A 57,671-nucleotide genomic window follows, 5' to 3' on the forward strand; every position below is an offset into this window, starting at 1 on the left:
TGCCGGGTTGCCCCATTCGGATATCTGCGGATCAACTCGTGTGTGCCAATCCCCGCAGCTTTTCGCAGCTTACCACGTCCTTCTTCGCCTCTCAAAGCCTAGGCATCCGCCATACGCCCTTAACGATTTCTTCTAACCGCGCTCTTGTTCTCGGTTATTCTTATTTGCCTTGTTATATATTTCTTTATTTTACTAAATATCTAAATAATCAGCAAAACATCAACATACAACTTTTTTTTTGTTTGTTTTACTCGTTACTTCCTAAAATCTATTCTATTTTAGTTTGTTTTACTTCAGTATGCCAATGAACTTCTTTTTACCTCTCTCGAGATAATCGTGGAGAATATCGGAGTCGAACCGATGACCTCCTGCGTGCAAGGCAGGCGCTCTAGCCAGCTGAGCTAATCCCCCATTCTCTCTTTTCATCAAGAATTAGAATTAAAAATTAATCTTATCAATTCTCAACTTCTAGATTTTCCTCTTTTTCTTCCGTAACTTGTAGTCTCGGGCAGACTCGAACTGCCGACCTCTACATTATCAGTGTAGCGCTCTAACCAGCTGAGCTACGAGACTTCTTTATTCTGTTACAGTCTTTCTTATTTTATATCTAAAGATATCTGAAAAATAAAAGCAAGTGTCGTTCTCAAAGTTATCTCTTATCGAGATTAAACCTCTCTTAGCGCGTTATGCTCTATAAAAGAGATGTTCCAGCCGCACCTTCCGGTACGGCTACCTTGTTACGACTTAGCCCCAGTTACTAGTTTTACCCTAGGCAGCTCCTTTCGGTCACCGACTTCAGGTACCCCCAGCTTCCATGGCTTGACGGGCGGTGTGTACAAGGCCCGGGAACGTATTCACCGCAACATGGCTGATTTGCGATTACTAGCGATTCCAGCTTCATAGAGTCGAGTTGCAGACTCCAATCCGAACTGAGATCGGCTTTAGAGATTCGCATCCAGTCGCCTGGTAGCTGCCCTCTGTACCGACCATTGTAGCACGTGTGTGGCCCAAGACGTAAGGGCCGTGATGACTTGACGTCGTCCCCACCTTCCTCTCAACTTGCGTTGGCAGTCTCATTAGAGTCCCCGTCTTTATACGCTGGCAACTAATGATAGGGGTTGCGCTCGTTGCAGGACTTAACCTAACACCTCACGGCACGAGCTGACGACAGCCATGCAGCACCTTGCATTCTGTCCGAAGAAAAAAGTGTTTCCACTCCTGTCATTATGCATTTAAGCCTTGGTAAGGTTCCTCGCGTATCATCGAATTAAACCACATGCTCCACCGCTTGTGCGGGCCCCCGTCAATTCCTTTGAGTTTCATTCTTGCGAACGTACTCCCCAGGTGGCTAACTTATCACTTTCGCTTGGTCTCCGAAGATCACTCCCCGAAAACGAGTTAGCATCGTTTACTGCGTGGACTACCAGGGTATCTAATCCTGTTCGCTCCCCACGCTTTCGTCCTTCAGCGTCAGTTAATACTTAGTAACCTGCCTTCGCAATCGGTGTTCTGTGTAATATCTATGCATTTCACCGCTACACTACACATTCCAGCTACTTCAATATCACTCAAGACTAACAGTATCAATGGCAGTTTTATCGTTGAGCGACAAAATTTCACCACTGACTTATCAGCCCGCCTACGGACCCTTTAAACCCAATGAATCCGGATAACGCTTGCATCCTCCGTATTACCGCGGCTGCTGGCACGGAGTTAGCCGATGCTTATTCGTATGGTACCTTCAACTACCTACACGTAGGTAGATTTATCCCCATACAAAAGCAGTTTACAACCCATAGGGCCGTCTTCCTGCACGCGGGATGGCTGGATCAGAGTTCCCTCCATTGTCCAATATTCCTCACTGCTGCCTCCCGTAGGAGTCTGGTCCGTGTCTCAGTACCAGTGTGGGGGTTCACCCTCTCAGGACCCCTACAGATCATCGCCTTGGTAGTCCGTTACACTACCAACTAACTAATCTGACGCATGCCTATCCTTATCCAATAAATCTTTCAATTTTAATCGATGCCAATCAAAATCTTATGGAGTATTAATCCGAGTTTCCCCGGGCTATCCTCCTGATAAGGGCAAGTTGCATACGCGTTACGCACCCGTGCGCCGGTTTCCTTAATCCGAAAATTAATTCTCCCTCGACTTGCATGTGTTAAGCCTCCCGCTAGCGTTCATCCTGAGCCAGGATCAAACTCTCCGTTGTAATTCCTTAAATTTTGTAATTATAACGCTCAAAGTCCACCTCCTGATAACTCATCGAATTGACACTTGGCTTTTATTTTTCTTCTATCTTTTAATCTTAATGAACTTCTCTATCTTTCTCGCCTCATTTCTGAAAGCGGGTGCAAATATAGTAACTTTTTATTTCCTACCAAAACTTTTTTGAAGTTTTTTTTTGCCACCGAACCACCCTGAAATCGAAACGGACTGCAAAGATAACATCTTTTTCTTATCCTCCAAAAAAATATTTCTTTTTTTTTGTTTTTTTTCAATTTCTTTCTTTCAATGAACAAGCCTTTCTGTTTCAAAAGGAGTGCAAATATAGGTACTTCCTACCTTCCCCTCCAAATTTTTTATCCACTTTTTTCGTGTGTTTTTTACATATTTTTCGCAATTAGCTGTTTTTCTTTAATTTACAATTTGAAGTTTTTTATCATCTTCTAGAGATAATGGCTCTATTGGAGGATTTATTAAGTACACTTACCAATAATTACCTTTAAATAATTTCAAAAACACATAAAAAAATAGCTTAATGATTGCTTAGTTATACATTAAGATGTGGATTGAGACCCTGTTTTTTTTTGAGATCATGAAACATGTTCAAAATGACAAAATGGGGAACACTAACTAACAGCCCCCTTTATTTATAGAACACCCTCGATTTTGTTTTGAACACCTTCATCATTGAGCTGGGAAGACTTCTACTTATTTATGTCGTATATTCTTTAGACTTTATACCAACACCATATATAGTATTTATTAAACGACAGATCCAGCTAACAAACTATCCACATACATTCATAGTATAAAAACAGGCATCGAATAAACATCTACCTTCATTCTATCACTTATACCCCCACCTCAAAAAACTCACAAATAAATTCTTCGAAACAATGTTCAATTCAAAAAAAAAAAAAAAGACTGTTAATTTATAAAACTTTTTCAATCCAAATGGATTTGATTATCTGACAAATAAACACTAAGTGTCTGTTTTACAAATGACAACAATCATAACTAAAGAAATCTATATATTATGTTTTTTTTATTAAATTGGCTATAAAATTATATCTAAAAGGTATTTTCACATATGAAAAAAATTCTAATGAGCGCTATGGTTTGCTTCTTAAGCATTGGAGGATACAACTCCTATGTTTATGCGCAACAAAAGCCCTTAAACTATGAGGTTACGGTTTCTACTCCAATGCCGGAGCTACTAAAAGCTTTAGCTCAAAAATCTGGAGAACCAATTGAATTTAACGAGCAAGATCTAGAAGACATATATGTCTCTCCGTTAGATTTCAAGGGAATGACTGTGCTGCAAGCACTTTCGCAATTGACATCTAACTACCCTATTGAGGTAGTGAATGAAAATGGGAAAATTCTTGTCCTTAGAGACTTCACGCGCAACGATCTTTTAGGACTGGACAACAAAGTTGATTTGAAATCTGTGGTAGTAACTGCTTTAGGTATTAAACGCGAGGAAAAAGCTTTGAGTTACAACACTCAAACCATTAATCAAGATGAAGTAAATACCGTAAAAAGCTCAAACTTTGTAAATAGCTTAAATGGTAAAGTTGCTGGAGTAACGATCAACCAAGGCTCTGCAGGTATGGGGAGTGCTGCCAAAGTGGTGATGCGTGGTGCTAAATCAATCGACAAGAGTAACAATGCCTTATATGTTGTAGATGGAGTGCCAATGCTTACAATGATTGGAAAACAAGGCGAAGGACAATTTGCTTCGAATGGTTCTACAGAAAGTACAGCAGACATCAATCCCGACGATATCGAAAGTATTACTGTTCTTACTGGGGCTTCGGCAGCGGCTCTTTATGGATCGGCTGCTGCCAATGGGGCAATTCTCATCACTACTAAAAAAGGAAAAGAAGGAAGATTTAGTGTAAGTATTTCATCTTCTACTCAATTTTCTGAACCTTTGATGTTGCCTAAGTTTCAAAATAAATATGGAAATGATGGGCAAGTTCATTCTTGGGGGGCTCTTCTGCCTGAAAGTTATTCGAAATACAATCCTAAAGATTTCTTCCAAACACCTTATTCGTACATAAACTCATTCTCGGTTTCTGGCGGAACAGGAAGAAATCAATCTTATTTATCTGCTGCTAGCACCAATACTCAGGGTCTTGTTCCTAATAATAAGTATAATAGATACAACTTCAATTTTAGAAACACCACTCAATTCTTAAATGATAAGTTGAATATTGATCTTGCAGGAAATTATATTTTACAAGATAGCCGAAATATGATTAACCAAGGGGAATATATGAACCCGCTTGTAAGCGCTTATTTGATGCCGCGTGGATACACTATGGAAAAAGCTAAAGTGTATGAACAATTTAACCCAACTAGAAAAATCTACGAACAAGTTTGGGGAGATTTTAAAGGTACTGATGGCTTGTTTGGAGGAACATTTAGTGGTGATTATACTATGCAAAACCCTTACTGGACTGCCTACAGAAACTTGAGAGATAGTCGCCGTGAAAGAAATATTTTGAATTTGGGTATTTCTTATGAATTTATGAAATGGTCTAATTCTGAAAAATGGGATATTTCTGCTCGAGTAAAAACAGATAATACACATTATAAAGATACTGATAAAAGATTTGCCTCTACTCTATCTACTCTTGATATGAGCAAAAATGGTTTCTTCGGGTTATCACAAGGTGTGGAAAGACAAAATTATGCAGATGTATTGACTAATTTCACTAAAAACTTTACGACTGGTTTAGGCAAAATGTCATTGATGGCAAACATCGGAGCCTCTATCCAAGATACAAGAGTAGACGGCAGTTTCTATAGCGGTCCGCTTCGTGTAAATGGTATTGCGAATGTATTCAACACATTCAATATTGATCAAGGTGCTGATAAAACAAAACCTGGACAAGTGGGATGGAAAGAACAAACGCAATCGGTTTTTGGAAGTTTGGAGTTAGGTTTTAGAAATTGCCTATACTTAACTTTGACTGGAAGAAATGACTGGGCTTCTCAATTAGCTAATTCATCTCAAAGCTCTTTCTTCTATCCATCAGTTGGTCTTTCTGGAATCATTACAGAAATGCTTAATCCAGAAACAAAAGCTGCATTAAAGCCTGTAATTTCTTATTTTAAAGTTCGTGCCGCATACAGCTCGGTGGGTTCTCCATTTAGCAGATGGCTTACAATGCCTACCTATGAGTTTAATGAAGATTCTAAAACTTGGAAAAATGTGGCATATTTCCCAATCGGAGATTTAAAACCTGAAAGAACTAATTCTTACGAAGTGGGTATTTCATCTAAATGGATTAATCGAAAAGTTAGTTTAGACGCCACTTACTATATCGCAGACACAGAAAACCAAACTATAAAAGCTGCAATTTCACCATCTACTGGTTATGATGCCATGTTTTTGCAAACTGGTAAAGTAAGAAACAGTGGGGTCGAATTAGGCTTAGGACTCGACTTAGATTTCTCTAGCAATGTTTCGCTTAATAGCTACTTCACTATGAGCTATAACAAAAACGAAATCTTAGAGCTTTTGGAAGATTACACCAACCCTGTAACTGGTCAAAAGGAAAGTAGAGATTTCCTAGATAAATTCTCTTTTGGACCACTCGTTTATCGTTTAACAACGGGAGGAACTCTGGGAGATATTTACTCTCAAGCTGATTTCAGAAGAGACGGAGATGGAAATATTTTTGTAGATTCTGGAGGAAATTTAGCTACAGAAAACTTTACCAACGGACAATTGAAAAAATTAGGTAGCGTATTGCCTAAATATAACTTAGGATGGAGAAACGACTTAAAAATAAATAACTTTACAATCGGAGCAGTACTTAATGGTAGAATTGGCGGCGTAGTAGTTTCTATGACAGAGGCTGCATTAGACCACTATGGTGTTTCTCAGAGATCAGCTGAAGCCAGAGATCGTGGAGGCGTTGAAGTAAACGGAGTTAAGATGAGTGCTCGTAATTATTACGAAGTTTTAGGAAAGGCTAGATTACCGCAATATTACACCTACTCTGCTACAAACTTTAGACTCCAAGAGGCTTACATATCTTATCATGTGCCTAAGAAAATGATCAACAACTTTGTGGACTTAACAGTTTCCATTACTGGAAATAACCTATTTATGATTTATTGCAAAGCTCCATTTGATCCTGAATCTATCTCAACCACAGGAAACTACACCCAAGGTTTAGATTACTTTATGTTACCAACTTTAAGAAGCATAGGTCTTAGTCTCAAGGCTAAATTTTAAATTTAAAAAAAATGAAAAAGTTACTATTATTAATAAGCTCCTTATTATTTACAAATTGTATAAATAATTTTGATGAAATAAATAAAAACCCTTATGGAGTTGGGGATAAAGAATTGGATCGGGTAACAACTGGAGGTAACGAATTGCTTTCACTCCAAAAACTTGTCTTGCCACAACAAGAAAACTCCTACCAGATGTGCTTTGATTTATTTGCTACTGGATACGCTGGTTATGCATCACAAACCAAGCACTTCAATGATTATCCCGTATACAATCCTAGAACCGGATGGGTAGATTATGTGTTTGATGATACTTATCCAAAAATCTATACAGGATATTACAAATTAAGAGGATTGTCTAAAGGCGATTTCAACAAGCCATATTTTGCGTTAGCAACAATTTACAGAGTTGCCATCACCCATTGGTTGACTGACACTTATGGACCTCTACCGTATACTAAAATGCAAGAGGGTAAAAAAGAAATACCATACGACACTCAAAGAGATTTGTATCTTGCAATGATTAATGATTTAAAACAAGCATCTGAGGCTTTAAGTAAAATAGATCCTTCTGATCGCCAATACGCACCCTACGACATGGTATACGAAGGAGACATGTCTAAATGGGTGAAATATGCAAACTCTCTGCTATTGAGAATAGCCATAAGAATGTCTGATGTCGATGCCACTAAAGCCAAAGAAGTAGCTGAATATGCCATAAAACATGGCGTGATAGAAACAAATTCGGATAATGCTTCTTTAAAAACTACAGACAACTCTGTATTTAAAATGAGTTCAATATGGGGAGATTCAAGAGTTGGTGCCGATATTGCCAATTACATGAATGCTTATAAAGACCCTCGTAGAGAAAAATATTTTACAGCGGTAAATAGCAGAACAGATGAAAACAAGTTTTTTGGACTAAGAACTGGAACTTTCAATACTCCAGAAAAAGCACATTACTCTCTTCCAAACATACAAAAAGATTCACCAATCGTTTGGCTCTCAGCTGCAGAAGTCTCTTTCTTAAAAGCAGAAGGAGCATTAAAAGGCTGGGCTATGAATGGAAATCCAAAAGACTTATATGAAAAAGGCATTCAACTATCATTCGAGCAATGGGGAGCAACTGTTGGAGAATATTTAAATTCCGAATCTCAAGTTAATGGGTTTCAAGACAATCTCAACCCTGCTTTAAACGACAATTCTTTTTCAAGTGCAATTACAGTAAAATGGGATGATGCTACAACTCAAGATCAAAAATTAGCTAAAATCATCACTCAAAAATGGATTGCGATGTTTCCTTACGGAGGACAAGAAGCATGGGCTGAATGGCGTAGAACAGGTTATCCTAACCTAATGCCTGCTAAAGAAAATAATAGTGGCGGTATCATTTCAACAGTAACTCAAGTAGAGGGGAAAGATACAGGAGGAATGAGACGCTTGCCATTCTCTCGTTCTGAGTATAAGGATAACCCTGCTTATATCTTGCAAGCAGTGGGATATCTAAAAGGACCAGATACAGGAGCTACTGATTTGTGGTGGGTAAAAAAATAATTTAAATAAATAAACATGAAACTAAGTAATAAATATTTTGGATTAATTTTATTAGCAATCACAGGGCTCTCTTCCTGCGACACCGAAACCGAATCCATAAACATAATTGAACCAAAGAGAGAAATCGACACATCTTTTCTAAAAGACTATAAAAAAGATCTTTCTTCTAGAAAAGTGAGTGTGGGAGCCATTTATGATTGGGGAATATTAAATCAAAGTAATTTAATATTCACACCAGATAGTTTAGACATTATCGTCGTTAAGAACAATTACTTTGAGCTAACGCCTCACCAACAGTCGGATCTAAAAGAAGTCAAAGAGAAAAAAGCCACTAAAGTTTTGATTGGAGCTGATTTTAACAGCTTTGTTGAAGAAATGAAGCAATGGCACGATAAAACTTTAGAAAAAAGGCTTGCTGAAAAAGAAAAAGAATTGTCCATTGCCAATGATGTTATCGATAATTACAAAAGAGAAGACATCATGAACAAAATAAAATCAAGAACAATCGAAGATTACAAAACCTTAACACAAAACAAGATTAAAAGCCTAATTAGCTCAAATCTAAAAGCATTGGGAGAAAATGATTTTGATGGCATGAGTATCGAATTACCAGAAATTTACGAAAATGATTTCATTAAAGGTTTATGCGTCGAAGCCATAACAGCCATTACTGCAAAGCTTGATCAATCCAAACTTTTAATCATAGAAAATCCTATCGAAAAAATGGAGCAAAATACTAGAGCCAATTTACTTGTTTCTAAAAAATCATCTGGCAGTGCTTCTTTAGGGTTTTATGAAACACAAGCAGAAATTTTCGCACCACAAAGATATATGGCTTCGATTGACTTTACAGAAGATCCTGAAACATTAGGTGCTGGGTTCAATGATTCTAAAATTTTCAACCCATCAGGTAATTTATCTAAAATTCAAGATATCGTACACTGGCAAGCAGCTAATAATTCAGGAGTAATGTTCTACCATATTGAAAAGGATTATACTAATATTAAGAACAAGAACGCATACAATACATTAAAAAATGCTATCAATCAAATTCAAAAAAATTAATAATCGGATTTTTATGAAATTAAAAAATATTTTTCTAGGAATGCTCTGCTTCTCGTTATTTTTGGCATGTGAAGATGATAACGATACAGGGCAGGGGTTAGGATCTGGCTACGACCAGTCTGCGGCTCTCTATAGTGTAAAAGGTAATAACAAAAATGTAGCATCGACCTACACTGCTGTTGGCATGACTGCTGATATTTCTAAGCCTGAAACAACGGAAACTTTCAAATATATGTTTTCTTTATTCAAAGAAAATAATGACGAGGACATAGTTATCAACATTGATTACAATCCAGATGCGGTAGCGAAGTACAATAAAACTTACAATAAAAACTACGAACTACTACCTAAAGACAAAGTAAGTTTCAGCAAAGAATTGACAGCAAGCAAAGGAAATGTAAATTCAAATTATGGTGAATTAAGTATTACTGCAGACAATGAATTAGTGGAAGGAAAAACCTATATGATAGCTCTTACAGCATCTACAAGCAGTGATGTTAAAGTACTAGAAAATGCCAATACTTTGTTGTACACCGTTGTGAGAAAAAGAGGAAAAATTGAATCTTCATTTGAACTCACAAGAGAAAACTTTATGTATATTGATGGAGAGCGTTATCTCCAATCCATAGGAGGACAATTTACAATGGAAGCCCTAGTATATGTAAATCGTTTTCGTGGTGATGGAGATATGGGAGAAGCTGGGATCTCTACCCTAATGGGTACCGAAGGGAAAGCTTTATTAAGATTTGGAGACTCAAGCGTTCCTCCAAACCATCTACAAGCAATTGGGCAAGATATAGGCATAGATTTTAAAACTAAAAAATGGTATCACATTGCGGTCGTAGTAGACAACAATAGCGGAAAATCTACTGCTTATGTAAATGGTAAAAAAATCATGAACTACAATAGTGCAAATACACTCTCCGAATTCTTAATTGGAAAAAGCTGGAGCGAAAATAGAGGTATTGATGCTAAACTTGCCGAGGTAAGGTTATGGAATTCTTTAAGAACAGCACAACAAATCAAGGACAATATGCTTGGCGTAGATCCTGGCGAGTCAAAACTATATGCATATTGGAAAATGAATCTAGTAGAAGATAATAAAATCGTTGACGCATCTGGACACAACAGACATTTAACTTTGGCAAATCAACAAAATGAGAGTACTCAAAAAATAACATTGACTCCAGAAGACGGAATCGAAATCGAACCTTAAAATTTAAATTAAAATGAAAAAAATAATTATAAGTATACTAGCAATTTTCAGCATTCTATACGCTTGTAAAGAAGAAGATTTCGTTCTTCCTCAGCCAGAAAGTAAAATGATTGCTAATGGAGAAAATAAGATTTTCAATAAAGCAAATCCATCAGAAGACTATACCAAAGCTACAGGAGACGAATCCATAAACTTAGTGGTAGAATTAAATAGCGAAGTGAGTATAAACACTCCGATAACAATTGCAAACGAATCTCAGACTGAAAAAATAGTTGAAAAATTTAAAAAATTTAAAAACACTAAGGATTATCAAATTCTACCGACAGATTATTATGAAATTTCAGAAGGAACGCTCACCGCAGGTACTAAATCTACCGAGTTGCAAGTAGATATTAAATCTTATGCAGATTTACCTCAAGGAAATTATGTATTACCTATTCAGATAGATGTTAATGGAAAATCACTGAATCACATCATTTTAATTTCTAAAGACGCAGAGTATGTTGCACTTTCAGATCAAAATCCAAAACCAATGCCATCTGGGGAATATAGTTGTCCAGATCGTAAAAAACCAATGAAAATGGTAGCGTATGTTGAAACTAATGATTTCGACATTCGTAACATGGGACAATTTTTATTAAGTGAAAGTAATCAACCCGTTTTTGATATGGTGGTACTTTTTGCTGCGAATATGAATTATGATGCAGCAACAGGTAAAAGACATATTTTCTTTAATGATAAATTAAAGCCTTTGGTAGATAATCCAGAAATTTACTTCAAACCTTTACAAGATCGTGGTATAAAAGTAATTATTGATATTTTACCAAACCACCAAGGTGTAGGCTATGAAAACTTCCAGAGCTATGATGAAGCTTTAGAATTTGCCAAAGAATTGAAAAGAGTCACCGATAAAATTGGGATAGATGGATGGGACATTGATGAAGAATACGCAGATTATTTTAAACAGCCTGGTCTCAGAAAAAAAGGTTCTACTTCATACATGTGGTATATCAAAGCTATGAAAGAAGTAATGCCAGATAAATTGCTTACACTCTACGATTATGGACATAGAATTGGATTCAAAGCACAAACAGATGATGGTAAAAATGTCACTGAATTGATTGATTACACTTGGTCTGATTATGGCGTTTCTGGGGCTTCTGGAATAGGTGTAGAACCTGCGAGATATGGAGCAAGATCAATCGAAGCCAATCACTCTTTAAACCCAAGATGGGTACAAAGAGCTGCACAATATAATTTAGAAAAATGCAATGGAATCCAAATGATTTTCAACATCAAAGGAGAAGCCATAAGAAGTGGTTCTGCTCAAAAAGCACTTAGTGCTGCTACACAATTATTCTATGGGCAGTCTTGCAAATTTGTAGGAAAATACCATAAAGGTCCCAAAGATTTTAAATAATTAAAAATTTAATAAAAATGAAAAAATATATATTTGCCCTATCTGTACTTTTGGTTGTAGCGAGTTGCAACAACGATAAAGACGACACACCAAACGGAAATAATACTGAAGAACAAGTGGGGAACAAAGAAATCAAAATTAAATCTGTTACCCTTACACAAGATGGCACCCTTGTCGAAAATCCTTTACAAAATGGAACCATCAACCTTGAAAGAAGAAAATCTTACCGATTAGAATTTACAACTGATAAAGATGTACAACTAATCCCAGGAAACTTTTTAAAAGTGAAACAATCAAGTGACTCTACTTTTTTCGCAGACTTCTATGGGACTAATCTTAATGATATAAATGAAGTTATCACTCTGAAAAAAAATGGATACAAGGATTTAATACTAACTATTAATCAGCCAGCTGTAATTGCGGATTATTTCACCAGTATAAAAAATCTAAGTGGATGGCAAATCAATCAAAACGAGCATGTCATTAAAGCATCTCCAAATGGAAAAGAGTTTGAGATTAATAACTTAACAACGAGAAACTACTTTGGAAACACCCCCTCTTCAGCTTTAATTCCATTAGAAATAGATTTTATTTCAGAAGTTTATCTTGAAAATATAAAACTTGATGTAAATGATGAATTCCCATTACTTAGAGTTGAACCAGAAGGAAATTACATTGATGAGTTAAGACAAAACAAAAGAAATAAATACATAATTACTATCGACTCAGCTCCTTTTCGTAAAAACCCGAGCTACACATTTCAAATCCCAATTTATAAGTTAACAGAAAACAGAGAAAAAGGAGAAAAAATAGGAGAAATTACAGTTAGAGGTAGTCAACAAATAAGCTTAGGCGTTTTGAGAACGAATCCATTTAGCGAAAATCGATATAAAACAGATTTTGATAAAATAAATTATAATGTATATGCTCCCGAATTAGCAGAAACACTTGATAATATCAAATTCTACATCCAAGGAGTTGAAACTCCTGCTATTTTCGAAAACACAAACGCTAGATACATAAAAAATATTGAACCCTATAAAGAAGACGAAAACGGCGAGCAAGTATGGAAATACAGATTACACTTGAATAAAGCTGAATTTGAAGATGATAGAGATAGACGAAACTTCAATATTGAATTTAAAGCTTTTGATGTCTATCCTGCTGTTGAGAAAGATGGTAAACTTGTAAAAAAAGAAGGTTCTCAACCTACCGAGGTATATTTCACATATAATTTTTATTAAAAAATTAAACATCTCACCCAAAAAGGTTGCCCTAAAAAGCAACCTTTTTTTGATGAAAAACTTTTTTAAATTAACTTTATAAAAAAATAAATATGAATAAATATTTTCTAATGGCAATCACTGCCCTACTCTTTTTCAGCTGCAGTCACCCCAAGCAAGAAGTGGCGTCGCCTGATGGAACGATTAAATTATTTTTTACATTGGATTCCGTGGGTGCGCCGCAATATCGTGTACAAGTGGCTGGAAAAGATTTCATTCAAACATCGGCTTTGGGATTTGAAACCAGAGATTCCTTGAATTTGTTTAATGGCTTTAAAGTTGAAAAAATCACTCAGAACTCAACGCAACAAACTTGGACTCAACCCTGGGGCGAAAACAAAGAAATCGAAGATTTTAATAATGAAATGGTAGTTGAACTTAAAAATCAACAAAATATAAATCTTACGCTTTATTTTAAAGTATTCAACGATGGGCTGGGCTTTAGATATGAATACAAAATCCCTGAAAAGGATAGCGTTTTTATTACCAACGAATTAACCGAGTTTAATTTTGCACAAGATGGAACTTCTTGGGCAATTCCAGCCAATTACGAAACCTACGAACTTGAGTACAAAAAACAAAATATCAGCGATTTAGAAAGTGCTAACACGCCCGTTACCTTTAAATTCAGTCCAGAATTGTATGCGAGTATTCATGAGGCGGCACTTACCAACTTTGCGGATATGACTTTAATTAAAAATTCAAAAAACAAACTAGGTTTTAAAGCTGATTTGGCACCCTACGCCGATGGCATTACCAAAGTGAAACTCGTTTCTCGTTTCAAGACGCCATGGCGAAGCATTCAAATTGGTAAAAAAGCGGTGGATTTAATCAATTCTGCTTTAATTTTAAATCTAAACGAACCGAATGCAATTGGAGATACCGAATGGATTAAACCCGTAAAATATGTGGGCGTTTGGTGGGGAATGCACTTGGGCATCAATAGCTGGGACATGGGACCACGCCACGGTGCTACGACCGAAAATGCTTTTAATTATATTGATTTTGCCGAAAAAAATAACATTCAAGCGGTTTTGTTTGAAGGCTGGAACGAAGGTTGGGAAAATTGGGGCACATCGCAAGCCTTTAATTTCACACGACCGTATGCTGATTTTGACATCCAAAAAATCGCCGATTATGCCAAGTCTAAAAACATTGCCATCATCGGTCATCACGAAACGGGCGGAAACATCAAAAATTACGAAAGTCAGTTAGATAGTGCCTTTATTTGGTATAAAAATTTAGGCATCGACATGGTGAAAACGGGCTATGCTGGCGGCATCACGGGCGGAGAAAAACATCACGGACAACTGATGGTGAACCACTACCGAAAAGTGGTGGAAACAGCCGCAAAGTATAAAATAATGCTCGATGTGCACGAACCGATAAAACCTACGGGAATACGCAGAACTTTTCCAAATATGATGACTCGAGAGGGCGTTCGTGGCATGGAATGGAACGCTTGGAGCCAAGGAAATTCACCCGAACATACCGAGGTGTTGCCATTTACACGCATGCTTGCAGGGCCCCTTGATTACACACCTGGAATTTTTGATATTTTGTATGAAACGGCTAATAATTCCAAAGATCGCAAAAAATGGAATGATTTAGACCCTGGCAACACACGAGAGCATACCACGCTTGCCAAGCAAATAGCCAATTGGGTGATTTTATATTCGCCTATGCAAATGGCGGCAGACTTAATTGAGCATTACAATCATCCTGCTTTTCAATTTTTTAGAGATTTTGATGCCGATTGCGATTGGTCTAAAGCCCTGCAAGGAGAGCCTGGTGAATTTGTTGCCATCGTGCGAAAAGCAAATAATAAGTATTTCTTGGGTGCAAGTACCAACGAAAATGCTCGAAAAATCGAAATTTCGCTTGATTTCTTAGAAGAAAACCGAAAATACAAAGCAACGATTTATGCCGATGGAGCCGATGCCAATTGGCAAACGAATCCTCTATCCTACCAAATCACGGAAAAAGAGGTTTCCGCAAAAGATCGCTTAACGATTGAAATGGCTCCAGGAGGTGGGCAAGCCATTGTTTTTGTTCCTTTATAATCTTTAATTATATTACAAAATCACAAAAACGGGGAAATTGATATTTTCCCGTTTTTTAATTCCATTTTTTAATCATTAAAAAAACACTAATTTTGATGATTATTCAAATTAACTAAATAATTTATGAAGCTATTTTTAATTTTTTTGCTCTTGTTATCAATTCAAATATGTTTTTCTCAAGAGAAAATTACCAAGGTAATTGTAGATTATGAAACTAAAAAACCACTTTCGGGAGTTTCGATTTTCAACTCAACAGATTATTCGATGACAAATGAAGATGGTAGATTTTTCTTTCATTCAAATGTGGACACCGTCCAAATCAACGCCCCTGAATATCAAGAAATAATTACCACATTTAGTGATTTGCAAAAGATAGATACTATAAGTTTAAAGAAAATAAATGATCTGAACGAGGTAATCCATCTAGACGCCGTAGTGGCAACAGATAGTAAAAAAACCTTGATTGAAGCATACAAAAACTTCTTCAGTAAATTTTCTCGCACGCCTTATGTTGAACAATTTTTCCTAAGATCCGTGGTAAGAAAAAACGGCGAATTGATGAAAATGGAGGATTTAAGCGGAGCTGTAAAAAGAAATGTAGCGTTCCCAAACAAGGAAACGCCAAAACTTTCATTTGATTTTGAGATATATAACCAGAGAAAATTTGGAGTAGTTGATAAGAGTAAAGAGATAGAAGATTTCAAGTTTTTTAAGCTAGAAGAATTATTTAATATGTATTTAAACAACATATTTTTAAAACTAAAAAATTTCTCTTACAAAGAAAATAAACGAAAAGATGGTTCTATAAAAATAGAATTTTCGCCTTTGGAAGAATTTAAAAATTATGACATAGGATATTACCTAATTAACGACGACCATGTGGTTATGGAAATTTCTAAGGAAACAAATCCTGAATTGGAAATAAACAACATTCCTTTTGAAAAAAAGGCATGGATAAAATTTAGAACTATAAATAGCAAAATAAAAATGTCTTTTCAAAAAGACGAGAGAGTGGGAAAATATTTTATGTCGAAAGTAAGCGTTTCTCAAACATTGGAAAATTACAATTCAAAAACTAAGGAAAAAAACATTTACACCACGAATTATGAATTGATAGTTACTAAGCCCTTTTCTAATATAAAAGATTTTAAAGCAAACATCGGTGGCAACAAAAGAATTTTTGAAATAAATAAATCTTTTGATCGCGTTTTTTGGGAGAATCAAAACCAATTGACATTAACCGATGAAATGATTGACCTCATTAAAAATGCCAATCGAAAAAAATTAGAAATAAAAAGCAATTTTTAAACAAAGTTTTAAATTTGAATATGATTAAATATCTTTTAATATTCGATTTTGCTTTAGTTGGGCTTCCATTATTAATGTATCTCTTTCCGCCCAAAGAGCTAAATGCAATTTATGGATACCGAACCAAGCGCGCATCAAGAGACCAAGCGTCGTGGGATTTTGCACAGAGCTATGCTTTAAAAAGATTACTCATCGTTGCATTGATTGCTTTATTTTCGCAATTTATCTTATTGATTGCGGGATTTAGCTATAAAGATGAGCCACCCTTAATTTTCTTGATACCTTTGGGCTTATTTATATTAGGTTCTTTTATTATGATTTATAAAACCGAAATGGCTTTAATAAAATTTCAAAAGAAACCAGACCAAGAGAACGAAAACAACAATATTAAATAAACTTTAATTACGCTTAAAAAATAAGCAAAGCATCGCCCCTAAAAAAACACGCGTGTTTTTTGCAAAAATGTAGTGTGTTTTTTAAAAAAAGACACGTGTTTTTAGAATAGAAGTAGTGAGTGATTTAAAATAAAATTTATAAATTGCAAAACATATTATTTAAAGAAAAGAATATGAAAATATATTTTGACAATGCAGCAACTACGCAGCTACGAGACGAAGTGATTGATTACATGGCGTCTCATATGCGTACACATTTTGGCAACCCTTCTTCTACCCATTTTTATGGCAGAGACGCCAAGGCCTTGATAGAAAGCACCCGAAAAAGCATTGCAAAATATACCAACACCACGGGGGCAGAAATTATTTTCACCTCATGTGGCACCGAGGCCAATAATTTAATCATTCGTTCGTGTGTAGATTATCTCGGCGTGGAGCGCATCATCACTTCCCCACTCGAGCACAAATGCGTGGCAGAAACAATAAAAACCGTAGAACAAAACAAGAAGGCTGAGATTCAGAAATTGCGTGTTTTGCCCAATGGAGATTTAGACCTAGAGCAACTTGAAGAATTGCTGAAAGACGAAAGCAAAAAAACACTCGTGAGCTTGATGCACGCCAACAACGAAATCGGAAATATCTATGATATAGAAAAAATCGGCAACTTGGCACATCAATACAACGCACTATTCCATACCGACATGGTGCAAACTTTGGGACACTACCCTATTTCCTTGAGCGATCTGCCCGTAGACTTTGCCAGCAGTAGCGCACACAAATACCACGGTCCCAAAGGCGTGGGCTTTGCTTTCATACGAAAAGGAACAGGGCTGAAGGCTCAAATCACAGGGGGCGGACAAGAGCGAAACATGCGCTCGGGCACCGAAAACCTCATCGGCATCATGGGCATGGGCAAGGCTTTTGAAATAGCCAACGAGGAGTTTGAAAAAGACCAAAAGTATATTTTAGAACTTAAAGAATATATGATTGCTCAACTGAAAGAAGCTTTCCCCGATATTGTTTTTAACGGAAGAAGCGAAGATTCTGCCAAAAGCCTTTACGCCATTTTGAGCGTCCTTTTGCCTTTTAAAGATAGCCTCATTGGCTTTGAACTGGATTTAAAGGGAATTGCCGTTTCGCAAGGAAGTGCTTGTAGCTCAGGTGCAGCCAAAGTGTCTGATGTGATTGATAGCATTGTGCCTGCCGAAGTGATTGAAAAAACCACCCCTTTGCGCATTTCGTTTAGCCACTTCAACACCAAAGAAGAAATAGACTATTTTGTAGAAGTATTGAAGGAAATTGGTGAGAAATTTTAATCTTTTCTCACCAATTTAACCATATAAAACCCATCAAAGCCGGATTGGCTTGGCAAGATTTTCTTTTCTTCAATTAATTCAAAATTAGGATTTTCAGCTAAAAATTGCTGAATTTGTTTTTCGTTTTCGGCAGGAAAGATAGAGCAAGTTGCGTACACCATCAAACCGCCTTTTTTAAGCATTTTTGGGTACGAAGCCAAAATTTTCGTTTGTTCGCTCGTTACGCGTTGCAAAAAATCTTGATTAATTTTCCATTTAGCATCGGGATTTCTTTTCAGAACGCCCACGCCCGTACATGGCGCATCAATCAACACGCGGTCAAACGAATTGTGCAATCTTTTAATCGTTTTAGAAGATTCAATTACTTTGGTCTGAATATTAAAGGCACCATTCCTTTTAGCTCTTTTCTTTACTTCTTTCAATTTCCACGGCACGATATCCATTGCCAAAACGCTACCTTTGTTTTGCAATAAAGACGCCATGTGCAGTGATTTTCCGCCACCGCCAGCACAGGCATCTACCACACGCATTCCAGGCTCAAGCTCCAAGAACGGAGCCACCAATTGTGATGACGCATCTTGCATCTCAAACCAACCATTTTTAAAGGCTTCTGTCTGGAACAGATTTTTCTGATTCACCAATAAATATGCGTCTGGATAATCAGGAATTGCCTCAATTTCCACGTCCTCCTCTGCCAAAGATTTTCTCAGCATTTTTTCATTAGCCTTTAAAGTATTTAGCCTTAAAATCGGGGGCGCAGGCTGGTTCATCGCCTCGAGCTCTTGGTTCCAAGATTCCTCGCCCAATTGCTCCACACCCAACTCGTATAAATTCGGAGAAACAGAATACCAAACATTCGGTATTTTTTTAGCTTTGAGATAATTAGATTTAATTTTATCGATATTATACCTTCCAAATTCCTCCAATTGCGGAATTTCTACATTATTTATAATAAAGTAAGTCGCGATTAAAGACCAATAATCTTTTCTCTTCAACGCCCCGTTTGATGCATAGTCTATGAGCGATTTCCATCGCACAATGTCGTACACGGTTTCGGCAACAAAGGCACGATCGCGGCTGCCCCATTGTTTGTTTTGTTTAAAAGTGCGTTCAATTTCCTTGTCGGTATAGCGATTTTGCACAAAAACGGATTGAAGAATTTGTGTAATCCCGATGTATAAATTTCTAAAAGGCAATGCTTGTTTCATATAAATAATGCTGAATGAACGGCAAAGTTAGTCATAAAATCTTAGTTTAAGCTTGATTTGTTATGCTTTTAATCAAAAAAGATATTTTGGCTAAATTATGAGATTTGACATAAAATCACTTTTAATCTTCGTTTATAAATCGTATTTTTGGAGAAATTCAATCATTAAAAAATACTTTAAAATTATGCCAAAAGGAAATTTTTATGTACCAGAAGCCTATAACGAGCCCGTAAAATCTTACGCTCCAGGCTCTCCTGAACGCGAATCTCTTCAAAAAAAATATGACGAATTATGGAACACCGTAACACCTGTGCATCAAGTGATTGCAGGCGAGCGTGTAGAAGGGACTAAAAAAGAACTTTTCTCTCCGCACGATCATCAGCACTGTATTGCACATTACTACGAGGGCACGGGAGATGATGTAAAAAAAGCCATCGATAGTGCACTCGCGGCAAAAGCTAAATGGGCAGCATTGCCATGGGAAGAGCGTGCAGCTATTTTCTTAAAAGCGGCTGAGTTAGTAGCAACCAAATACCGCGACACGCTGAATGCGGCAACCATGATTGGACAAAGTAAAACGGCTTTTCAAGCAGAGATTGATTCAGCTTGTGAATTGACCGACTTTTTAAGATTCAATGTTCAATACATGACAGATATTTATGCTGAACAACCTAGCTCTTCTGAGGGAATCTGGAACCGAGTAGAATACCGCCCTGTGGAGGGATTTTTATATGCAGTAACTCCGTTTAATTTTACAGCCATTGCGGGAAACTTACCTTCTTGCATGGCATTGATGGGAAATGTAGTGGTTTGGAAACCTGCTCATACGCAATTGCTTGCAGCTAAATTCTTGATGGATGTATTTGAAGAAGCTGGCTTGCCAAAAGGCGTTATCAATTTAGTAATTACAGACGCCAAAGAAACTACCAAAATCTGTTTTGAACATCCAGATTTTGCAGGCGTTCACTTTACAGGTTCTACGGCAGTATTCCAAAGTTTCTGGACAGCCATTGGAAACAATATTCAGAAATATAAAACTTATCCAAGAATTGTAGGAGAAACTGGTGGAAAAGATTTTGTCCTTGCTCACCCTTCAGCAGATAAAAAGGCTTTAATCACAGCCTTGAGCCGTGGTGCTTTTGAATTCCAAGGGCAAAAATGTTCGGCAGCTTCTCGTGCTTATATACCGGCTAGCATTTACGAAGAAGTAATCGACGGCGTAAAAGCAGACTTGGCAAGTTTCAAAATGGGAACACCGAGAGATTTCTCAAACTTTATCACCGCAGTGATTGACAGAAAAGCTTTTGATAGAATTACTAAATATATTGAACAAGCTAAATCTGATGCCGATGCAGAAATCGTGGCAGGAGGAAACTACGACGACAGCAAAGGTTATTTCATTGAGCCAACCATCATCAAAACCACCAATCCACATTATGTGAGCATGGAAGAAGAAATCTTCGGACCAGTGCTTACTATCTATGTGTACGAGGATAAAGATTGGGCAGAAACTTTGAAATTGGTAGACGGCACTTCGGGCTATGCACTCACGGGGGCAATTTTTGCCCAAGACCGATACGCTATCACAGAAGCGACCAAAGCTCTAGAAAATGCGGCAGGAAACTTCTATGTAAACGACAAACCAACGGGAGCCGTAGTGGGACAACAGCCATTTGGTGGCGCAAGACTTTCTGGAACCAATGACAAAGCAGGTTCTGCTCAGAACTTGTTGCGTTGGGTTTCTCCAAGATTGATTAAAGAAACCTTTGTTCCGCCTACAGATTATAGATACCCATTCTTGGCAGAAGATTAAAAAATCAAATTTCAATTATTTTTTAATAAATGAAAAGGCACTCAGAGTTGAGTGCCTTTTATAGTTTAAATAAATTCGCTCAGCTCTAGCCAGCGCATTTCTTTTTCTTCAAGCTCATCGGTAATTTTTTGCAATGCCTCGCCTATTTCCTTGATTTTCTCATAATCGGTTTCGCCTAAAAGCTGATTGCTAAGCTCCTCCTTTTTAGTTTCTAATGCAGGCAAGTCTTTTTCTAATTGCTCAAATTCTCTTTTTTCTTTAAAACTTAATTTCTTTTTGGGAGTTTCTGTTTTTGGCACAACAGGTTCTGGCTTTTTCTGCTTTTCCTGCTCGCGTTGTTGCTGTTCTTGTTCCTTGGCAAATTCTCGGTATTCGGTAAAGTTCCCAACGAAATCCGATACCACACCATCTCCCTCAAACACCAAAGTATGATCGATGATGCGATCCATAAAATAACGATCGTGCGAAACGATGATTAAACACCCTTGAAATTGTTGCAAAAAATTCTCTAACACCGTGAGTGTCTGCAAATCCAAATCATTGGTAGGCTCATCAAAAATTAAAAAATTCGGATTTTGATACAGCACATACATCAAATGCAACCTTCTTTTTTCTCCACCAGAAAGTTTTGAAATTGGGGAATATTGCGTTTGGTCATCAAACAAAAACAAACGCAAAAACTGAGATGCCGAAAGACTTCGCCCATTGGCTAAAGGATAATTTTCTGCAATTTCTTTAATGAAATCAATTACACGCTCATCTTCTTTAAAGGCTAAACCTTTTTGCGAAAAATATCCGATTTTAATGGTTTCTCCCGTTTCTATTTCGCCAGAATCGTAGGGCTCCAATCCTTGAATAATGTTTAAAAATGTGGATTTCCCCACACCATTGCCCCCAATGATTCCCACCTTTTCGCCACGCTGAAAGTTGTACGAAAAATCCTTTAAAATCACTTTTTTGCCAAAGGATTTATTCAAATTTTTAAAACTCAAAATCTTTTTGCCCAAGCGTTTCATCTCAAAATCAAGAGATAAATTATCTTTTTTCACATTTTGCTTGGCTACTTTTTCAGTTTCATAGAAAGCTTCAATTCTGCTTTTAGATTTTCCTGTTCGTGCTTTGGGCTGGCGGCGCATCCATTCTAATTCCTTACGATACAAATTATTAGCTTTATCTATATTAGCCAATAAATTTTCCTCTCGCAAGGCTTTATTTTCTAAATATTTGGCATATGAACCTTGATGAAAATACAATTTCTGGTCTTCTAATTCCCAAATGATGTCGCAAATATTATCTAAAAAATAGCGATCGTGTGTTACTAAAAGCAGCGTGATTTTCGCCATCGAAAGGTACTGTTCCAGCCACTCCACCATGTCTACATCTAGGTGGTTGGTCGGCTCGTCCATGATGAGCAAAGTATGCTTGTGCTCGGCTCGGATTTCAAGTAAAAGTTTAGCCAACGCCACACGCTTCACTTCTCCTCCCGAGAGCTTTCCCATTTTTTTCTCAAGGTCGGTAATCTTTAATTGTCCCAAAATTTGCTGCATTTCGGTTTCGAGCTCCCAAGCTTTGTGATGTTCCATTTCAGCAATGGCTTGGCTTAGCTTCTCGGTATCGCCAGAATGCATGATTTTTTGGTAATTCTTTAACGCGATAATGGGCGGAATTTCCAGCTGCATCATAAAATCTTCTATCGAAAGCTCGGGATTGAATTTAATTTCTTGATCAAAAAACACAGTCTGAATATCTTTATTTATAGAAATCGTCCCTTCATCGCAAGGCTCGATGCCCATGATGATTTTTAATAATGTGGATTTTCCCGAACCATTTTTGGCTACCAAGGCAATTTTATCGCCCTCGTTGATGTAAAACGAAATGTCTTGAAATAAGATTTTTAATCCGTAAGATTTAGTAAGATTTTCAGCAGTGATGTAATTCATATTGTTTTTGAATCGATAGTTTACAAAGATATAAAATTGTTGTGGCTAAATTTTAATCTTAAATAAAAAAGCAAAGCGATTACCTCACTTTGCTTTTCATAAAAATGCTATTTTTAGATGATTTTTAAAACCAAAAAATGCTTAAAAATCGATTTTTTAGAAATTCATAAGAACGCTACCCCAAGTGAATCCACTTCCAAACGCCGTCATACACACTAAATCCCCTGGCTTGATGCGACCTTGTTCTTTGGCTTCCGAAAGTGCAATTGGAATAGATGCCGCTGTGGTGTTTCCGTATTTTTGAATATTATTAAATACCTTTTCACTTGGTAAGCCCATTTGTTTTTGCAGGAATTGGCTAATTCTCAAATTTGCTTGGTGCGGAATAAATAAATCTAGCTTTTCCAACGGAATTTGCGCTTCGGCAAACGCCTCTTTAATGGATTCTCCAAAGCGAGTAATTGCATGCTTGAACACAAAGTTTCCGTTCATGTATGGATACAAAATGTGCGCATCGACATTATGGTCTTCTTCGAGCAATAAATCTGCCCAGCCAAACTTAGTTCCAGGGAAGCCCATCATTAATTCCTCGGCGTGCTTGCCTTCAGAGTGTAAATTGGTAGAAAGGATTCCACGATTTTCGTCTTCGCTTGGGCTCACAACTACGGCTCCTGCACCATCTCCGAAGATTACAGATACATTTCTACCGCGTGTAGTCATGTCTAAACCAAATGATTGCACCTCTGCTCCTACGACCAAAATGTTTTTATATTTTCCTGCTTTGATGAATGCCTCTGCAGTAGAAAGTGCATAAACAAAGCCAGAACATTGATTTCTCACATCAAGTGCTCCTACATTTCCTATACCTAATTTATCTTGCAAAATCACACCACATCCAGGGAAATAATAGTCAGGACTTAAAGTTGCAAATATGATAAAATCGATATCTTCTTTTTGGATTTTGGCATCTTCAATCGCTCTAATCGCGGCTTCGTAGCCTAAATCTGCCGTGGTTTGTTTTCCTTCTTTTCCTACATGGTGGCGCTGCTCAATGCCAGTACGCTCAACGATCCACTCGTTGCTGGTATCCATCAATTTTTCTAAATCTGAGTTGGTAACTACTCGTTCGGGAACATAGTGCCCCACTCCTTTTATAAATGCTTTCATCGTTGTACTTAAAGAAAAAATTTAATTTTTAAATGTTTTTTCTGATTTTCAACCCTTGGACTGAAAATATTTAGTTGAGCAAAAATATAAAAAAACTTTGTAAACTGCATAACCGATTATCCCTCCAAAGAAAGCTCCTACCAAAATATCTAATGGATAATGTACTCCTATATAAATTCGGCTATAAGAAACAAATACTGCCCAAATGATTAAAAATATGCTAAGTGCTCTGAATTTCTTTTTAAATAATAGTCAATATCTGCTAACCATCTTAAAGTTAATTGCCGATTCTCACCACAGGCACAAATCTATCTTACTCATAAACAGCGGAAAAGGTAAAACCACCCTTGATTTCTTGTATTTACCTATTACCATCTCATAGTATCAGCTACGACTTTGTAATTATCTAACTTTAGTTTTTTAAAATTCACATTGAATTAACTCTACTGCTTATATATCTGAAATTTTCCATTATTTTAATAGCATCGTTGCTTTTCTTTAAATCCAAGATGTTTATATGTCTCAATAGTATATTCATATTTCTTTTCATTTCTGAATAAAAGGTAGATTTATTTAATACAAAAGATTGTAGTTCTAAATTATTATGGTAGAAATTAATTGTAAATAATCTTTCATTAAACACATTTATCTTGAAGTGAAAATTACCATCCATAAAACAAAAATCTTCATGAGTTGAACCGTTTAAAAGATTGATAATACTATCACTCCACCAAGCAAAAATAATCAACACAAAATCATCCCAATTTTTTTCTGGAAAATAAATACCGTTATCCAAATATATATACACAAGCAAATATATGTTTAGAATAAGTCCCTTCACTCACTCTAATGCTATCTTTGTCTAGAATTAGTTTAAACATTTAAAAATATCCTTTAGGTATATAGTTTTAATTATAGTTAAATTTGAACCAGCCTCTCTTTAATAGCTTTTTTCATTTATTTTTCTGACCAATTTTTAGGAAATAAGAGCAGACCGATAGGCTCACGGCTAATAAACATCCCAACATCACTATCATAATACCTAAACCTATTATAATGCAGTCCAGTTTCTTGATCTATATATTGACCTTGAAACCTAATCGGTTGCAACTCATCTCTAGCAACAGCATAACTACCAAGTTTTATCTCATTCCAAACTACTTTAGCCGTATTACCCCACACCTCATAATCGGCAAGCCATACCACTTCCCCTTTTTCATCGGTTAACTCATTCGGCGTACCCAAATGATCATTATGATAATTTTAGGCATTAAAAAAGCTATGCAAAATTCCCAAACTATAGTTACTTGGTAATATTTAGGTTATATCTCCAACATGGTTTCTGAAATATTATTTCCAAATAAAATTTTTCTTAATAGTTCTTGACCTTTACCATATTTATTCCCATCAAGTGAGCTACATAATAAATTAAAAATATTGATATTTTCTTCGAAATTTTTGGTAAAAATTGTGAAAGGATACAGCTTGAAAATAGGTATACTAATCATATCAATATAGTAATAATATACTGATTCGGGTGTATCCCCCATAATTTTTGCTATGTATATATCTGAATTGACGTCACTATTTAACCAATAATCCTCTGAAACATCTGTATATTTTTTGGAAATTATTTGTTCTATACTATCTATATCAAATATCTCATTTTTTACATCCACTTCAATTGACAAGTAAAGATATAGCTCTTCAATTAATAATTCTATAAGTTCACAAATATTAATTATTTCCATTTTACTCAATACATACTCATGTTTTAATCTTAAAGATTTGAGGCACAAGTCAAAAATAGCCCTTTCTTTTATTTGAAAACTACTCTCAATTTTTAAAAAGAATTCAGTTTCAGTATTTAAAACTCTCTCTTTAGAAAAATCAGCATATAAGTAATAATCATCTTTACCATTAACAATTGACTTACTAAATTCTAGACATATTTTTATTATGGAATCTCTTTTATATAAAGGAATATCTACTAGCTTACTGGTAAAGTAGGTTGTACTAAACACAAAAATGAGTTTATCAATCGAAAAATCAACCATAACTATTTCTCAGGTTTTGTAGGTATATTTAAGTTAGAAGCATTTTTAAATGAAATTGGTAGTTTTTATAGGTAGTATTGTAACCACTAATCTCGTAATCAATGATATTAGCTTTCAATCCTCTTTTTAGTTCTTCAGCTTGCTGAACATGACCCACCCATGCCCCCTTCCCAGCTAACAAACCATATTTATGTGGATTAACAAATCTTGCTCTATTATATAAATCAAACCTATCTTCTTTCATTTCTTCAACACGTTCTTTCAATCCTCTCTATTTAATCAACATTAAATAATTTAAATAAATTTATAGTTCAAGTTTTTTAATTAATATAACAATATTTCGAAAGTATTAGTATTTATAATTTAATGGGTAGTTTTCACTAAATACTTCCAAACGCACTAACCCAAAAAGCCTATTTTTAGAAAGAAAAGAACAAAGTATTTCTTCATTTGGAATCTCAGGAATAACCATATTTACCTGTGAAACACTATTTTTACTTTGTTTATTTACAAATACCCCCCATTCAGGTCCATAACCAATTAAATCAAATAAGAATACTTTGATAAGGTTAGCCGAATGTTTTTCATCATGGATAAAAGAATCTTCAAAGTTAGCATATAATATGTCAAAAATTTCCTCAACATTGTATTTTGTTATACGCGACCTCATAAAACTAGGGTATATATAAGAAACATAGCTACAATATAGATTTTTTATCAACCATATACCATATTTTAAAAGCAAATAAATATTTGGATCTCTAGAGTCACATTCTAAATAATAATCAGCTATTATTTTATCAGCCTCTATAAGGTTGTTTTTATCTTCATCCTTCTCAAAAAAAGAATAAATATTAAAATTTCTAACCTGCTCTATTTTATAACCTCGAATTAAATTAGGTTCAATCCATTCAAATGGTTCTATTTCAAATTCAACTTTTTTTTTGACATATTTAATATCGATCATATTGATTTACCGTTTAAAGCTACTTTTTGTGGCATGCTTGCTTAAAGCAACATCAAGTTTTTTAATGTATGGATCTGCAAGCAAATGTAATTTTTTCTTATGATTGTCACACATGGAATATGAATTATCTACTTGTTTCATTAGCTTTTTCAATTTGTCTCTAATATCCTTTCCCTTGATAATATGATATGATCTGATCCGCCTACTAATATTCCAGTAGATTTGGTATACCCAATTGCACCACTAACCCCACCTGAAATTTTATTTCTATGATTACGTTTTGTGTAATTGTGTTCTTTTATCAAATTGTGTACGTCGTCAAACTAAAGTTTACTGAGGCTAATATAGTAAACAATTAAATAAGTCCAAAACAATAATTTAATTTTCGTTGATTTAAAGTATTTATTTTCACTTGTTTTCTTAGTTTTAAGATTTGGTCTTGTCTACCTAGGTATACATCTTCAGGGGTTAAATTATTTAAAGCTTCGTGATATCTTTGCGAGTTGTAATATTGCACAAATTTATCAATAGCCCTTTCGAGTTGCTCTGGAGCATAATAATGGTGTAATTTGACTACATTTTTCATGGAACGATGATACCGCTCGATTTTCCCTTGTGTTTGCGGATGCAATGGTTTTCCATGTATGTGTCTGATCCCATAAGTGTCCATTAAGTAATCTTTGAGTTCCTTAGCAATATAACAAGGTCCATTGTCGGAGAGCAACACTGGCGGTTGCTTTCTATTTTTTATTTTAGCTTTACTGATGGCGTTATCGATGGTTCTTTTGACGTTTTGTGCAGTCATACTAGGACAGAGTTCCCAATGAACGATATATCGGCTGTAGTCATCAATGACGGTGGATAAATAATACCATCCCCAACCGATAATTTTGAAATAAGTAAAATCCGTTTGCCACATTTGATGCACGAAATTGGTTTTGGAATGAAACTGATCTGCTGCTGCCAAGAACCTATGCGGTGTGTCGGCCAATAATCCCTGTTTTTTCAAAATGCGATAAACGGATGATTCAGATATGAAAACGCCTTGTTCATCGATGAACCTTGTGGCAATGAGCCTTGGTGTTTCCTGGGGATATTGCAAGGCAATCTCAACGACCATTTGTTTGATTCTATCGGGAATGCTATTCCATTGTTGCTTTTGATTACGTTTCGCTTTAAGGCCATCAATACCATTTTGGCTGTAGGCGTGATACCAATTATAAAAGGTTCTTTTGTGAATGCCTAATTGCTTTAAAGTCCTATTAACGCCTAATTCAGAGTTTTTTACCACCTCTATAATCTCTGCTTTTTCTTCTGCCGTTAGTCTCATATATTTTTTAAATTGAGGGGTTAATCCAACAGATTTAAGCTTTTTTTTACAATGTCATAACGAATAACCAAATCGGCCAAAGACTCCTTCAATACGGTATTTTCTCTGCGTAAATCTTTGACCTCCTCACTGGTAGCTTCTCTTGTTTCGTTACCCGAAAGACGTTTCTTTCCTGCTTCAATGAACTCTTTGCTCCATTTGTAATAAGTGGCTTCGCTGATGCCATATTTTCTGCACAGCTCTGCTACACTGAGCTCTGCACGTAAGCCTTCCATGACGATTAAAATCTTTTGTTCTGCATTGTACACTTGTCGTGTATTACGGCGAACTTCCTTAATAAGCTTTTCGCTTTTTGTTTGTTTTTTTACCATGTTCTAAGTGGTTTTTGTAAAGTTAGTTTTTTCTTTTTTTAACTATACTATTTTTAACCTAAACTGGTAAACTTTTTGCTGACGATTTACAACATTTTTATAATTAATTTTATTCATAATTAATAACCTCTAAGTATATTTTCCCATTGTGCAGGAGTTGAACCTTCACTATTCATAATAGGTTGACCGTTGTTGAGCATTCGTCTCAATGTTCTTTGAAGTAACATAAGCCTAGTTTTTTGTTGCGCACAACTACCTTTTGATCCTAGCTAGATTCTAGCACTGAATGCAACTGACTCCACGAATGTACAAAAACTTCCTTAGGCTTACAAAAATTTAACACTTGAAAGGGGCTGTCGTTTATCTCTTTTTGTACCGCTTTCAGCTTGTTAGCGGTACTTTTTGTTATGGTTGAACCTTTTTTATTAATTTATTGATTTTAGTCTAGATACTTTCACTTTATTGGAAAAAGCACTGTAATCAAACCTAATACTTCCTGTGAGTATCCAAGAAAATGCCAGCTTTTGAGATAAAGTAATTAATTCAAAAATTATTTTTTCCCATTAAAAATTATATTTAAATAGTAATATAAACAGTAACTTCTATCATTTATGAGTAATTATTTTACCTAAGAAAACTTTACATGAGAATCATCTCTAGTACGCCAACAAAATGCTATTTTCAACCCTTGGACTGAAAATATTTAGTTGAGCAAAAATATAAAAAAACTTTGTAAACTGCATAACCGATTATCCCTCCAAAGAAGGCTCCTACCAAAATATCTAATGGATAATGTACTCCTATATAAATTCGGCTATAAGAAACAAATACTGCCCAAATGATTAAAAATATGCTAAGTGCTCTGAATTTCTTTTTAAATATGGCTCCTAAATAAGTGGCTATAACAAATGTATTGGCTGCGTGTGCCGAGAAAAAACCATAATTCCCTCCGCACGATGGCTTGACATGGCGAATGTAGGGCGAAACCAATGGCTCATGACACGGACGAAAACGCATAAAAATCACATTTTTAAACAAATTAGATAATTGATCTGCCATGGTGATGCCTAGTGCAATCATAACTAAAGCTAAAATTAGCTTTCTGGTGTCGAACATTTTATATAAAATGCCAATCAAGATTATATATAAAGGTATCCAGCTGTATTTGCTAGTGATGAACATCCACAGCCCGTCCCAAGTGGGGCTACCTAAATTATTAAGATAAATTAAAAGTTGCTGATCCTGTGTTACAATCTCGTGTATAATTTCCTGCATCTATCCTTCTCTTTTCACTGGCCCTACGGCATCGTCTATCTCTTTTTTTGCTTCATCGATTTCGTGCTGAATTTCCTTGACAGAATCTTTTATTTCACCAGAAGGATCCATTTTTTCTGCCGATGACATCACCTCTCGTTTAATCTCGTCGGTAGCCTCGCGCATCGCTCGCACGCCTTCGCCAAGCCCTCGCGCAATCTCAGGGATTTTGCTCGGCCCAAAGATTAAAACCGCTACGAAGATGATAAATACAATCTCCTGAAACCCAATAAAAGCAATAATGATTGAAAACATAATCGCAAATTTAAAACTATTTCTATGGATTACACAAAAAAAGCCACTCTATCTTGAGCGGCTTTTCCATTTTTTTGAGTAAAGTTTCTAATTTAAATTAAACCTTTTACTACTTCTATCATCTTTTGCGCCAATTGGTCGGCTTTTTCTTGCGTAGTACTCTCGGTATAGATTCTGATGATTGGCTCTGTGTTTGATTTTCTTAAATGCACCCACTCATCTGCAAAATCGATTTTCACACCATCGATGGTGTTTACCTCTTCGTTTTCGTAGTGTTTTTCTACTTTTTTAAGTAAATCATCTACATTGATTTCTGGCGTAAGCTGAATTTTATTTTTACTCATAAAGTAAGCAGGGTATTCTGCACGCAATTCGCTCACCGTTTTTCCTTTTTTAGCCAAATGAGTTAAGAACAAGGCAACGCCCACCAAGGCATCTCTACCATAGTGCAAATCTGGGAAAATCACGCCACCGTTTCCTTCACCACCAATTTTTGCACCTTTTTCTTTCATTAATTCTACTACATTCACCTCTCCTACAGCCGAAGGGAAATATTCTTGACCACGTTTTTTAGCCACATCTCTCAACGCTCTTGAAGATGAAAGGTTTGAAACCGCTACAGATTTTTCGTTTTCCAAAACATAATCTGCTACCGAAACCAAAGTATATTCTTCCCCGAACATTTCACCTTTTTCAGTAATTAATGCTAAACGGTCTACATCTGGATCTACAACGATTCCTAGATCTGCATTTTTCTCTTTCACAAGTGCCATAACATCTGTCAAATGTTCTTTTAACGGCTCTGGATTGTGTGGGAAGTGCCCGTTTGGCTCACAATATAATTTAGTGTATTGCACTCCAAGAGCATCTAGCAATTGCGGAATTGCCAAACCTCCAGTTGAGTTCACGGCATCGATCACCACATTGAAGTCTGCATTTTTGATGGCATCTACATCTACTAATTTATGTTTTAAAATCTTATCTATATGGATTTTAATCGCATCTTCGTTTACAGAGTATTGCCCAAGCTCATCTACCTCAACATAATCAAATTTTTCTTCCTCAGCGATTTGCAAAATTTGTTCTCCATCTTTTCCTGAAACAAATTCACCTTTTTCATTTAAAAGTTTAAGTGCGTTCCATTGTTTTGGATTGTGGCTTGCAGTAAGGATGATTCCACCATCAGCTTTAAGCTCTGGCACCATAATTTCGATGGTAGGCGTAGTACTAAGCCCGCAATCGATGACATCGATTCCCACGCCTTGCAAACTCGCAGTAACTAATTTATTGACCATTTCGCCAGAAATTCTAGCATCACGACCTATGACTACTGTAGTTTTTGCATTTCCTTTTTTGTTTTTGAGCCAAGTACCGTATGCTGAAGCGAATTTCACTGCATCTAGTGGTGTAAGGTTCTCACCTACAGCTCCCCCGATGGTACCTCTGATTCCTGAAATAGATTTAATTAAAGCCATTTTACTTATTGTTTATTATACATTTTGAGGGATAAAGTTAATCATTATTTAGCAAACTTATCTCGAATTTCGCTTTTTTTTTATTTTTTGGCACCTTCCTTGCAATTATTAACGCGTAAACTTTTAAATTTTAAAAATTATGGGATTTATTTCATGGATTATTTTTGGATTAATCGCGGGAGCAATTGCTAAAGCTATTCACCCTGGTAAAGATCCAGGAGGATGGATTGCGACAATACTTATTGGTATCATCGGTTCATCTGTTGGGGGATGGTTAGGTAGTGTATTATTTAACATTCAAAACCCTAAGGATTTTAGCTTTCAAAGTTTTGCAATTGCAGTAGCAGGGGCATTGATCTGTTTGTTTATTTATAGAAAAATTACTTCTAAGTAATTTAGAAACTGAATATTCAATTGAAAGAGGATAGATTTTTAGCTCTATCCTCTTTTTTTATTATTTAATTCGTTAGTGATTATGTTTTATCATTATTTCTAAAGCAAAAAAGGGACTAAGTTCAAGACTTAGTCCCTTTTTTAGTCCCTCCTTATTTGGAAGTCTCTGATAATCATAAAAAATTGTGGAGTCGGCAGGAACAAAATGGCTTTATTTGCCCATTTTTTGATGAGGTCAAAAATACCGTAAAACACCCCGCTAACTTTATCAAATACAATGTTTTATAGCTATCTGAAAAGTAAAAAGAAATAAAGTAAGATTAAAGTTAATTAATGTTTTACCGTACCGCACACCGTACCAAATTAAAAATAGTTATATATTTGTATCGTTCAAAAGTTACAAGTATGCCAACCGTTAAATATTTGGTTCGTGGAAAGGCGAACCCGTCAAAAATCAATATCCGTTTTTTATCAGAGAACAATGCGGATTATAGAATAAGTACCCCGTTAGTAATTAACCCCGATTATTTCAGTAATAAAACGGGTAAGGTTAGAAAAGTAGCGCAATACGCTGAAAGGGAAACAATGCAAAGCCAATTAAACGCCCTTAGTGATTATGTTATAAAAAGATACAACCAAGATATAAAAAAGGGCTTAGTTAATGGCTCGGGGTGGTTGCGTAATGTATTAGACGAATATTTTAATACCCCCGCTAAAAATGATTTAAATTTTTTACATAATTACGCCGTGTATTATTCGGAAAAATTAAAAATAAAACGAAACGACAAAACGGGCGAAATTGGAACGGCACGGGGTACGCTATTAAAATACATAACCATAGCGAAAAAAATAAATGCGTTTGATAAATACAAGCGTAAAAAACACCTTTTAACCGATGTAAACAATAAATACCGCAACGCCTTTTTAAACTACCTTTTAGAGGTGGAAAATTTAGGGCGTAATACTGCGGGGCGATATATTAAGTTTTTAAAAACCGTTTGTTTAGACGCTCAAAAAGAGGGTTACACGGTAAGCCCCGAATTAGCCCAAATAAAAGGGTTCACGGTAAAGGTGGACAAAATATATTTATCATTTGACGAGTTGGAAAGGATAGAGCAAACGCCCGTAAAATTAAAGCACTTAGAAGACGCCAAAGATTGGTTAATTATTGGGTGCTATGTAGGGCAAAGGGTGGGCGATTTATTGAGTTTAACAGAGCAAAACATAACGAATAACGGAAACCTTGAATTTATAGAAATAACCCAACAAAAGACAAAAAAACGGGTTTCTATATTAGTCCATCCGAAAGTAAAAGAGATATTAAATAAAAGAGGGGGCAAATTTCCAAAACGCCCCGCCGTCAATTTAGAAAGTGCTAAAACCATATTTAACCGACAAATAAAAACCGTTTGCAAAATTGCGGGGCTTACCGAGAAAATAAACGGGGCAAAAGTGAACCCCGACACAAACAGAAAGGAAAACGGGATATTTGAAAAATGGGAGCTTATAACCTCGCACATTTGTAGGCGTTCGTTTGCGTCTAATTATTACGGCGAAATGCCAACGGCGTTAATTATGAACATAACGGGGCATAGTACCGAAAAAGAGTTTTTAAACTACATAGGAAAAACAAACATAGACTACGCCGAGCAAATGGCTAAATATTGGAATATGGAAAGCCAAAAACAAAATATAAAAGAGGGCAAACAAAACCCATTCCACAAAATAAGCAAAGCAATATAAACACCACGCTAAGGATTGCGAAATAATACCCTGCACCCCGTGCCAAGCGTACGGGGTTATTTATGCCTGCACCTCAACCCACGAGCGCACCAAGCCCGCCCGTGTGGCTTAAATGCGTGCCGTTTGCGAGCATAAAAATAGATAGGGGGCGTATTCTATGCGAAAAAACACGAAACCCGCTAAAACAAAGGATTTGCCCTGAAAATTAATTGCGTGTTAATTGGGGATAATTACCATTTATTACTATTTCAATACCATTTTTTTTGAGCAAAAACACCAAAATAATTGAAATAATTACTATTTTTGGACTTCCAAACTAACGAATATGAACAATAAGACAAAGATTTTGCCCGTGTGGTATGGTGTCGGTGTGCGAAAGTACCCGAAACGCTTTCGTTAGGCGTGGAACACCTAAGCCGTGCGGGTTTTTTAATATCCAAACTAACGAATATGACAAAGAAAGAAACCGCAAAAACAAAAGGTTTGCCAACCCCTAAAATTGAGTTCCAAAATTGGAATGAAGTTTTTAATTTTACTTATGATGTTTTAAGTCTTTGCGAAAGTACCGCAATACTACAAAGCGAAAACAGACAATGCAAAACAGACGATATAGAGCATTGTAAATTAATCGGTTCAAATGGTATGCAAATAAAAAATGTTATTGCATATGTAAAAGAGCTTTTACCATTATTTAGTGATGTGATAATAATAGAGAAAGCCCAAGCCACACCCACAGCAAAAACAAAGGCTTTGCCCTAGAATTAATACCATTTTTTTAAGCAAAAACGCCTAAATAATTGAAATTAATTGCTATTTTTGGACTTCCAAACTCAACAAAATGAATAAACGAAACCAAAAATTTGCCCGTGTGGTATGGTGTGGGTATGCGAAAGCACCTAAACGCTCGTTGAGGCGTGGAACACCTAAGCCGTGCGGGTTTTATATTATCCAAACTCAACAAAATGACAAAGAAAGAAACCGCAAAAACAAAAGGTTTGCCAACCCCTAAAATTGAGTTCCAAAATTGGAATGAAGTTTTTAATTTTACTTATGATGTTTTAAGTCTTTGCGAAAGTACCGCAATACTACAAAGCGAAAACAGACAATGCAAAACAGACGATATAGAGCATTGTAAATTAATCGGTTCAAATGGTATGCAAATAAAAAATGTTATTGCATATGTAAAAGAGCTTTTACCATTATTTAGTGATGTGATAATAATAGAGAAAGCCCAAGCCACACCCACAGCAAAAACAAAGGCTTTGCCCTAGAATTAATACCATTTTTTTAAGCAAAAACGCCTAAGTAATTGAAATAATTACTATTTTTGACACTCCTAAAAGTAAAACATTATGACACACAAAAAGAAATTTTACCCCCGTTGGTGCGGTAAGGCGAAAGCCCCCGAATGCTCGTTTTACAGCATAGGACACCTTACGGGGGTTTATCATTCCTAAAAAGTAAAACAAAATGACAAAGCTAAAAGAAAGTTTAACGGACGAGCAAACGGCACTAATTGAAAAGCTGACTAGAGAAATAAGCGTAAACCCAACAACCCAAAACCCCGAGTACAATATAAGAATAACGGGCGATTATATAGATAGGTTGGGGCTAGTTGCCGATATTGTAGAGGTTAGCCGTGTGGCGTTGCTAAATGACACATACGAACCCGCCCAAATTGTGCCAAGTGTAGCAAATGTTTTGCAGGTAGTAAATGAATTAATACCATACGAGGGTGCAGAGTTATTAAATAATTTAAAAGGGATTTAGCCAAATGTAACCGCTCAATAAGAGCGGTTTTTTTATGCCTGTACCTCAACCCCGAACAAAACAATAAAACCCGCACAATGGTACGGGTTTAATATGAAGAATGAAATTTAAAACAAAACCCCGCAAAGTATGGCGGGGTTTGGCTCGTGTTCAAAAGTTGTAATATGGGGTAAATAATTACGAGGGCAAAGGTAAACAAAAAAAATAAAGAAAAAAATAAAATGTTTGACTAAAATACATTAACTTTGTAGCGTTCAAATTTAATGTTATGGGAAAGCAAAGTAAAATAACGATTACACACTATTTAAATACAAATCTTAAACCCTACAAGATTAACGGAGAAGATTATTACCCTATTTATTTACAAGTAACCGCCAAGCGTAAAACCACAAAAATACGCTCATTGATGTTTGAGGAATATTATACCGAAAACGACTTTAAAGAAATATTTAGTTTTGAAGATGAAGACGACAGGGTACAAGTAGAAAACGAAATAACAATTTTTGAAAATGTAGCAAAGTTAATAATTGGCGCAATTGGGGATTTTGATACTACATTTTACGCTAAGTACATAAACTTTTCTAATAGTATAAGTATATGGAAGCCAGATACTGAATGTTTAGAATACGACGGCAAAAAGATAAGTACATTTAGTAAAAATTCAATATTCGGTTTTGCGTTAGATACATTGTATTTAGAAATGACGAACGAGGTAAAAGAAACCACGATATTTGAATTTTTTAATAAAGAAAATCAAAATAAAGCAATAGAATATATCAAAAGTAAGGGGGTGGAAAATGTAGAGGATGTACTAAATGACATTAATAATTTGATGTTTTACGCCTCACTAGATTACTTTTCATATTATTTAGAGGCAAGCCAAAAAACAAAGGATTTAAAAGAATTATACGAATTACTTTTTGAAAATTATAATAGAATAATAAGTGAAAAATTATTTAAAAAATACGGCGTTTAGGCGTTGTATTTTTTTAAGGATTAATGTTTGAGTAAAACGCTCAAACTTTTTATTTAAAAACAAATGTTTGACTAAAATAATAAAACAATAATATAAATATGACAACAACAACCATTACCCAAGTAGAGGGCGTAAAGGCGCACGAATTGGCGCAAATCATAGCCCGAGAAGTTAAAAACGCAATGGCACAACCTCAACCCGAAACAATGAACCCCGAAAGGCTTTTAACACGCAAGCAAACAGCCGAAATGCTAAGTGTTACACTCGTAACCTTAAACAATTGGAAAAAATCGGGGGTATTAGTCCCTTACCGAATAGGTAACCAAGTAAGATATAAAGAAAGCGAGGTATTAAACGCTTTGCAATCAATGAACCCCGAAACCCGCAAGCGATGAGAACCGAAATAATAAAACGATGTTTTGACGAAATGGCGGGTTTTGGTACGCTCAACGAAAGCGAGCAAATGCACACACTGCAATCGGTTGTTAATACGCTCGGAAGTTACCCGAAACCCCGCCAAAAAGGCGATGAGGTAGAACCAAGCCCCGAAGATTTAGGGGCTTTTTTAAGTGCGTCTAATGTGCGCAATGCCTGCAAGCTCGCAATGCTTAGGGTGTGGCGTACCTCAACGGCTGAAAACATTATAAACACAAATTTAGAAATAGCCCTAACGCTATTAACCGAGTAAACAAAGGCGTTTAATTGATTGACGGGGTAGATATAGAATGTACCGAAGATTTAGCCACGATTTGGGAAAGTAGCCCGTTTTTGGATTTTATAACCAAAGTAAACGAAAAGACGGGCGAAATACACCCAAAGAAAACCGCAAAATATAGGGGCTTAATCTTTGAGCTATTACAAAAAGGTAATGGCGAGGGTGTGTTTTGTTCTGTTCGGGGTAGTCTACACAAATACTACAATGAGGGTAAACACAATGCCGACGGATTTACATTTAACGCCCTGCAATCGGTTATTTTAGATTTAAATAAAAAATTCGGGATAGAACCCCAAAGTGCAATTATACGAAATATAGAATTTGGCGTTAATCTGTATGCCCCCGAACCCGTGCAAAATGTATTAAACGGGGTAATAGCATATAAGGGGCGAAGATTTGACACGCTAAACGACGGGCGCAAACGCTTAGGGGTGTGTGTGCCTTACCAACGCTACACAATTAAACTATATGATAAAGGCAAGCAATACGGCATATGTAGTAATTTAATGCGTTTAGAATTTGCCGTGCATAAAATGGCGCACTTGCAAAAGTACGGAATTAGAACCCTTGCCGATTGTATGCGATTAGAAAACCTGCACCCGCTCGGGGGTGTTTTAGCCGACTTTTGGGGCGATGTGATACATTTAGACAAGCGGGCGATAAAATGGCGGGAAATGTCAAATTTTCAGCATAAAAAGCTATTGTATTACGCAAGCCCGCAAAATTGGGAAGACTTTACCCGAGTACAGAGAACCCGAGCCAAAAAGATATATAAAACCCTCGTAGCTAAATACTGCACCTCAACAAAACCCGAATGGCTTAAAAATGAAGTTTTGCGAGTATGGGAAAACCTAACGCAAAACATAGGCGAAACAATGCCCTATGATTTACCAAAAACAAACAGCCCTAAAAAGGTAAAAAATGTATACGATTTAACCGATATAATAAACGGTTATTTCGTATACAAAAATGCCCCGCAAAAAGCTGATGTATTTTTTAAATATTTTGGTACATACGAACCCGAAGAAATAGAAACGCACGAGCAAGAAAATAATTTAAAAGAGGAAAGAGAAACAGAACCGCCGTTTTTGTCGGCTGATATTGCCAAAGGAAATAAAGAGAACCACAAAACGGGCAACAAGTGCAAAAAATGCAAATGTTGCGGTTCGGATATTAGCCACAAGCGGGCGGGTACAAAATACTGTTCCAAGAAATGCAATAATAAAATAAACGGAAAAAAGCGAATGAAAGCACAAAAACAGAAAAGACGCCAAGAAAACAAAAGCCTTGATAAAATAACCAAGCTATGGCGTGCCGATAAAATTAAATACCTAAGTATGGATATAGCGGGCGAATGCGTAACCTTAGCCCCGCAAGAAATAACAACGGATAGGGAAACAATAAACCAAGTAAAAAAAATATTCCTGCACCCAACGGACGGGCGATATAATGATTTTACCCTAACAGACGGGCGGGCAAGAAAATTACTAAGATTGATAAATAAATATAACTTAGAAAACTGCAAAAAATAAATGACTTACAACAAACGAAATTATTACAAGAAAATAATAAAAATACAAAATAGGGTTTTAGAGATACAAAGACAAAACCCCGATATATTCCTAAAAGAAATATTTTATAAATATATAGAACCCGAGTATTTAATAAGTTATAGGACATTTTGCGAATACTTAGGAATAAACGCAAAAGCCAAAATAAAAGATTTAACCAAAAAATAAAAAAACACCACATAACGATATTAAAAACATTTAAAATTAAAGTAGGGGGCATTTTTTACAAAAATGTAATATATTGAAAAACGGTATTTAGCCCTATACTTACCATAAAAGCGTTATTAATTGCGAAATAATACCCCTGCACCCCGTGCCAAGCGTACGGGTTTTTTTATGCCTGCACCTCAACCCGAAACAACAAACCCCGCCCGTGTGGCTTAAATGCGTGCCGTTTGAGAGCATAAAAATAGATAGGGGGCGTATTCTATGCGAAAAAACACGAAACCCGCTAAAATAAAGGATTTGCCGTAAAAAATAATTGCGTGTTAATTAGGGATAATTACTATTTATTACCATTTCGGTATCATTTTTTTTGAGCAAAAACGCCAAAATAATTGAAATAATTACTATTTTTGGACTTCCAAACACAAAGAAATGAATACGAATAAGAAAATTTTTACCCGTGTGGTATGGTGTAGGTATGCGAAAGCACCTAAACGCTGTCTTTGTGGCGTGGAACACCTAAGCCGTGCGGGTTTTATATTATCCAAAAAACAAAGAAATGACAAAGCAAGAAACCGCCCCAATGTTCGGGGGTGTTGCGACCGTTATAATAACGACGGTAACGCTTTACAATGACGAACAAACACAAATACTAACGGCGATAAATCCCAAGTATTTCAGTTTTGAGGAATTTTATAGAGAAATTAAAACAACGCTAAACAATTACCCCCAACAATGGAAAAAATACAAAACGGTAATATATCACAAAGAGGGTAACATATTAAAAAAGTTTACAGAGTACGCAACCATAACAAATTCCGAATTTATAAAGTTAAACTAAAAAATGAAAGTTGATTAAAACGAAAATATAACATTTTGGGGCATATTGTTTTAATTTGCTTTCATTGAAGTTTAAGCAAACCCCGCAAAAATTAAAATGTGAATGTGTAACACTAAAAACAGCGTTTAAACATTATTTAAAAAATATCCTCGTGCAGAAGTGTACGGGGGTATTTTTTTGCGTTCGTGATTAAAGAGCGTTTAAATGGTGTTTAAAAAGAAAGCCCCGTAATTACTCGGGGGCTTTGTTGTGTTCAAAAGTTACAGTTACATTTTGGTGTAACCTGCCACAAAGATAATATTTTTATAAGAACCTCAACGGCTCAAAATATAGTATTTCATTTATGCGGTTATGATGAGGTGGAAAACCGCCAAAAAATAGATTTTTCAGTTTTACCGTACCGCACACCGTACCAAATGTAAAAAACAAAAAGCGCAAAAGATTAAAATACAATCCTTTACGCTTTTCAGTTGTGGAGTCGGCGGGATTCGAACCCGCGTCCAAACAAGGAAATCATAGACTTTCTACATGCTTAGTCTATTGTTGGGTTTTCGTGCATATCAAAGGAAAAGACACCTCGCAATATGCCTTAGTTTCATAAAATTTCACTTAAACGCAGAAACATCATCTAAGCTATTCTCATTTTCCTGTGCCACGTACCCAAGTGCCATGAGAATTGGGCGCTTGCGCGACATTTAGCTTCCCTGCCTTGCAGGGAGAACGCCAAGACTTACTATACTTCGGTCTGAATTAGGCAGCTAAAGCGTATTCGTTGTTGCCAGTTATAAAGTTGAAGTGCCTGATTAGCGTGAGTACACAACCTTTCACGGCATGCTTATCTATCACCTCGGCTTGCTGTCAAAACCAGTCGACCCCGTAATTCAATGAACTTTTGAGCTTGCAAATATACAAATAATATTCCAAGTTTTAAATTTCTTATAAATTTATACAAAGTTTGGCACATTCAAAACACAAATGCAACGCTTAAATAATTTAAAACTAAAAGCGTATGCAAAGAGAAGAAATCAGACCTTTTTTGGTAGTACAGAAGTTTGTACCCATTCCCGTAAATCATTTAGAACCTAAGCAGTACATATATGAATATGGTATTGTAGTACAGGTGTTGAAACAAGAAAATAATATTGAGGTATTATTTTCTGGTCGTTCGTGGATAACTTTTAAACCTAAGGATATTTTATATCATCGTGTGGCTGTGAAAAAAGAAGAAACCGATTTTTTTATAGAAAGCCGATAGGCTTTTGAGTGGGCTCGTCTCAAGTATCGGTAAAATCTAACGGCAAAAATCCCTGTAAATGCGACAATATCAAGAGGTTAATAATTATTATTTGTGTGAAAAGGTTCAGCTTAGACCTACTAGCCTATTGCATTATAGTTATGTGATGGACTTACGAAATTACGAAGTAGGCTATGCTCCTACTTTACGCCAAAATCTAAACAAGGAAAAAACAGAATTAGATGAGTTAAACGCACTAGATGATATTTCAGAGTTTGGTTCAATTGTTAAATATGCTGAAAAGTGTGTTGAGTTGTATAAGGAGAAACAACAAGAAGTGTATAATGAGAAAGGGCATGTTTTAAAGGATTTAGGAACGCTCTCGGATACTCAAGTAAGGAATATAAAGAAGTATGCTATTTTATTTGCTGACGCAACTAAATCAAATAAAGACAAATATTTATCTTTTGTAACCTTGACCTTGCCCAGTGCGCAAATACACCATGATAGAGTGTTGCGTAAAATACTGGCTAAATACCTTGACCATTTAAAAGAGGTCTATGGTTTAAAAAATTATCTCTGGAAAGCGGAGACGCAGAAGAATGGAAATATTCATTTTCATGTTTTGATTGATACGCAAATCCCTCGTGAGGATATTCAGCGCATATGGAACCAGTATATAAATAAATATGGTTATGTTGATAGATATTCTGAAAAGATGAACCGCTTAACGGCTAAAGAATATATGGCTAAGTATTCAAAAAATTATAAATCAGAAAAAGACTGCATACTAGCTTACCAGCGTAATAAAAAAATGGGTTGGAGCAATCCCCCAAGTACTAAAATTGAAACGCCAAAGAGTAAACGAAATATAGTTGCGTATGTGGTGAAATATCTATTAAAGCAAGAAGAAAATAAACGCCCAGTAATTGGTGCGGTGTGGGGCGCATCAAATAAGGTAAAAAAACTCAATTATTTAAATTTTGAAGTTAGCAGTTATTTAGAGGAGTTAAACCACTTGCGGGGAAAATTGGAGTATGTGCCTACTGCTATTCAATTTGTAGAGTTGTATAAAGGTAAAGTATATCAGATGATCCGCAAGGGATATAAAAAATTGAACGAGCATTTAAAAATTTATAATAAAGCCATAAGACAGTTATTAGATACCGATTTGAGTATAAATTTAGACCAGTTAATCCAATTAATTTATGAAAAACAATACACAGAACTTGCAAATAATTAGTGCTAAGGAGCTAGCTAATTATTTAGGCGTAAGCTATTCCACTGCACGCATGATAAAAAAAGATATTTTAAGCCACTATAAAAAGAAATATCTAACGCTAAAGCTCGTAAAAAAATATTTTGATGATTAGTGTCAAAAATTGGTATAAATCGCTTAAAAGTGGTAAAAATCGCTAGATTTTAAAAAGTGCTTTTGCATGCTTAATATCTTTGTTTCAGAAATTTAAAATAAGATATAAAAATGAGAGTAACATTAGCAAAAGCAACCGAGGTGCTGGAAGTTAAGGAAAGTGCAGCGGGTTTGATTTTAAAAGGTAATTCAAGTACCGATTTCGGACAGGTGCAAATTGAGTCTTACCTAGTAGATGAAACCTTTACTAAAAAGGTTTTGGTGCCAAAGATGAGCGTTAAGCTATTTACAGAATTGTTGGGCGTTCATTTTGTTAAATTGCAAACAACAATTGGTAGCGACAAAGTAGCGGTAATTCCTTTTTCTAAATCTGGAAGTTTGCCATTAGGTGACAAAACTTACATTGAGTTCCATGTATCGGGTGGACAAGCACAGAATGTAACTGCAGAAACATTTGAGGCTATTGGAAGTGCAGAGCCTATTTATGTGCAACAAGTGAAGCTTGACCAAAATATATCTGTAAAGGATGTTGATGTATTAGCATTTGATTATTTGGTAGCTGAAAAGACACCAAATGAATTGCAAGTTATCAATGCACAGGGCAAAACAAGGATTTCGCAACTACAACTTGATTATGCAAAAAATGCAAGGATTGATGAGTTATCGAAATTACCTGCATTGGATTTAACAGGCTTATACACCTTAGCAGTGTATAAAAATGTAGGAGAAGAATTTACATTCTATTTGTTAGACGCAAAATAATATTGAAATGATTGGAGCAGTAACAGCGGTAAGTAGTTTAATTGGAAGTGTGGGGGGCGGTAACGCCTCCGGCTCCTCTCTTGGTCAATTTGGAGGAAAGATAGTAGGCGGTGTATTAAGTAAGATAACTGGGGGGTTAGATAGCGTTTTGGCAAACGGCTTTGATTTGCATTGTTGGGGCTCGAGCTGGTCGCCTAGTAGAGCGATGAAAGAAGGAACCACAATCGTTGAATGGATTATTGAACAATCTGGGTTTACTAAGGTAGCCAGTGCTGACAATTTTAATAAGGCGTTACTTTATTTAAAAGTCTGCGCTTCTGGTTTTCCATGGGGAAAGGATTGTACGAGAAAAGGAACTGAAGCATTGGCGGCTATGATAACTGAGGCTTACGGGAGATTGCTTAAGGAGTATCAGACTAAGTTTGCCTATGTTGGTGATAAAGAATATCCAAAAGGAACTGATGTAAACTTAAATTTCCCATTCCGTGACACTTCAAGAGGGGATGCCGTGAGTAAGGAAGTTTTGCGCGTGCCATTCTTTAGAGAAAAAACAGATGCTGAAAGACAAGCAGATAGCCAAGCAGGTTCATCGGATTACAGACCTAGTAAGGATCAAACACTTAAAACAGGAATGCCTACAGAAGGTGCGTATCCTGCGGTAACAGACGGGGAGGTATATGGAAAAGCTACTGGACATGTTGGGCGAAATGACAATAACATTTTGTATTTATTACTAGGAGGGGCATTGATTTATTTATTAACAAAGAAAAAATAACATTTAAAAACAAAATAAAGATGAAAGAATTAATAACAAAAGTTGATAGTTTTTTACTAAAGCCATTAAGTGGTAATGGTGCAGGGACAAGTATTGCGACCTTTTTGGTTTTAGGATTGGGAGCAGTGATTTTATCCGTGTACATGGGCTGGATTAAAATCAAAGGAAAAAGAAGAGGCTGGTAATTATTAACTAAAAAAGTATAGAAATGGCGTATAATAATGGATATAGTAATGGTTGGGGTGGAAATCCCAACCCTAATTTTAACCGAGGTTATGACCGAGGTTATAATAATCAGAGACAACCTAAAAAACATTCTGGGGCTAAAGCTGGACAATCCAAGAATGGAAGGTTTTATGTTACGGCTTGGAATTATTCAAAGCAAAGAGGTATGATAACTGTTAAAGCATTTGAAAACTCTAAGAGTGTGCGTTCAGAGTCTCCAAACACTGGAAATAGATTTATAACTATGATGTTTGAGGCTTTCTATAAAAAGACTGGCGCAAAGGTTTTAGAAATAGCAAGTTTCAATGTGAATACTGGAAAAGTGTATTTGCAAAAGCTGGGAATGGTAATTTCAACTAAAGCACCTAATGGTGGATATTTCGGACAAATTAAAACTAGATAAGTTATGTTTAAACAATTGAAAGGATTATTTAAATCATTGCCGTTGTTATTGAAGTATGTACAATGTGCAAAAATATGTTTGCATCATGCGCACGAGGCAAAAAAAGAGATAGATACACTCTTTGATGATGTGGAGGGTAACGAGCCAGAGTACTTGAATGAAGAAGAACTTGCGGGTGTTCCTACGGATAAGGAACATATGTGGTAAAATATTGAGAGATGACAAGTAAATTAATTACAAGTGTTTTAATTGCAGTGGTTTACATTGGAATGATTATGTTATCAGATGTGTTGAAGGACCACATTAAAGATAGTTTTAAAGGATGAAGTTTTTAAGTGATTTGATGAAGAATAGTAAGCTATTGGCGTTATCGCTGATAGCTTTTATAATATTTTTGTTAGTTCGTAGATTTAATAGAGTTGTAACTGTTGTTAAACAAAAAATGGAGGATGCAAAGCCTTTGGTTTTAAAGGAAAAAACTACAGAACAGTTTGTGAAGACAAATTTTAGATTTTGGTCTGAAATGTTTAAAATGTTTTTTTCGGTTGGATCCTTTGACCCTTATTATGTTACACATGGTGTAAGAACGTTTAAAACTCCATTGGAATATGGGATAGAGTTGGGGAAAAGTATTGTTCCAATTAAGACAAAACCAAAGTTAAACAATCAACCTAAGAGCTCCGCACCAAGTCCAAAGTTAAATAATCAACCTAAGATACCCGCACCAAAACCAAAGCTTCACCCAGAGTGGCAAAAGGTTTTGGATAAATTTAATAAATCGTTATATGGGCAATAAGAGAAGAAATAAAAGAAGAGATAAAAAAATGACATATTTAAAAGCAATTGCCCTGCTAGCTGGAAGTTGGTGGGCTTATAAAATATCAAAACCAAAGTCTAAAGTTGAGTTTGGAGAATTGGAACTAGTGGGCGTTGATATTCCAAATACAGAGAGTGAGACTAAAAGTGTTTTATCTATGCTTTTAGTACCTAATGGATTGAGATTTGCCAAAGGATATAATTCATATGCTGATTGGGGTTATACTTTGTTTGATATATTAATAAATCAAATTAAAAGTGGTGATTTGTTGATAAATCAAGCATCTTATATAATGGCTACAGCATATCATGAAATGGGTCAATTTAGTTTATTGCGTGAGCGTTATAATGATAAAATTTCTGTTTTGAAGAAAACGCTTAAAGGGGATAAATTAAGGGAGTTTAACGAGTTTTTGAAGATTGCAGATACATTTGGTGTTAGTGCTGAAAAGGCTGTGTACATGGAGTGGAAGTATGGCGTACAATCTTGGTGTTATAATCCAGCTAGTAGAAGAAAGAATTTAAGTAATAAATATAAAGGTGATGGAGCTCGTTTTTTTGGTCGTGGATATTGCCAGTGGACTGGTAGGCATTTATATACTAAGTTTAAAGAGTTTTCTGGTGTAGATGTTTTGTCAAATCCAGATTTAATAGTAAATGATAAGCGTTTAAATGCTTTAATGACCATAAAAATGATGATGGCTGATAAACCTAATAATTTAACGGGTGTTTCTTTAAAGCTTTATTGTAATGAAAATAAAACAGATTATTACAATGCAAGAAGGGTTGTTAATTCTACAGATAGAGCAAAAGATATAGCCTCTTATGCTCAAAAGTTTGAAAATGTTTTTAATTCTTATTTAAAAAAATAGGTTATGACACAGCGAGAAAAAGAAAATTAAGTTTTGGTTATTCATCTTTTTAATAATCTATCTATTATTTAGATTGACCAAAAAGACGAGTATAAAGGAGAAAGTAAGCACAGGAGATAATTCCTTGTTGCCACTGGATACAAATAAATTCAAGGAACCTGTGAGTTTGCCCAAAGTAGAAAAACCAAAGTTTGATAAGGTTTTTGCAAAAGGCGGTTCTGCAGTGAGAAATGAAAAAGCATTTAGTCAAAAAGTTGATGATATGATGCAATCAGAAAAACAGAAGGGAAAAATACCAGTAAAAAGTGATGTGGTTAAAAAACTGCAGGAGGAGCAGGCAAATGATTTTTGTTCTGAATGTGAGGAAGAAAAGAGAAGGGAGCAGGAAGAAAGAAAGCGTAAAGAACAAGAAGAAATTAGAAAGAAGTTGCTTGAGAAGAAAAATAATTGCAACCAAATAAGTGAAGTTCCTGTAAAATTTCATTATGATTGTGAGGAGCCCGAGAAAGTTAAAATAACTGGCATGGGTGGACTTGCTCTATTTAGAATGCCATCAACTGGGCATTGCAGGGTATTAAATTTATATGGTGAAACTACACGTGTAATTCAGAGTTATAATGATGGGGAAAAAGAATATCTTGTTGAGCATGGGCATTATATAGATTTGTTGGGATATGTAAAGGCGCAGGTTTCAAATATTCAGCTTGATAGTAATGGGGGTTTTGAACAATTGAGTTAAACAAAAAATAAAGAGATATGACAAATTTTGTAGATAGGACAAAGATTTATAGTATATTAGGATTTACGGGGGCGGTTTCGTTTGATGAGCTAAAACCGCTTCTAGCAAGTTTATTGGCTATTGTGCTTGATTTTGCGTATAGCTTTGCAAAAAAGAAAATTAAAGATTTAAAAGATAAAAAAGATGAGTGATTGTGTGATAGTTATTGATAATAGAAAGTTTAGGAGTGAGCTTTTGTGTCGAGAGGTTTCTACAATTGATTTATCGGATAATTGTTATTATCAAGTAGGTCCATATTTTTATACCGCTAATGCATTTAGGCGTTATTTGATTGACAAGTCTGATTATGTTATTTATAAAAGGTTGATACCATTGGACGGAGAACCTGTGAAAGATTTACCAAATTTTATAGATGGATATGATTCAAATTCAGCGATTTTGTTAAGTTATAATGTTGGAACTTTTTATGATGGTTTTGTTGTAACGAAGAATAAAAACGGATATCACTTTAGAAATAGTACTAGTAAATTTGTTGGCGTTTATTTAGATGTATCAGATCCATATAGTCACGAGGTATTACAATTAGAATCTGGTCAAGAATCTGAATACAAGGGATCAGGACCTTTCCTATTGTATGATGGAAACGAAGAAATAAGGGGCATTGAATAATGAGCCATAAGAACGATTATAGCTGTATAGTTTTTGGAGCCTTTGGAGTGTTCAAAATGCAGTATGTACATGACTTGTACAAATTCTCTAAATGGCTTGATCACTCCAAATTTTCAGATTGGAGATACTTCAATGTTTACAATCGTAGAACTGGAGAATATCTAAGACGCTTCTACAATGGAAACTATATACCAAGATTTTTGAATTAATTAGTTTGTTATAATAATGAGAGAGACTGCATCCTTTTTGGTGTGGTTTCTTTTTTTTTATCTTTTTGCTTTGCAATATTTGGCATTTCTTTTGATATTTGCAAAGTGTTGTTAAATCACTAAAAAAATCAAGTCATGAAAAAAATTCTATTTACCGCAGTATTATGTGTTTCTTCACTTATAACATATGCACAAAGCAAAGAGGCAAAAAAAGAAATAAGAAAGTATTACACTGAAAAACAGATTAAGTATATTAAGCAATCAATAAATGATTTTTTAACTTCTGAGGGTGCGTGTTTAGATGTTGCTCCTTTTGATGTTGATAGATATATGCTTTTGTCTAATGGATTAAATTTTGATGATAAAAAAAAGGAATTAGCTTTTATAAATTATTTTTTAGAACCTTATGAACAAAAATATACGATAACTGCAGATAGAAAAATGTTTGGTTATATGATAATGAGTTTTGAAAATCCTCAAAATATAGACTAATGGCACGGAGATTTAAACATTTAGATTTGCACGATAGAGCAATGATAGAGGCATATTTAACCGCTGGCTGGTCTATCTCGAAAATAGCTCGTGAACTGAAAAGGGATAAATCTACGATAAGCAGGGAGGTAAAGAGGAACCGAACGAAGAAAGGAAAGTATAAAGCAAAGAAGGCACAGACGCTCTATTCTGAAAAGAAAGAGCGTTTTTTGCGTTATAGACGCTTTACCAAAGAGGTTGAGAAAAGAGTAAGACAATTTTTGTATAAAAGATATTCACCGCTCCAAATAGTCGGTTACTGTAAAAGCCTGGGACTGGAAATGGTATCAGTTGAGAGGATTTACCAATATATAAGAGAGGATAAGCGTAAAGGTGGTAAATTGTACAAGTATTGCCGTCACGCTTTGAAAAAGAGAAAGGCACAAGTTTCTAAAATAGTTGAAAAAATAAAGAACCGCGTAAGTATAGAAGAACGCCCGCAGGTTGTGAATGAGCGTAAGGAGTTCGGGCATTGGGAGGGTGATTTGATAGAGGGCAAAAATCATAAGGGTTATTTGCTGACACTTACGGAAAGAGTATCAAGGTTTTTATTTATTAGATATTTACCTAGTAAAAGTGCAGATGTTGTGGCAAATGCGATGAATGATGTGTTACTTCCATATAAAAAAGTGGTCAAATCTATAACGCTTGATAATGGGCTAGAGTTTGCAAATCATGAGAATGTGGCAAAGAAACTGCAAGCCCAGATTTATTTTACAGCCCCATACTCTAGTTGGCAAAAAGGACAAATTGAGCATATGAATAAACTTGTTAGACAATATGTGAAAAAAGGTTCAGCAATCACAAAAAGTACCGCTAACAAGCTGAAAGCGGTACAAAAAGAGATAAACGACAGACCTTTTAAAGTGTTAAAGTTTTGCAAGCCTCGTGATGTTTTTTATACATTTGTGGAAAATGTTGCATTTAGTGCTTGAATCTAGCTTTTCCCTTTACACAAAAAAATCAGCGCGATTGCCTAGGCAGTCACGCTGATCATATGAAAACTTTAGTATTAGTGTTCTTATTTAGTTTTTTCGTTTTGTGCTTTTACTTCTTCCACGAAGTCTTCAAAACTAACTTCTTTTTCTTCAAGTTTAGCGTTTTGCTTAAACAATTCAATCAATTTTCCAGCAAATACTTGGTCTGCTAATTGGCGGTATTGATTTTCATCTTGAAGTGATTGTTGTGCGATACCTTTCAACATTTCATCGTCGAAGTTTAATCCAGCACCGTACATTTTCATTTGTTGTTTTACCGCTTCGATTGCTTGGTTTTCAACATCTTCTCTTGTTACGCTTACATCGTATTTGTTGGCTACTCTACCTTCTACCAATTGGAATCTCATACCACGCTCAGCATTGTTGTACATTTCTTCTGCTTTTTCTACAGAATCAGCTTGTTGATTAGAGAATTGTAACCATTTCACTAAAAACTCTTTTGGTAAATCAAACTTTTTGTTTTCTACCAAGTTCAACAATCCGTTGGTAAGCATTACACGATCTGCCTCTGCTACATACATTTTCTCTGCTTCTTCTTTCACTTTTGCACGGAAAGCTTCTTCAGAATCTACTACCCCCTCACCATATACTTTGTCAAACAATTCTTGATTGATTTCAGCTTTTTGATGGCTTACGATGCCTTGAATTTTGTAAACTAATTTTTTGTTAAAATCTGCTACTTCGTCTTCTTCTAAACCAAAAGTTTGAGCCAATCTATCTTGGTCTTCAAAAATCTCTTTTGCTTCGATTTCTACTTTATCTCCTTTCTTTTTACCATCAAATGCTTTTTTATCTTTCAAATCTTTGTAGAACACATTTGCGTGGTAGTGCGCAGAAGTTTCCTCTCCGTTTTCGTCTAATTCATAGAACACACCTTTGATGTAAGCTCCTTCGCCTACTTCTTCTGCTTCGGACATTTTACCATAGCTAAGTCTGAAGTTTTCGATGTATTTTTCTACTTCGTCATCGCTTACGGTAATTTTGTGATAAGGAACGCTTACCTCTGCTAAATCCACTTCAAACTCTGGTGCCAAACCTAGTTCAAAATCAAAGTTTAAAGTTTCATTATCCCAATTGAAAGATTTATCTTCTTTTGGTAGGGGCTGTCCCAAGATTTCTACTTTATTATCGTTTAAATATTTATTTACGCTTTCTTGTAAAAGTTTATTTACTTCTTCGTAGATGAGTGGTTTTTCGTATTGTTTTTTTACAAGTCCCATTGGAACAAAACCTTTTCTAAAGCCTGGTACATTTGCATTTTTTCTGTAATTTTTAAGGGCTTTTTCTACTTTGTCTGCATAGTCTGCTTTTTCGATAGATACCGATAAAACTGCGTTTAAATCATCTACTTTATTGTACGTAACATTCATTCTATTAAAATTTTGGGTTGCAAAGATAGCAAAATAATCGGGATTTTTACTATGTTTTAATTCTATATATTGATTTTATAATTTAATTTATTTTCTTACTAAAAATTCTTCTCCTTGTAGGCTTCTTTTATTTGGTCTAGGGCTTTCTGGATAAGCACTCGTGGTGCGGCTAAATTAATTCGCATAAAGCCTTTTCCGTTTTCGCCATAGTCCTCTCCTAAATTTAGGGCTAAATGGGCTTTGTCTACAAAGAAATCTACCAAGTCCTGCTGACTTAAATTAAGCTCCCTACAATCTAAAAACACTAGATAAGATGCTTGTGGAATTACGGCTTTGATTTTAGGAGCATGCTCCTTTAAATACTGATCTAGGTATAGGATATTCTGCTCTATATATTCCTTTACTGCCTCCAGCCATTTCTCGCCATTGTTGTAAGCAGCGGTGGTTGTGAGATAGGCAAAAACATTGGCATCTCCCACCATCATTTTCTCGGTAAAGTCTACAAATCTTTTTCTGATTTCTGGGTTTTCGATAATGGCAAATGAGCTACAAAAGCCCGCTAAGTTAAATGCCTTGCTTGGCGCATTGAATGTAACATTATTGTCTCTCGCCTCCTCGCTTACCGATGAAAATGGGTGATGCTTGTGTGGAGCAAAGGTTAAATCTGAATGTATTTCGTCTGAAACTACTAGCACCTTGTGCTTTTTGCAAATGCGTGCAATTTCTTGCAGTTCTTCTTTACGCCACACCTTGCCTCCTGGGTTATGCGGATTGCATAGTAGAAATAGTTTACAATCCTTTACGCGCTGCTCAAAAAGGGCAAAATCAAAGGTGTAATCCATACCTACTAGCTTGAGCGGACACAGCACTAGCTCCCTATCGTGATTGCGCACCGATTTCCCAAACTGCTGATAGACTGGAGGCATAATAAGCACCTTGTCGCCAGGCGATGTAAAGCACTGCACGGCAAAAGATAAACCTGGCACCACTCCTGGTACAAAGGAAATCATCTCCTTGGTGATTTCCCATTGATTTCTCCTCTTTTGCCAATCGATGATGGCATGGTACCAATCTTCTGATGCCGAAGTATAGCCAAAGATCTCGTTGTTTAATCTATTTTGCACCGCTTCTACTACAAATTTAGGGGTTTTAAAATCCATATCTGCCACCCAGAGTGGAATTAAATCGGTGCGTCCCCATTTGGTTTTTAAAGCTTCAATTTTTAAGGCTCCTGTACCTCTCCTATCTACTACCTCATCGAAGTTATATTCTGTCATATTTTATTTAATTTTCGCCGCACGGGCATAGTCCTCTGCAAATTCTCTAATCTTCTCTGCCACTTCTTTCTCATCGGTTGCGCGCTGGTAGGTATCTGCCATAGCTCTAAATATTTGGTGAAAAAATATTTTCATGTGATCCATCGGCATATCCTTCGTCCATAGATCGATGCGCAAGGCTTCTCGCTGCTTGTCGTCCCAGAGGGAGAGCAATGCTGCTTTAGTCTCTTGGTTTTCTACGCCACCATCTACGGCACTCCAGCTAAGCTTTTCTGGCACTTTATTTTCGTCTAGCTCAACGCTTATTTTTATTTCAGATTTCATTATTTTATCGGTTTATATTTTGAGTCTTTAAATATTTTCAAATAATCATTGTCGCTCAAAAATGTAGCTAAATCCACTTTGGGGTTCTGTTTCAAATAAGCTTGGCAAATCTGCAAGCCCATCCATGCCCCTACTCTTCCTGGCGTTTCGTTATCGGCATCGGTAAAGAATTTAGAAAAAGGCGCAGGATCTATAAATCGCTCACTTAGCTTTTTATCCTCGTCAAAGAAATATTCTTCCTCGGTAAAGTACACATATACATCTGCCTCGTTGCCCACACACCACTGCCACTGCTCTGGCGAATATTGCATGATTTCTTGGGCTGATTTTTCAGGCAAAAAGGCTTGTGTGGCTAGCAACACTTTTCCTGCATAAATCATTTTTTCCACAAATTTTCTTTTAGTAATATCCATCGGGACAAGTTGCCTTGCCATGCTTTCGGCTATGCTAATCTTTAAATCCTGAGGCTGAAAGTTTTTTCTTATATATCGTGGAATCCCCATTTTTTCATACAACGGATAATCTTTACCCAGAAACCAATCTAGCCCTAGCACCATGTCGTTGCTCTGCACCCAGTAAGCAACGGGATTCATATACGGCAACTCTCCCGTAAAGGTGTACACCGTAGGGGCTGTGAAATTGGGATAATAGTATTTTACATATTTAAAGATAGATCGCAATGAATCTTTTAAGGCTAAATTTTTAAATTGATTTTCTACCGCTTGGTTCAAAGCAATGGCTAGGGTATCTGCACGGCGACGCTCCAAAATCGTGTCTGGAATATTGGCAAAAAAGTCAGGATAAAGTTTAGCCAACGCCTGATTGCTGATTTTTGTATCATAATAAACCTTAGACACATCTTTCACTTGGATAGAATCCGTAAAAGGAGGAACATCTGTTTTAAATTCATGCGCTTTTTTTTGGCAAGAAAAGATACCTAAAACTAATATTACATAGAAAAATATTTTTTTCATGAATTGAAAGCATTAACTTTGAGAATTCAAAAATACAGAAATTATGCACACAAAAGAAGTAATTAATTATATTGTTGATTGGTTAAAGGATTATTTATCTAAATCTGGCATGGACGGATGGGTGATTGGAATCTCTGGCGGAATTGATTCTGCTGTAGTTTCTACACTTACGGCTCAAACAGGCGCACCCGTTCTAGCGATTGAAATGCCAATACACCAAGCTCAGGATCAAGTAAATAGAGCGCAAAACCACATCGCTTGGCTAGAAGAAAGATATCCTAATGTAAAAGGCATGCGAGTAGACCTTACGCCTACTTTTGATGCACTGAGCGAGGCAGTGGTAGCTGATAAAAATCATGCACAAAATGACTTAGCACTTGCCAATGCGCGCTCGCGTTTGAGAATGACCACGCTGTATTATTACGCAGGACTTAATCGCTACTTGGTCGTAGGAACAGGAAACAAGGTAGAAGACTTTGGCGTGGGATTCTTCACCAAATACGGCGATGGCGGGGTGGACATTTCTCCGATTGGGGATTTGATGAAAAGCGAAGTTTTTAAGTTAGCCAAAGAATTAGACATCATCGCTTCTATCCAAAATGCTAAACCTACCGACGGATTATGGAACGACGACCGCACCGACGAAGACCAATTGGGTGCTACTTACGACGAACTGGAATGGGCTATGGGCGTATACAAAGACCACAAACCCGAAGATTTCGAAGGCAGACAACGAGAAGTTCTACAAATTTTCAATAAATTTAATCGTGCCATGCAGCACAAAATCAATCCGATTCCTGTGGCGTTGATTCCCGAAGAATTGAAAAAATAAAAAAACACTAAAAAAGCCATTTCTTAATTTGAAATGGCTTTTTTTATTTTGTTTAAAAACCTCATTTGGGTTTTGAATTAACTTTAAACCCAAACTATTTATACAAAGGTTTCTGTCTGTTATCTCTAAAATGTAGGATATCTATATTCTCATTATTTATCCTATAATATATTGAGAATTTATTATTCAAAAGATTCTTTTTATATACATTATTCTTAGAATAATAAATAGAAAGGAAATAAGGTTGGTTAATCAGTTCTTTTTCTACTTTGTTTATTTCGACTAGAATTTTTTTTGAGAAGACATCCGATTTATTATGATTAATCCAAAAATCAAGCGTATCAAAAAGTTCCTCTTGAGCTTGATTAGACCATTTCAATACCATATTTCTCTTTTATTTTAGAATGGAGCTCTTCACTTGTACAAAAATTGCCTTCTTCTATATCTTTAATCCCTTTTGAAATAGAATTTATTTCATCTTGAGAGAGTTCATTCTCTGGATAGTCTATTTCAATGCCCAACCTCTCTAAAGAATTAGTAACCATTTGATACTCTTGAAAAGTTAGTTTTCTTTTTAAACGAATTATATTTGTTTCCATAATTTTAAATTAATAACAAAGTTATTATTTTTTCAATCAAAACCCATGTTAATTTCCTCTTTAGCCTTATCTTTTTCTTAAAGAAATCTATACCTCTTCAAGCCAAGGTTTCATTACAAATAAAAATAAACATTTATTTAAATCCAAAAATATCTTCTGGCGTTACCAAATAATCCAGCAGCACATCGCTTTCGTAAGTCGGGATTATTTCGTTTATGGGAGAAAAGTAATTTACGCCGACTTTTAAAACATCGGGCTTGCATTTAGCAAAAAGCCCGTCGTAGAATCCACCACCATAGCCTATACGCGTACCTTTTTTATCACAGATTAAAAGTGGCGTAATGACTAAATCTATCACTTTCTCAGATACTATTTTGGGTGATTTAGGTTCCAAAATGCCCCAACGGCTCATTTCCATAAGCGTTTCGGGCGTGTACTCGCAAGTGATGAGCGATTTACCTTCAACTTTTGGAATAAAAACACTTTTACCTTTAACCCAAAGCAATTGAATAAATTTTTGCGTAGACACTTCGCCCAACTTTTCCACCGAAATGAAAATATGGATATTTTGTGCTTTTTCCACCCAATCGGATTGTGCCAATTGCACAAAGATTTTTTGGCTTAATGCCTTTCTTTCTTCTGCTGAAAGTGCTTTGCGTTTTTGTTTATAAACTTTCCGCCATTGGGTTTTGCTAAATTTCATATTTTAAGTAGTTTTCACATCGATGATGTTCACAGGGCAAGCTTTGGCTGCTTTTTCGCAAGGCTCAAAAGCATCAGGAATAGGCGTTTTAAAAGTATGAAAACCTTTTTTATCCTTAGATTTTAGCAATACCGATTTCCCATCTTTTTTAGACATACGGAAAAACTCTGGCGCAAACTCCGCACAATAGTTGCAACCGATGCATTTATCTCTCTGTAAGGTTATGATGACCATAGCTTCGTTTTATATCAATATCATTTTATGGTTTGAAAAGTTGCGCCGTGTAGTCCAATAGCGCTTTGTCCCCTATTTTGCCATGTCCAGGCACCACAATTTTCGCTTCTGGATAGGCGTGTTTCACTTTTTGAATGGTTGCCGACCATTCCTTAGGGAAAGCATCAGACAAATTACCTTTACCTGCCCCCAATTCTTTTACCAAACAGCCACCAAATAACACTTGATCCTTTGGAAAATACACAACTATATTATCCTCCGTATGTCCTTTTCCATAATAACCTATTTGGATTTTTGCACCTCCCAAATTCCAAGTTGAATCTGTAGCTGAAAAGGTAGTAATAGTCTGTGGTTTTCGATGCTTTTTAGATAAGTTTTGAGTTCTATAATATGCAATAGACATTATCTTATCCCGATGAAACGCTGGTAATCCGCCCAAATTATCATCGTGAAAATGCGTCGGCACCACCCATTTTATTTCGGCTTTCAGTTCGTTTTTAATCCAATGGATTAAAGCTTCCGAAGAGGCTTCATCTGTGGGCGTATCAAAAACCATCGCTTCTCGTTGATGTCTGACAATCATACCATTACAAGGCACTTTTCCCCATTGCTGGGTGGCTAAATAAGACGTATGGACAAAAGTATCAGGCGCAATCTGAACCACCTTTAAATCCTCGGATTGATAAACTATTTTAGGGAACTGAAGCCCTCCAAAAGACTGAGATTGACACGCCGCCAAACTCATCCAAAAGCATAAATAAAAAAATAATGGTTTAAAATTCTTTTTCAGCATAAATAATGGTTTAAAATTCTTTTTCAGCATAAATAATGGTTTAAAATTCTTTTTCAGCATAAATAATGGTTTAAAATTCTTTTTCAGCATAAATAATGGTTTAAAATTCTTTTTCAGCATAAATAATGGTTTAAAATTCTTTTTCAGCATAAATCAAGCCTTCACTACTTTATAAAGTTTATCACTCGGGCGCACCCTAAAACCGGTTTTAAAAGTAATCACATCAGCCTTTGTAGCTTTTTCTTTCATTCCCTGCCCATCAATCATCATTTCGGTAATCTCCATTTCCTGAGACCCTGTTGTAGGCCCTTGTATTAGAACCTTATCCCCTACGCTTAAATCATATGCTTCTATTAAAAACTCAGCAATATTAGATTTTGGATAAAAGTGTCTCCCTTTACCTATATACACTTTCTTCTGTGTAGCGTTAGAACCTGGATTTGGCGACCATTCGCCTAGCTCTTGTCCTAGATAGTAGCCGCTCCAGAAACCTCTATTATAGACAGTTTCTAGCAGTTTCATCCACTCTGCCACTTTTTCTTGGGTAAAAGTTCCCTCGCTGATGCTGTCAATAGCTTCTCGGTAGCATTTTGTTACGGTCGCCACATATTCTGGTGCACGCCCCCTTCCTTCTATTTTTAACACCTTTACCCCTGCATCTACAATTTGATCTAAAAAATTAATAGTACACAGGTCTTTTGGTGACATCATATATTCATTATCTAACTCTATCTCAAAGCCAGATTCTTGGTCTATTACGGTATATTTCTTTCTACAATTCTGTTTGCA

The 57,671-nt window shown here is 35.8% G+C and carries 56 protein-coding genes, 2 tRNA genes, 2 rRNA genes, 1 other RNA gene and 4 pseudogenes (2 of these 65 running past the window's edge); 37 read left to right on the plus strand and 28 right to left on the minus strand.

Annotation, left to right across the window (positions count from 1 at the left end; translation table 11 throughout):
* The 4 genes from ORNRH_RS01710 to ORNRH_RS01725 form a co-directional block, all read right to left on the minus strand.
* Positions 1–133: ribosomal RNA gene (locus ORNRH_RS01710) — 23S ribosomal RNA — on the minus strand (it extends 2,627 nt beyond the left edge of the window).
* Between the two features lie 204 nt (positions 134–337).
* Positions 338–411 (minus strand) — tRNA-Ala (locus tag ORNRH_RS01715).
* Between the two features lie 88 nt (positions 412–499).
* Positions 500–573: transfer RNA gene (locus ORNRH_RS01720), tRNA-Ile, on the minus strand.
* Positions 574–695: 122 nt separating this feature from the next.
* A 16S ribosomal RNA gene (locus ORNRH_RS01725) occupies positions 696–2,212 on the minus strand.
* The 16S and 23S rRNA genes sit together here with 2 tRNA genes alongside, the layout of an rRNA operon.
* 1,104 nt (positions 2,213–3,316) lie before the next feature.
* Here ORNRH_RS01725 and ORNRH_RS01735 point away from each other — a divergent pair.
* The 10 genes from ORNRH_RS01735 (at position 3,317) to ORNRH_RS01785 (ending at position 18,100) form a co-directional block, all read left to right on the plus strand.
* Complete coding sequence (locus ORNRH_RS01735) at positions 3,317–6,481, plus strand: SusC/RagA family TonB-linked outer membrane protein (RefSeq protein WP_014790188.1); 3,165 nt, start codon at positions 3,317–3,319, stop codon at positions 6,479–6,481.
* An 11-nt stretch (positions 6,482–6,492) separates the two neighbouring features.
* Complete coding sequence (locus tag ORNRH_RS01740; RefSeq protein WP_014790189.1) at positions 6,493–8,034, plus strand: SusD/RagB family nutrient-binding outer membrane lipoprotein; 1,542 nt, start codon at positions 6,493–6,495, stop codon at positions 8,032–8,034.
* Positions 8,035–8,049: 15 nt separating this feature from the next.
* The gene (locus ORNRH_RS11480; RefSeq protein ID WP_014790190.1) at positions 8,050–9,099 is read left to right on the plus strand and encodes a glycoside hydrolase family 18; all 1,050 of its coding nucleotides are present in this window, start codon (positions 8,050–8,052) and stop codon (positions 9,097–9,099) included.
* Between the two features lie 13 nt (positions 9,100–9,112).
* Positions 9,113–10,315, plus strand: coding sequence for a BT_3987 domain-containing protein (locus ORNRH_RS01755; protein WP_014790191.1), 1,203 nt, complete (start codon positions 9,113–9,115; stop codon positions 10,313–10,315).
* Positions 10,316–10,328: 13 nt separating this feature from the next.
* A complete protein-coding gene (locus ORNRH_RS01760; protein WP_014790192.1) occupies positions 10,329–11,735 on the plus strand; it encodes a BT_3987 domain-containing protein in 1,407 nt (468 codons plus the stop codon).
* A 17-nt stretch (positions 11,736–11,752) separates the two neighbouring features.
* Positions 11,753–12,979 (plus strand): lipoprotein, encoded by a 1,227-nt coding sequence (locus ORNRH_RS01765; protein WP_014790193.1) that lies wholly within the window; start codon positions 11,753–11,755, stop codon positions 12,977–12,979.
* A 92-nt stretch (positions 12,980–13,071) separates the two neighbouring features.
* Positions 13,072–15,081 carry a glycoside hydrolase family 97 protein gene (locus ORNRH_RS01770; protein ID WP_014790194.1) on the plus strand — a complete coding sequence of 670 codons (2,010 nt, stop codon included), beginning with the start codon at positions 13,072–13,074 and terminating at the stop codon, positions 15,079–15,081.
* Between the two features lie 150 nt (positions 15,082–15,231).
* The gene (locus ORNRH_RS01775) at positions 15,232–16,389 is read left to right on the plus strand and encodes a peptidase associated/transthyretin-like domain-containing protein (protein WP_156097843.1); all 1,158 of its coding nucleotides are present in this window, start codon (positions 15,232–15,234) and stop codon (positions 16,387–16,389) included.
* Between the two features lie 20 nt (positions 16,390–16,409).
* Positions 16,410–16,784, plus strand: coding sequence for an SdpI family protein (locus ORNRH_RS11485; RefSeq protein ID WP_014790196.1), 375 nt, complete (start codon positions 16,410–16,412; stop codon positions 16,782–16,784).
* 173 nt (positions 16,785–16,957) lie between these two features.
* Entirely contained in the window at positions 16,958–18,100 is a 1,143-nt protein-coding gene (locus tag ORNRH_RS01785) for a cysteine desulfurase family protein (RefSeq protein WP_014790197.1), read from the plus strand.
* On the opposite strand, the gene ORNRH_RS01790 is transcribed toward ORNRH_RS01785, so the two are convergent.
* Positions 18,097–19,308 carry a methyltransferase domain-containing protein gene (locus ORNRH_RS01790; RefSeq protein WP_014790198.1) on the minus strand — a complete coding sequence of 404 codons (1,212 nt, stop codon included), beginning with the start codon at positions 19,306–19,308 and terminating at the stop codon, positions 18,097–18,099. The two genes, ORNRH_RS01785 and ORNRH_RS01790, sit on opposite strands and share 4 nt — an antisense overlap.
* 184 nt (positions 19,309–19,492) lie before the next feature.
* On the opposite strand from ORNRH_RS01790, the gene pruA reads away from it, so the two are divergent.
* Positions 19,493–21,121, plus strand: a complete 1,629-nt coding sequence (gene pruA / locus ORNRH_RS01795; RefSeq protein ID WP_036601052.1) for an L-glutamate gamma-semialdehyde dehydrogenase — start codon at positions 19,493–19,495, stop codon at positions 21,119–21,121.
* Positions 21,122–21,186: 65 nt separating this feature from the next.
* Here pruA and ORNRH_RS01800 read toward each other — a convergent pair whose 3' ends face one another.
* From ORNRH_RS01800 to glmM, 13 genes and pseudogenes are all read right to left on the minus strand, one after another.
* Complete coding sequence (locus ORNRH_RS01800; protein WP_014790200.1) at positions 21,187–23,061, minus strand: ABC-F family ATP-binding cassette domain-containing protein; 1,875 nt, start codon at positions 23,059–23,061, stop codon at positions 21,187–21,189.
* 156 nt (positions 23,062–23,217) lie between these two features.
* Positions 23,218–24,228 (minus strand): 3-oxoacyl-ACP synthase III family protein, encoded by a 1,011-nt coding sequence (locus ORNRH_RS01805; protein ID WP_014790201.1) that lies wholly within the window; start codon positions 24,226–24,228, stop codon positions 23,218–23,220.
* Between the two features lie 48 nt (positions 24,229–24,276).
* A pseudogene (locus ORNRH_RS11790) lies at positions 24,277–24,456 on the minus strand (phosphatase PAP2 family protein); the annotation flags it as partial.
* Between the two features lie 729 nt (positions 24,457–25,185).
* Positions 25,186–25,476: pseudogene (locus ORNRH_RS01815) on the minus strand (RHS repeat domain-containing protein); the annotation flags it as partial.
* A 74-nt stretch (positions 25,477–25,550) separates the two neighbouring features.
* Complete coding sequence (locus ORNRH_RS01820) at positions 25,551–26,285, minus strand: hypothetical protein (protein ID WP_014790202.1); 735 nt, start codon at positions 26,283–26,285, stop codon at positions 25,551–25,553.
* A gap of 28 nt (positions 26,286–26,313) precedes the next feature.
* Positions 26,314–26,550, minus strand: coding sequence for a hypothetical protein (locus ORNRH_RS01825; protein WP_014790203.1), 237 nt, complete (start codon positions 26,548–26,550; stop codon positions 26,314–26,316).
* An 84-nt stretch (positions 26,551–26,634) separates the two neighbouring features.
* Positions 26,635–27,252 (minus strand): hypothetical protein, encoded by a 618-nt coding sequence (locus ORNRH_RS01830; RefSeq protein ID WP_014790204.1) that lies wholly within the window; start codon positions 27,250–27,252, stop codon positions 26,635–26,637.
* Positions 27,253–27,258: 6 nt separating this feature from the next.
* Positions 27,259–27,393 carry a hypothetical protein gene (locus ORNRH_RS12470; protein ID WP_258204942.1) on the minus strand — a complete coding sequence of 45 codons (135 nt, stop codon included), beginning with the start codon at positions 27,391–27,393 and terminating at the stop codon, positions 27,259–27,261.
* Between the two features lie 214 nt (positions 27,394–27,607).
* Positions 27,608–28,953: pseudogene (locus ORNRH_RS01835) on the minus strand (IS3 family transposase).
* A gap of 269 nt (positions 28,954–29,222) precedes the next feature.
* Positions 29,223–29,377 (minus strand): annotated as a pseudogene (locus ORNRH_RS12605) (IS30 family transposase); the annotation flags it as partial.
* A 257-nt stretch (positions 29,378–29,634) separates the two neighbouring features.
* Entirely contained in the window at positions 29,635–30,228 is a 594-nt protein-coding gene (locus tag ORNRH_RS01845; protein ID WP_014790205.1) for a phosphatase PAP2 family protein, read from the minus strand.
* Positions 30,229–30,522, minus strand: coding sequence for a Sec-independent protein translocase subunit TatA/TatB (locus ORNRH_RS01850; protein WP_014790206.1), 294 nt, complete (start codon positions 30,520–30,522; stop codon positions 30,229–30,231). It lies immediately after the preceding gene.
* 92 nt (positions 30,523–30,614) lie between these two features.
* Positions 30,615–31,997 (minus strand): phosphoglucosamine mutase, encoded by a 1,383-nt coding sequence (gene glmM, locus ORNRH_RS01855; protein WP_014790207.1) that lies wholly within the window; start codon positions 31,995–31,997, stop codon positions 30,615–30,617.
* A 139-nt stretch (positions 31,998–32,136) separates the two neighbouring features.
* Here glmM and ORNRH_RS01860 point away from each other — a divergent pair, with 139 nt between their 5' ends.
* From ORNRH_RS01860 to ORNRH_RS01910, 10 genes are all read left to right on the plus strand, one after another.
* The gene (locus ORNRH_RS01860; RefSeq protein WP_014790208.1) at positions 32,137–32,391 is read left to right on the plus strand and encodes a GlsB/YeaQ/YmgE family stress response membrane protein; all 255 of its coding nucleotides are present in this window, start codon (positions 32,137–32,139) and stop codon (positions 32,389–32,391) included.
* A 404-nt stretch (positions 32,392–32,795) separates the two neighbouring features.
* On the plus strand, positions 32,796–34,133 hold the full coding sequence (locus ORNRH_RS01865; RefSeq protein WP_036600962.1) for a site-specific integrase: 1,338 nt from the start codon (positions 32,796–32,798) through the stop codon (positions 34,131–34,133).
* Positions 34,134–34,583: 450 nt separating this feature from the next.
* A complete protein-coding gene (locus ORNRH_RS01870; protein WP_014790210.1) occupies positions 34,584–34,892 on the plus strand; it encodes a hypothetical protein in 309 nt (102 codons plus the stop codon).
* Between the two features lie 203 nt (positions 34,893–35,095).
* Positions 35,096–35,404, plus strand: coding sequence for a hypothetical protein (locus ORNRH_RS01875; protein ID WP_014790210.1), 309 nt, complete (start codon positions 35,096–35,098; stop codon positions 35,402–35,404).
* 199 nt (positions 35,405–35,603) lie between these two features.
* On the plus strand, positions 35,604–35,903 hold the full coding sequence (locus tag ORNRH_RS01880) for a hypothetical protein (RefSeq protein ID WP_014790211.1): 300 nt from the start codon (positions 35,604–35,606) through the stop codon (positions 35,901–35,903).
* Between the two features lie 268 nt (positions 35,904–36,171).
* Positions 36,172–36,879, plus strand: coding sequence for a hypothetical protein (locus ORNRH_RS01885; protein WP_014790212.1), 708 nt, complete (start codon positions 36,172–36,174; stop codon positions 36,877–36,879).
* 98 nt (positions 36,880–36,977) lie between these two features.
* Positions 36,978–37,274: a helix-turn-helix domain-containing protein gene (locus ORNRH_RS01890; protein ID WP_014790213.1), complete on the plus strand. Its 297-nt coding sequence runs from the start codon at positions 36,978–36,980 to the stop codon at positions 37,272–37,274.
* Entirely contained in the window at positions 37,271–37,567 is a 297-nt protein-coding gene (locus ORNRH_RS01895) for a hypothetical protein (RefSeq protein ID WP_036600969.1), read from the plus strand. The genes ORNRH_RS01890 and ORNRH_RS01895 overlap by 4 nt, the downstream gene beginning before the upstream one ends.
* Positions 37,568–37,581: 14 nt before the next feature.
* On the plus strand, positions 37,582–39,126 hold the full coding sequence (locus ORNRH_RS11490) for a hypothetical protein (RefSeq protein WP_014790215.1): 1,545 nt from the start codon (positions 37,582–37,584) through the stop codon (positions 39,124–39,126).
* A 763-nt stretch (positions 39,127–39,889) separates the two neighbouring features.
* Complete coding sequence (locus tag ORNRH_RS01910) at positions 39,890–40,171, plus strand: hypothetical protein (RefSeq protein WP_014790217.1); 282 nt, start codon at positions 39,890–39,892, stop codon at positions 40,169–40,171.
* A 470-nt stretch (positions 40,172–40,641) separates the two neighbouring features.
* On the opposite strand, the gene ssrA is transcribed toward ORNRH_RS01910, so the two are convergent.
* Positions 40,642–41,047, minus strand: a transfer-messenger RNA (tmRNA) gene (gene ssrA / locus ORNRH_RS11795).
* Positions 41,048–41,180: 133 nt separating this feature from the next.
* On the opposite strand from ssrA, the gene ORNRH_RS01915 reads away from it, so the two are divergent.
* The 15 genes from ORNRH_RS01915 (at position 41,181) to ORNRH_RS01970 (ending at position 49,713) form a co-directional block, all read left to right on the plus strand.
* Positions 41,181–41,426 carry a hypothetical protein gene (locus ORNRH_RS01915; protein ID WP_014790218.1) on the plus strand — a complete coding sequence of 82 codons (246 nt, stop codon included), beginning with the start codon at positions 41,181–41,183 and terminating at the stop codon, positions 41,424–41,426.
* A gap of 58 nt (positions 41,427–41,484) precedes the next feature.
* Positions 41,485–42,648 (plus strand): rolling circle replication-associated protein, encoded by a 1,164-nt coding sequence (locus ORNRH_RS12245; RefSeq protein ID WP_014790219.1) that lies wholly within the window; start codon positions 41,485–41,487, stop codon positions 42,646–42,648.
* A 240-nt stretch (positions 42,649–42,888) separates the two neighbouring features.
* On the plus strand, positions 42,889–43,539 hold the full coding sequence (locus ORNRH_RS01925; RefSeq protein ID WP_014790221.1) for a hypothetical protein: 651 nt from the start codon (positions 42,889–42,891) through the stop codon (positions 43,537–43,539).
* Positions 43,540–43,546: 7 nt separating this feature from the next.
* Complete coding sequence (locus tag ORNRH_RS01930; RefSeq protein WP_014790222.1) at positions 43,547–44,314, plus strand: hypothetical protein; 768 nt, start codon at positions 43,547–43,549, stop codon at positions 44,312–44,314.
* Positions 44,315–44,334: 20 nt separating this feature from the next.
* Positions 44,335–44,499, plus strand: a complete 165-nt coding sequence (locus ORNRH_RS12250) for a hypothetical protein (protein WP_014790223.1) — start codon at positions 44,335–44,337, stop codon at positions 44,497–44,499.
* A gap of 23 nt (positions 44,500–44,522) precedes the next feature.
* Complete coding sequence (locus ORNRH_RS01935) at positions 44,523–44,942, plus strand: hypothetical protein (protein ID WP_014790224.1); 420 nt, start codon at positions 44,523–44,525, stop codon at positions 44,940–44,942.
* Between the two features lie 3 nt (positions 44,943–44,945).
* Complete coding sequence (locus ORNRH_RS01940) at positions 44,946–45,149, plus strand: hypothetical protein (RefSeq protein ID WP_014790225.1); 204 nt, start codon at positions 44,946–44,948, stop codon at positions 45,147–45,149.
* A gap of 115 nt (positions 45,150–45,264) precedes the next feature.
* Positions 45,265–45,738, plus strand: a complete 474-nt coding sequence (locus ORNRH_RS01945) for a hypothetical protein (protein ID WP_014790226.1) — start codon at positions 45,265–45,267, stop codon at positions 45,736–45,738.
* Positions 45,728–46,630: a hypothetical protein gene (locus tag ORNRH_RS11495; protein ID WP_014790227.1), complete on the plus strand. Its 903-nt coding sequence runs from the start codon at positions 45,728–45,730 to the stop codon at positions 46,628–46,630. Before ORNRH_RS01945 ends, ORNRH_RS11495 begins: the two co-directional genes overlap by 11 nt.
* Positions 46,631–46,703: 73 nt before the next feature.
* Positions 46,704–47,369 (plus strand): hypothetical protein, encoded by a 666-nt coding sequence (locus ORNRH_RS01955; RefSeq protein WP_042275130.1) that lies wholly within the window; start codon positions 46,704–46,706, stop codon positions 47,367–47,369.
* Positions 47,370–47,386: 17 nt separating this feature from the next.
* On the plus strand, positions 47,387–47,560 hold the full coding sequence (locus tag ORNRH_RS12255; RefSeq protein WP_014790229.1) for a hypothetical protein: 174 nt from the start codon (positions 47,387–47,389) through the stop codon (positions 47,558–47,560).
* Entirely contained in the window at positions 47,553–48,038 is a 486-nt protein-coding gene (locus tag ORNRH_RS01960) for a hypothetical protein (protein WP_014790230.1), read from the plus strand. The genes ORNRH_RS12255 and ORNRH_RS01960 overlap by 8 nt, the downstream gene beginning before the upstream one ends.
* On the plus strand, positions 48,038–48,247 hold the full coding sequence (locus ORNRH_RS11805; RefSeq protein WP_014790231.1) for a hypothetical protein: 210 nt from the start codon (positions 48,038–48,040) through the stop codon (positions 48,245–48,247). The genes ORNRH_RS01960 and ORNRH_RS11805 overlap by 1 nt, the downstream gene beginning before the upstream one ends.
* Positions 48,248–48,382: 135 nt before the next feature.
* The gene (locus ORNRH_RS01965) at positions 48,383–48,739 is read left to right on the plus strand and encodes a hypothetical protein (RefSeq protein ID WP_014790232.1); all 357 of its coding nucleotides are present in this window, start codon (positions 48,383–48,385) and stop codon (positions 48,737–48,739) included.
* A complete protein-coding gene (locus tag ORNRH_RS01970; RefSeq protein WP_014790233.1) occupies positions 48,739–49,713 on the plus strand; it encodes an IS30 family transposase in 975 nt (324 codons plus the stop codon). The genes ORNRH_RS01965 and ORNRH_RS01970 overlap by 1 nt, the downstream gene beginning before the upstream one ends.
* 86 nt (positions 49,714–49,799) lie before the next feature.
* On the opposite strand, the gene ORNRH_RS01975 is transcribed toward ORNRH_RS01970, so the two are convergent.
* From ORNRH_RS01975 to gldB, 4 genes are all read right to left on the minus strand, one after another.
* Positions 49,800–51,146 carry a trigger factor gene (locus ORNRH_RS01975; protein ID WP_014790234.1) on the minus strand — a complete coding sequence of 449 codons (1,347 nt, stop codon included), beginning with the start codon at positions 51,144–51,146 and terminating at the stop codon, positions 49,800–49,802.
* A gap of 98 nt (positions 51,147–51,244) precedes the next feature.
* Positions 51,245–52,423, minus strand: a complete 1,179-nt coding sequence (locus ORNRH_RS01980) for a MalY/PatB family protein (protein WP_014790235.1) — start codon at positions 52,421–52,423, stop codon at positions 51,245–51,247.
* Between the two features lie 3 nt (positions 52,424–52,426).
* The gene (gene gldC, locus ORNRH_RS01985) at positions 52,427–52,747 is read right to left on the minus strand and encodes a gliding motility protein GldC (protein WP_014790236.1); all 321 of its coding nucleotides are present in this window, start codon (positions 52,745–52,747) and stop codon (positions 52,427–52,429) included.
* Positions 52,747–53,721 (minus strand): gliding motility lipoprotein GldB, encoded by a 975-nt coding sequence (gene gldB / locus ORNRH_RS01990; RefSeq protein ID WP_014790237.1) that lies wholly within the window; start codon positions 53,719–53,721, stop codon positions 52,747–52,749. Before gldB ends, gldC begins: the two co-directional genes overlap by 1 nt.
* Before the next feature lie 43 nt (positions 53,722–53,764).
* On the opposite strand from gldB, the gene nadE reads away from it, so the two are divergent.
* Positions 53,765–54,553: an NAD(+) synthase gene (gene nadE / locus ORNRH_RS01995; protein ID WP_014790238.1), complete on the plus strand. Its 789-nt coding sequence runs from the start codon at positions 53,765–53,767 to the stop codon at positions 54,551–54,553.
* Between the two features lie 365 nt (positions 54,554–54,918).
* Here nadE and ORNRH_RS02005 read toward each other — a convergent pair whose 3' ends face one another.
* The 5 genes from ORNRH_RS02005 to ORNRH_RS02025 form a co-directional block, all read right to left on the minus strand.
* Entirely contained in the window at positions 54,919–55,152 is a 234-nt protein-coding gene (locus ORNRH_RS02005; protein WP_014790240.1) for a hypothetical protein, read from the minus strand.
* Positions 55,153–55,285: 133 nt separating this feature from the next.
* Positions 55,286–55,855, minus strand: a complete 570-nt coding sequence (locus ORNRH_RS02010; RefSeq protein WP_014790241.1) for a 5-formyltetrahydrofolate cyclo-ligase — start codon at positions 55,853–55,855, stop codon at positions 55,286–55,288.
* A 3-nt stretch (positions 55,856–55,858) separates the two neighbouring features.
* On the minus strand, positions 55,859–56,089 hold the full coding sequence (locus tag ORNRH_RS02015; RefSeq protein WP_014790242.1) for a ferredoxin: 231 nt from the start codon (positions 56,087–56,089) through the stop codon (positions 55,859–55,861).
* Between the two features lie 25 nt (positions 56,090–56,114).
* Entirely contained in the window at positions 56,115–57,002 is an 888-nt protein-coding gene (bla, locus tag ORNRH_RS02020; protein WP_169313178.1) for a subclass B1 metallo-beta-lactamase, read from the minus strand.
* A gap of 33 nt (positions 57,003–57,035) precedes the next feature.
* Positions 57,036–57,671, minus strand: partial view of a peptidase U32 family protein gene (locus ORNRH_RS02025; RefSeq protein ID WP_014790244.1) — the 3' portion only. The gene runs 609 nt beyond the window's last position; the window shows 636 of its 1,245 coding nt (coding positions 610–1,245); its start codon lies beyond the right edge, outside the window; it ends in the stop codon at positions 57,036–57,038.

Origin of the sequence: Ornithobacterium rhinotracheale DSM 15997 (genome assembly GCF_000265465.1) — a bacterium.
Taxonomy (GTDB): domain Bacteria; phylum Bacteroidota; class Bacteroidia; order Flavobacteriales; family Weeksellaceae; genus Ornithobacterium; species Ornithobacterium rhinotracheale.

Coding starts and splice junctions, on each gene's coding strand:
- ORNRH_RS01915 (WP_014790218.1), top strand. CDS start 41,181: ATGCAAAGAGAAGAAATCAGACCTTTTTTGGTAGTACAGAAGTTTGTA.
- gldC (WP_014790236.1), bottom strand. CDS start 52,747: ATGAAATCTGAAATAAAAATAAGCGTTGAGCTAGACGAAAATAAAGTG.
- ORNRH_RS12250 (WP_014790223.1), top strand. CDS start 44,335: ATGAAAGAATTAATAACAAAAGTTGATAGTTTTTTACTAAAGCCATTA.
- ORNRH_RS01935 (WP_014790224.1), top strand. CDS start 44,523: ATGGCGTATAATAATGGATATAGTAATGGTTGGGGTGGAAATCCCAAC.
- ORNRH_RS01980 (WP_014790235.1), bottom strand. CDS start 52,423: ATGACAGAATATAACTTCGATGAGGTAGTAGATAGGAGAGGTACAGGA.
- ORNRH_RS01965 (WP_014790232.1), top strand. CDS start 48,383: ATGAAAAAAATTCTATTTACCGCAGTATTATGTGTTTCTTCACTTATA.
- ORNRH_RS01880 (WP_014790211.1), top strand. CDS start 35,604: ATGACAAAGCTAAAAGAAAGTTTAACGGACGAGCAAACGGCACTAATT.
- glmM (WP_014790207.1), bottom strand. CDS start 31,997: ATGGCTTTAATTAAATCTATTTCAGGAATCAGAGGTACCATCGGGGGA.
- ORNRH_RS01760 (WP_014790192.1), top strand. CDS start 10,329: ATGAAAAAAATAATTATAAGTATACTAGCAATTTTCAGCATTCTATAC.
- gldB (WP_014790237.1), bottom strand. CDS start 53,721: ATGAAAAAAATATTTTTCTATGTAATATTAGTTTTAGGTATCTTTTCT.
- ORNRH_RS01735 (WP_014790188.1), top strand. CDS start 3,317: ATGAAAAAAATTCTAATGAGCGCTATGGTTTGCTTCTTAAGCATTGGA.
- ORNRH_RS11480 (WP_014790190.1), top strand. CDS start 8,050: ATGAAACTAAGTAATAAATATTTTGGATTAATTTTATTAGCAATCACA.
- nadE (WP_014790238.1), top strand. CDS start 53,765: ATGCACACAAAAGAAGTAATTAATTATATTGTTGATTGGTTAAAGGAT.
- ORNRH_RS12255 (WP_014790229.1), top strand. CDS start 47,387: ATGACAAATTTTGTAGATAGGACAAAGATTTATAGTATATTAGGATTT.
- bla (WP_169313178.1), bottom strand. CDS start 57,002: ATGCTGAAAAAGAATTTTAAACCATTATTTATGCTGAAAAAGAATTTT.
- ORNRH_RS01765 (WP_014790193.1), top strand. CDS start 11,753: ATGAAAAAATATATATTTGCCCTATCTGTACTTTTGGTTGTAGCGAGT.
- ORNRH_RS12245 (WP_014790219.1), top strand. CDS start 41,485: ATGCGACAATATCAAGAGGTTAATAATTATTATTTGTGTGAAAAGGTT.
- ORNRH_RS01830 (WP_014790204.1), bottom strand. CDS start 27,252: ATGATCGATATTAAATATGTCAAAAAAAAAGTTGAATTTGAAATAGAA.
- ORNRH_RS01790 (WP_014790198.1), bottom strand. CDS start 19,308: ATGAAACAAGCATTGCCTTTTAGAAATTTATACATCGGGATTACACAA.
- ORNRH_RS01740 (WP_014790189.1), top strand. CDS start 6,493: ATGAAAAAGTTACTATTATTAATAAGCTCCTTATTATTTACAAATTGT.
- ORNRH_RS02005 (WP_014790240.1), bottom strand. CDS start 55,152: ATGGAAACAAATATAATTCGTTTAAAAAGAAAACTAACTTTTCAAGAG.
- ORNRH_RS01805 (WP_014790201.1), bottom strand. CDS start 24,228: ATGAAAGCATTTATAAAAGGAGTGGGGCACTATGTTCCCGAACGAGTA.
- ORNRH_RS01845 (WP_014790205.1), bottom strand. CDS start 30,228: ATGCAGGAAATTATACACGAGATTGTAACACAGGATCAGCAACTTTTA.
- ORNRH_RS01800 (WP_014790200.1), bottom strand. CDS start 23,061: ATGAATTACATCACTGCTGAAAATCTTACTAAATCTTACGGATTAAAA.
- ORNRH_RS12470 (WP_258204942.1), bottom strand. CDS start 27,393: ATGAAACAAGTAGATAATTCATATTCCATGTGTGACAATCATAAGAAA.
- ORNRH_RS11495 (WP_014790227.1), top strand. CDS start 45,728: ATGGGCAATAAGAGAAGAAATAAAAGAAGAGATAAAAAAATGACATAT.
- ORNRH_RS01875 (WP_014790210.1), top strand. CDS start 35,096: ATGACAAAGAAAGAAACCGCAAAAACAAAAGGTTTGCCAACCCCTAAA.
- ORNRH_RS01970 (WP_014790233.1), top strand. CDS start 48,739: ATGGCACGGAGATTTAAACATTTAGATTTGCACGATAGAGCAATGATA.
- ORNRH_RS02015 (WP_014790242.1), bottom strand. CDS start 56,089: ATGGTCATCATAACCTTACAGAGAGATAAATGCATCGGTTGCAACTAT.
- ORNRH_RS01755 (WP_014790191.1), top strand. CDS start 9,113: ATGAAATTAAAAAATATTTTTCTAGGAATGCTCTGCTTCTCGTTATTT.
- ORNRH_RS01785 (WP_014790197.1), top strand. CDS start 16,958: ATGAAAATATATTTTGACAATGCAGCAACTACGCAGCTACGAGACGAA.
- ORNRH_RS01895 (WP_036600969.1), top strand. CDS start 37,271: ATGAGAACCGAAATAATAAAACGATGTTTTGACGAAATGGCGGGTTTT.
- ORNRH_RS01820 (WP_014790202.1), bottom strand. CDS start 26,285: ATGGTTGATTTTTCGATTGATAAACTCATTTTTGTGTTTAGTACAACC.
- ORNRH_RS01960 (WP_014790230.1), top strand. CDS start 47,553: ATGAGTGATTGTGTGATAGTTATTGATAATAGAAAGTTTAGGAGTGAG.
- ORNRH_RS01910 (WP_014790217.1), top strand. CDS start 39,890: ATGACAAAGCAAGAAACCGCCCCAATGTTCGGGGGTGTTGCGACCGTT.
- ORNRH_RS11805 (WP_014790231.1), top strand. CDS start 48,038: ATGAGCCATAAGAACGATTATAGCTGTATAGTTTTTGGAGCCTTTGGA.
- ORNRH_RS01860 (WP_014790208.1), top strand. CDS start 32,137: ATGGGATTTATTTCATGGATTATTTTTGGATTAATCGCGGGAGCAATT.
- pruA (WP_036601052.1), top strand. CDS start 19,493: ATGCCAAAAGGAAATTTTTATGTACCAGAAGCCTATAACGAGCCCGTA.
- ORNRH_RS01865 (WP_036600962.1), top strand. CDS start 32,796: ATGCCAACCGTTAAATATTTGGTTCGTGGAAAGGCGAACCCGTCAAAA.
- ORNRH_RS01940 (WP_014790225.1), top strand. CDS start 44,946: ATGTTTAAACAATTGAAAGGATTATTTAAATCATTGCCGTTGTTATTG.
- ORNRH_RS01975 (WP_014790234.1), bottom strand. CDS start 51,146: ATGAATGTTACGTACAATAAAGTAGATGATTTAAACGCAGTTTTATCG.
- ORNRH_RS01945 (WP_014790226.1), top strand. CDS start 45,265: ATGAAGTTTTTAAGTGATTTGATGAAGAATAGTAAGCTATTGGCGTTA.
- ORNRH_RS01890 (WP_014790213.1), top strand. CDS start 36,978: ATGACAACAACAACCATTACCCAAGTAGAGGGCGTAAAGGCGCACGAA.
- ORNRH_RS01925 (WP_014790221.1), top strand. CDS start 42,889: ATGAGAGTAACATTAGCAAAAGCAACCGAGGTGCTGGAAGTTAAGGAA.
- ORNRH_RS01930 (WP_014790222.1), top strand. CDS start 43,547: ATGATTGGAGCAGTAACAGCGGTAAGTAGTTTAATTGGAAGTGTGGGG.
- ORNRH_RS01850 (WP_014790206.1), bottom strand. CDS start 30,522: ATGTTTTCAATCATTATTGCTTTTATTGGGTTTCAGGAGATTGTATTT.
- ORNRH_RS01870 (WP_014790210.1), top strand. CDS start 34,584: ATGACAAAGAAAGAAACCGCAAAAACAAAAGGTTTGCCAACCCCTAAA.
- ORNRH_RS11485 (WP_014790196.1), top strand. CDS start 16,410: ATGATTAAATATCTTTTAATATTCGATTTTGCTTTAGTTGGGCTTCCA.
- ORNRH_RS02010 (WP_014790241.1), bottom strand. CDS start 55,855: ATGAAATTTAGCAAAACCCAATGGCGGAAAGTTTATAAACAAAAACGC.
- ORNRH_RS01885 (WP_014790212.1), top strand. CDS start 36,172: ATGGGAAAGCAAAGTAAAATAACGATTACACACTATTTAAATACAAAT.
- ORNRH_RS01770 (WP_014790194.1), top strand. CDS start 13,072: ATGAATAAATATTTTCTAATGGCAATCACTGCCCTACTCTTTTTCAGC.